The sequence below is a fragment of the Emticicia fontis genome (assembly GCF_054779675.1).
The window spans coordinates 1-57,671 of sequence record NZ_BAAGXU010000037.1 but is presented as its reverse complement, the minus strand read 5'-3'; the positions used below and the strand labels follow the sequence as shown (position 1 = coordinate 57,671).

Below are 57,671 nucleotides of genomic sequence, written 5' to 3'. Positions count from 1 at the left end.
AGGCATACCAGATATAAACCGAGCAATGCAGGATGGGTTTAGTACAGGTAGAAGTCTGGGATTAGGATTGCCGGGAACCCGAAGACTGGTAAGTGAGTTCGATATTAAATCGGTTGTAAATGAGGGGACGACCATCAGCATAATCAAGTGGAAGAATGGATAATAATTTCTTCTTCAATCAAAAGATTGAAGACCGTAGCTACCTCTCTTTTATTAAAAGGGAAATACATAGCCTGATTACTAAAACAGAATTTTCGTCGATGCGGGCGGGAGAACTGGATATAGTGGTATCAGAGCTATTGTCGAACCTTATTAAACATGCCGGAGGTGGCGAAATATTTTATAAATTGAGCGCCAACGAAAACAATTCTAAGGTTTTTGAGATTTATTGTATAGATAGTGGCCCGGGCAATAATAATATTGGAAAAATGATGAAAGACGGCATGTCTTCATCAAATACGCTTGGACATGGCTTGGGGGCTATTGAACGTTTGAGTAATTTTTTTCAGATTTATTCAATGGCTGGCTGGGGTACAGTTGCCTATGCAAAAATATTGATGGACGAAGCACAGAAAAAGATAGTTCAGCCTAAAAATGAGATTAATATTGACGCCTTGCAGGTCTGTATGCCTGGTGAAGAAGTATGTGGTGATGGCTATGAAATGAAAAAAATCGGCAATGAAACCCAAATTTTTTTAGGTGATGGCCTAGGACATGGCCCCAACGCCCACGAGGCTGTGCAAACTGCGATTAACGCATTTAAAATGTGTGAAGAAACAGAACCAACAGATATTCTGCGCTATATGCACCAGAAAGTAAAAAAAACCAGAGGCCTGGTAGGTAGTATTGCCAGCTATCATCATACCCGGAAAGAGTGGAAAATATGTGGCATAGGTAATATTACAACAAGACTCTACGAGGGATTAATGAGTAAAAGAGTGATGTCTCATAATGGCATTATTGGCCTGAATATCCCGTCTTTTATGAATACACATGTGCTCACCAATGCAGAATACCAGCATATAGTTATGTTTTCTGACGGAATAAAAAATCACTGGGACTTACCCCAATATCCGGCGATACTTAAATATGCCCCACCGATTATGGCTGCGGCAATTTTTAAGGATAGTGCCCGACGAAACGACGATATGACGCTACTGATAGGAAAAGTAAATTAGGCAACGAATGGAAGAAATCATACGAATAAATCTGGACAACGAAATGGATTTAATCATTGTTCATAAACGAACAATGAGGCTCGTAGAATTATGTGGACTTTCGGTTGCGGCCCAGACTACTTTCGCTACAGCAGTATCTGAAATAGCCAGAATTGCCATCAGTTACGGTGATAAATCTTATATTGCCTTAAGCATCAATACGCTCCGTTTGAATCAGAAAGAAATTGTTGCTATTATTTATGATAAAGTAGACCTGAAAACTATCAATGCCGAAGCGTATTCTTATGCCCGCCGTCTGTTAGGAGATATCCAGACTGAATATAAAGATTATTTTCATGCAACTACGCTTAAATATCGTGTGCAGTATGGTGGAATAATCTCGAAGGCGAAAATTGAGTCGTTTAAAGAATACTTTAAAAATGAGCCTTCTATTTCGGCCTATGACGAGATTCGGAAAAAGAATATTCAGTTGCTTGAAATGATTGATAAAGTAGCCGAGAGCGAGAATCGTTACCGGATGCTGAGCGATAATCTGCCATTGATGATGTTTGTTATCAATAATGAGGGGAAAATAACTTATACTAACCGATGGCTGAGAGAATTTATAGAATCGCAGGGATTGAGTTCAACTCATATCCTGTGGTTTTCATTACTGCATCAGCCTGATTACAGATTATTTTACCCTGACTGGGAAAGAGCCATACTAACCAAATCAATATTTAAAGCACAGGGAAGATTAAAGCAAAAAGATAACCTGATTTGGCATCTGATTTCGATGATGCCTGTGAAAAATGATAATGACCTGGTTACTAACTGGATTGGTTTTTTTGTGGACATTCATGCGCAGAAAGTAGTTGAAGAAACGCTTCGGGATAATAAGGCTTTAAAAATGATTCAGCAGGAGTTGCTGGCTCACCAGAAAGAACTGGAAGTAAAAAATACCACACTTTCGCGGCAAAATGTCTTTATAGAAACAGTATTTGACTCTTCTGTTGACTATATTATGGCAATTGATTCAGATTTAAGAATCATTACTTTTAATCATTCTTACGAAATACTAAGTGGCAAAAAAAGAAGTGAGGTATTAGGCGAGAAACTTATAGATATTTTTCCTGCCGTAAAAGAGAATGGCACCTATGAATTAATTAAGGAAGCGCTAAGAGGTATATCGAGTCATAAACCTGTACATCAATCTCCTATTACCAATCGCTTTTATGAAGTATTTTTTATTCCGCTTTCAGACGATTCAGAAGAAACCTATGGAGCCGTAATATTAGGAAGAGATATTACCGACCATATACAACATGAGCAGAAACTGAAATTGATGAACGAAGAATTGTCGCTTCGTAATAATGAACTGGAACAGTTTGCCTACATAGCCAGCCATGATTTACAGGAACCTTTGCGTAAGATAAAGACTTTCTCCAAGCTACTGAATGAGTCTTTAGTGATGAACGATAAGCAAAGAGACTACTTCAACAGAATTATCAATTCATCAAACCGGATGTCGAACCTGATTCGCGATGTACTGGATTATTCTCGTCTATCGACCACCGAGGAACAATTTGTAAAGGTGGATTTAAACGAAATACTGAATACTGTAAAAGTAGATTTTGAGTTATTGATTGAAGAGAAAGGAGCAATTATCAATAGTGAAAATCTACCCGTAATACTCGGTATTCAATTACAGTTGACACAACTATTCTTTAATTTGTTGAGTAATGCACTAAAATTCTCTACACACCACCCCGTGATTACTATCACCTGCCGGAAACTTACCTTCGATGAAGTAAATAGTGTAATAGATCTTGATGCTAACAAACTGTATTATCTGATAGAATTTAAGGATAATGGCATTGGATTTGAACAACAATTTGCCCGTCAGATATTTACTATCTTCCAAAGGCTTAATGATAAGCATTCGTACGCAGGGACGGGCATTGGCCTGGCTCTTTGTAAAAAGATTGTCGAGAATCATTACGGCTACATAACTGCTACCAGCGAATTAGGAGAAGGTGCAATATTTCATGTATATTTACCTGCTATTTAATTCTATTGATTGGATTAAAGAAATAAACTGTTCAGCGTCTGCTCGCCCGGTCAATTTACTACAAAAATTGTTTTCCGGAATGGAGGCGACCTTTGAGATATATCGCAATATTTCGCTACGACTAGAATGGATTTTTCATGAAACCTGGTTAATAGAGAATAGAAACTAAACGATAAAGGTTAACTATTCACTATGAAAAGAATTCTATTTTTATCTCTGCTGCTGACTTATCACATAAGCTTCTCTCAGTCAGACTTTCCATGCCAAAAAGATTACAACGTTGTTAGAGATGTTTTCTCGGGTATAGAGAATTATCCCGCTGCCGAAACAATTGTAGCTTCTAACAAAGTTTACGACAACAGTAAAGTTTCTTTCAAGACGAAAAATGCGATTACACTAAATCCAGGGTTTTCTGTTGCAAACGGAAGTACTTTTACTACTTCTATGATGGATAAGGGTTGTGTTCCGGAATACAACCAATCGGTTTATATAAGCACTTTAAGTTATTATCTACATCATATCAATGCTGAAACAGGCGTTATCAAATGGAGTTTTAAGGCAAATGGGCAGATTGTTTCGAGCCCGACAGTAGCTTATGGGTTAGTGTATGTAGGGAGCTGGGATAAAAAATTATATGCTATTGATACGACAAATGGGCAAGTGAAGTGGAGTTATACGACTGAGAATGTTATTAGTACTACACCTGCGGTAAAAGACTCGGTAGTTTATATCACAGGGAGCGATGGTAACCTCAATGCGCTCAATGCCATTACGGGGCAAAAAATCTGGAGTCGTTATCTTGAAGAGGGGAATCAAGGTCTTTATATCGAGATAAGAAATGGCATAGTTTATCATAATATTTATAATTCTTATGATGGCAACAGGTTGTTTGCAGTTGACATAGCAACCAGACAGATTAAATGGGTTGCTTCATTGCCTCCTTATACTAATCCTGGTCAGATTCCACCTCAGAGTGTTGCTACACCATCGCAAACAATCTATGTAGGCGGCTCAAATAATGCTATCCATGCGGTTGATGCCATAACCGGCAACGTAAAATGGAATTTTATAGCAGATAATCCTATTGATGCGACACCACTTCTTGAAAATGGCATTGTATATTGCTCTACAAATCTGGGACATCTCTATGCGCTTAATGCTTCTACCGGACAATTAATATGGGATGTTAACACACATTCTACTTCTCATAATTCTGCCAGCATCATTATAGCTTATGGGATTTTATTCTGGGAAGTGTCATACGGTTTAATCTATTATTTAGACCCTAATACCGGGCAACAAAAAGACATAACATCGGGTAGTGGATTAGGTGTTACTCCAACTGTTGTTAATGGCACCGTTTACTCGGGCTGGTATGCCATTGATGCTGTCAGTAGAAGAATAAAATGGGCAGCTCAAATCAGTGGCCCTATGGCTTCGAGCCCATGTGTGGTAACGAGTACCGGGAAGATATATAGAGGATTTGGTAATATTCATCCTTAAATCAACGCCTTGAAAAACCGGATTATTTTCTATTTCTCAAACGATGTACATATCCTGGATTTAGCAGGGCCTTTGCAGGTCTTTTATGAGTCAGGTGAATATGGTATTCCGTATGAAATACTCTTTGTTTCAGATAAGGAGCAGAAACAATTTTCGGCCGGTTTGTTTTCTGATAAGCTCACCGATTTCCCAACGATTGAATTCGATAAGGATGATATTCTGATGATACCGGGTTTTAGTATTCTCTCTAATCTGGAACCAAACAAAGATTTTGATGAATGGGTGAGAAAAGCGTTTGAGAAAAAGGTGACTATCTGCTCAGTTTGTACAGGTGTTTTTGCGCTGGCAAGAGCAGGTATATTGGATGGGCTGGAATGCACCACACATTGGAAATATATCGAAGCCCTACAAAAGCATTTCCCGAAAGTAAAAGTAATGCAAAACCGCTTGTTTGTAAAAAACGAGAATGTATATACAAGCGCTGGAATCACAACCGGAATTGACTTAGCACTGTTTCTGGTAGAAGAACGTCATGGAGCCAGATTTGCCTATCAGCTTGCCAAAGAACTGGTGATGTATCTGCGCCGCGATAGTGCCGACGGGCAGGAGAGTATTTTTGTTCAATACCGCCAGCATATCAATTATCAGATTCATGAAATACAAGATTGGTTGATTCACCATCTCAATCAAAGAAATTCTATTGAAGATTTAGCCGAAAAAGTAAATATGAGTCCGCGCAACCTGACTCGTTTATTTAAGGCGAAAACAGGTATTACTATCGGCGACTATATTGAAAAGTTAAGGGTTGAAAGAGCATTGCAATTATTGAAGCGCAATGAGAAGATGACTACTATCTCGCAGGAATGTGGCATCAATAACCCTCATCAACTGGCTACTATTCTTAAAAAACATACGGGGTATATTCCTAAAGAACTCAAAAAATTGTCCTGATTCTGACTTTTATTGTCCTTTCATTAACTCTTGCAGCCCTATACATTTGCAAGAAAAAAACAAATTAATGAAAGCTATTCTCACCTACATTCTTCTTTTTGTATCGGTGCTGAGTTTTGCACAGACAGCAAGTACTGATCCGTTCGTTTGTCCACCGTGTGATAATGATTGTGATAAACTCACTTTTGCTAAAGCAGGTAAATGCCCACACTGTGGCATGGAATTGATTCAGAAAAGTAAACTACCCAAGAAAAAAATGACTATCTGTTTTTATCTGCAAGATGGTGTAGAGGTGCTCGATTTTGCCGGCCCTATGGAGGTATTCTCTTATGCAGGCGCTAAAATCTTTACGGTATCTAAAACCAAAAACCCTATTAAATCGCAGGGAATTCTGAAAGTAACGCCTGATTATGATATTACTGATGCGCCAGCTTTTGATATACTGGCGGTTTTTGGTGGCAATTCGGGAAATGCTTCGGAAGATCCGGCCGTAATCAGCTGGATAAAGGCAAGAAAGCCTACTACACAATATTATTTCTCGGTTTGTACAGGTGCTTTTATTTTAGGTAGAGCAGGTTTGTTAGATAATCTGACGGTAACGACTTTTCATGAAAGTATTGATAGATTACAAAAAGCCGTACCTAGTGCCAAAGTTCTACCTAATACGCGCTTTGTTGACAATGGCACAATCATTACCACAGCCGGAATATCGGCAGGTATTGATGGGGCTTTGCATCTGGTTGAAAAACTTGGGGGAAAGGAACAAGCCAAACGAGTAGCTACTTATATGGAATATGATAAATGGGTGCCTGAGCAGGGACTGATAGTAAACGGCCGCCCCTAACGCCCCCCGCCCCTAAAGGAGTGCTTTATTACGACGAAAAAGTTTTTAACTCCCCTTTAGGGGCTGGGGATGCTGGGGCAAAAAAAAAGGTGGTGAAACACGATTTTAGCTTTTGCTTGTGGAGCATTTTAACTCCCTCGTTGTGTGTTTCACTACCTTTTTTAATATAATTAAAGCCTGCTGGCGTTTAATTTAAATTTAACCCTGATTACATACGATTCGAGTCTCTGTCGCGGTCACGGTCTCTTGCTTCATCCTGATCAATTTCTTTGGTTTCTGAGAAATCGGCATCGGTATTTCTATTCATGCCTTCTCTTTCTTCACGGTCGTGATCACGGTCTCTACCTTGTTGGTCTGATTGACCTTGTTGACCTGTGTTTGTATTGCTTTGCTGGCCTTGATTTGGCATATCTCTGTTACCACCTTGCTGGCTGCCCGATTGTTGACCTTGCTGCCCTTGGTTCCAGTTCTGTTGCCCTTGCTGGCCTTTATTCATATTTGATTGCTGGCCTTGTTGGCTGGTATTTCTATCGCCTTGTTGCTGGCTACCAGATTGGTCTTGTTGACCTTGATTCCAGTTTTGTTGTTGTCCTTGCTGGCCTTTGTCCGAACCAGTTGATTGTTGACCTTGTTGTGTGGTGTTTCTATTTCCTGATTGTTGAGTTGACGTATTTTTTTCGTCTTCCCTTGGCTTATTTTCTTGCGTTGCCATAATTTTAAGTTTTTTGAGGTTAATAGATAATTTCGAGAAAGTGTTTCCAGTGGGAAATAAATTTTCTCATATTTAATCTTCAAAAAATTCTATGCCACCTCTCAGATTGCCTTCTGAAAGGGATAGCATTTAACCGCGTGGCACAGAATCCTCAATTTTTATTTAGACTGGGTAAAAATATAGTCAATAAACAGCACCTACCCTTATACGTAATTAATTAAGTGTCTGGCGTACATTTTTTATATGAGTAAGAGGTATTATACTGATTATTCTATAGGAGACACTTATATGAATTACTTTATTGGCTGTTCAGGTTTTTCGAACAAAGACTGGAAAGGTTTTTTTTACCCTGATAATCTAACGTCAAAAGATTATCTGACTTTTTACGCAGAGAATTTCAATTCGGTAGAAATTAACTCTACTTTTTACCGAAAACCCACCACTAAAACTTTGCTCAGCTGGTACGAACAAACACCAGCCAATTTCCTCTTTTTTATTAAAATTCCACAAACGATTACACACATTAATCAACTGAAAAATGTGCGGCAGGAGATTAATGAATTCTGTAAGCATATTAGCATGGGTTTAAAAGAGAAATTAGGAGGCTTTCTGTTTCAGTTTCCACCCTCTTTTATATGTGATAACTTAAATATTAATAATGTGCTGAATAGTCTTAATTCACGTTTTTTGAATGTGGTGGAATTCAGACATAAATCGTGGTGGAATGAAAGCGTGTATGAGTTGTTGAAAGAGCAAAGCATTATTTTTTGTGGCGTAAGTATTCCGAAAGAGATACCAGATGAGGTGATTATCAACCATCCCGATACGATGTACTATCGGTTGCATGGAAAGCCTATTCTGTTTAAATCTGAATATAGTGAGGCCGAACTAGAGGCTTTGGCAAATACAATAAAGGCGAGTGACAAAAACGCTTTTGTGTTCTTCAATAATACCTGGGGCATAGCAGCTATAAAAAATGCCCGCGCTATGCAAAAATTGTTGGCAGATATGCCCTGATTTTCTTAATTTGCGATGATGAGAATGACTATAATGCTCTAATATCTTCCCTGATGTCTTCCTGACATATCTCGCCTTTGCAGAAAGGCTGGTTTTCTATTGTCTTTAATCAATCTCAAATTTACTGAACAAATCATTGGGTGTGAACCGTTCAAAGGTCGCATCTGGTTTGTAGCAGCGGCGAGCGGGACGCGACCGTCGCCCGGCTCGCGCCACAATTTAAAACATCATGTTAGAAATATTAGATAAAAATCAGATTCAACAATTCATCTATCAGGGATTTGTTAAAATAGAAAATGCCTTTTCGTCTGAACTGGCAGCAGAAGCCCGTGACATTCTCTGGAAGGATATGGGCTGCGACCCGAATGATAGCAGCACCTGGACAAAACCAGTAATCAGGCTGGGTATGTATACACAAGCACCTTTTATTAAGGCTGCTAATACAGAGGTTCTTCATGCGGCATTTAACCAGCTGGTAGGAAAAGGGAACTGGATTCCTTGCCAAAGCATGGGCACTTTTCCCGTGCGTTTTCCATCGGCAGAAGAACCGGGGGACACAGGTTGGCATGTAGATGCCAGTTTCCCGGGTGATTATCCTTCTAATTATTTTGAATGGCGGGTAAATGCCAAATCAAAAGGCAGGGTCTTATTGATGTTGTTTCTCTTCTCTGATGTTGGAGAGAAAGATGCGCCTACCCGTATTCGTGTGGGTTCTCATCTGGATGTTGCCAAGGTATTGGAACCCTACGGAGAACAAGGGTTGTCATTTATGGAACTGGCTGCAAAGCTGGCAGAAATGCCTGAAAGGGAAGAAGTATTAGCCACCGGAAAGGCCGGAACAGTCTATTTATGCCATCCTTTTATAGCGCATGCAGCGCAGGCACATCGGGGTACCGAACCTCGTTTTCTGGCGCAGCCGCCGCTTTTAGCTCCTAGCCGCGCGGCGGACCGCCTCTAAAGGGGAACTAAGAAGTAAAGGGTAAGTAAATTTTACTTGCCCTTTACTTAAACCGATGTGTTTTGAATATTCTGATGATTTCCTGTTTGCATTACTTAATCAGGCTTAATTATACTTGGCTGATAGCTGTTTTACCTCTAACTGGTTTCTATTCAGTTGATTGATTTCAAACTCAAGCTTAAATTTACCGCCCCAATAAATTCCATCCAGCATAATTTTGTCACCTGTTTTGCTCCAGGCCCCTTGTGTTTCTACATAGCTGACAGGAGGAGTACCACACCAGCCTGCATTCTGACGAGAAACAAGCAAGCCATTTGCTTTAAAGGCATAACCCGACTTGTCTTTATCAAATTGAGAAGCCCGATGAAAGTTATAAATAACGTCGTCACCAACGGTTTCGCCCTTGTCTAGCACCCATGTGCCTTGAATTGGGTTCTCAGGGTCATATTTTTTACTACAACCGGAAAGGAAACCTACAAAAAGTAGTGAGAATACAAGTGTGATAAAGGTATTTTTAGTCATACGATAGTTTTTTATGATAAGATACTTTTTTAAATAAAATCGTTGGAACAAAAAAATGATTTATCTGTCTAATGAACTAATAGTTAAATTTTATCAATATAGGTAAAGGTCAGGTATTGTAAAACCAACTGGATAAGTCTAAAATCAGGTATCCGTTTATCCAAAGATTAAACCATTTAACATATTTGCAATACAAACTACCTGTTTTTACATAGTAGCTATTATCTTTGATTATTATTCAATTTAACAATTATGAATTATGAAAAATCTTCTTTTACTGGCACTGGTCTGTTTAAGTTTTTCAGGCTTTGCCCAATGTAACCTTGATGTAACGCTGACGGCCAATAAAACAGAATATCTGGATGGCTCAGGGGCTATACAACGCAAGGTTGATGAAAACAGCACTATTGAAATCATCAAAAAACAGGTCATGATTAACCCCGGTAATAATGGCAATATCATGACCGGAAATATTACTTCCGCCACCTGCGAATGGCCAACAGCTTATAAAGAAGGCAAAAGCGTGATTAAAGCAGATTTTGAAGACCCATCAGGCACAACTCGCCATGCGACTATGACCCTTGAGGGCAAAGATGGCAAGATCACTTTCACTATGGAAATAGCCGAAATGGCCGATCGGATAATCAGAGTTTCGATTGATAGTTTTAAAGAAAAGAAATAGGGTAGATTAATAATCCAAAGTTCTGAAACAGCAAGAGATATTGGGGATGCCAATATCTCTTTTTTATTAATTAATTATTGTTTTACAATAATTAATTAATACATTTGCATATAATAATTGTGTATTCGCCCAGGCAAGACGTTTTGTACTTTACAAAAGCCTGAAACTTAAGCAACCAGAAGGCATAAAAAAGCCCCTCAAAATGGGGCATGGAATTGTATTGTCTAAAATTTTTCAGATTATGAATCAGCTATCACTCAGAAACATCAACAAGACCTATGGCAATGGCGTGAAAGCCATTGAAGGGGTTAATCTCGAACTCAACAATGGGATGTTCGGCCTATTAGGCCCGAACGGTGCCGGAAAATCATCCCTGATGAAAACCATTGCTGGCTTGCAAAGCCCCGATAGTGGCTACATTAGCCTAAATGGTGTGGACATAGTAGCCGACACCGATTTCATTAAACAACAACTGGGCTTTCTGCCACAGGATTTTGGTGTATACCCTAAAATATCGGCTTATGACTTGCTCAATCATCTGGCTACTCTGAAAGGCCTTGTTAATAGAACTACCCGAAAGGAACAGGTATTAGCTTTGCTTGATAAGGTTAATCTATATCAACACCGCAATAAAGAGGTTTATACTTTTTCGGGAGGTATGCGTCAGCGGTTTGGCATTGCCCAGGCATTATTGGGGAATCCGCAGGTGATTATTGTGGATGAACCTACGGCAGGACTTGACCCGGAAGAAAGGAATCGCTTTAATAACCTGTTGAGCGAAATCGGGGAAGATATTATTATTATCCTTTCGACACATCTGGTTGAGGATGTAAAGAATCTATGCCCGAATATGGCAGTGATGCACCAGGGCAAAGTGATTGCGCAGGGAAAGCCGTCTCATTTTGTAGATTCATTGATGGGAATGGTCTGGAAAAAGACCATTGATAAAAGGGAAAAGCCTGAATACGAGCAAAACTTCAGCATCATTTCTACCCAACTGACAGAAGGAAAACTGAGTATTCATGTATATGCCGAAGAAAGGCCAGATAGCCATTTCGAGGTGCTCTCTCCTACTCTGGAAGATTATTATTTCTTTGTGATGAACCAACAAAAACAGACCGTATGAAAATCACCGCACAGTTTAGATACCTTCTGGCATTCGAGCTAAGTCTGTTCTTTAAAAAAGCCTGGATATATATTGCTTTACTAACTTTTTTAGGTGTGGGATTTGTGGGGGGCTCTTCGTTTTCAGCTTTTTCTACCGAAAATACTTACCGGAATTCGCCATTTGCCATTACCTATATTCTGGGGTACTTGTCGCTTATCTGCATCTTTTCCTCAAGTATTCTGGCCGCTCAGGTATTGTTCAGGGAGCAAGAGCATCATTTTTCGATGGTTCTTTATACTACTCCGCTAAAGAAAACCAACTTCTTTCTGAGCAGGTTTCTGATTGTCTTCGGCCTTAGTACTATTACTATGTTTCTATTGGTAGTGGGCTTTGCTGCGGGGCAACAAATGTCCCGTTTTGATGCCAGTGAAATGGGGCCATTCCATCTGTGGTATTATTTTCAGCCTTTCCTGCTGATAACTGTACCTAATGCGTTTCTTTGTTCGGCAGTAGTTTGCAGTATAGGTTTACTGACCAAAAACAAGCTTCTGGTCTATATTTCGGGCTTATTTATTTTCATTGCTTATCAGGTATCGCTTATTTTCTCAGGCTCGCCGCTGATAGCCGGAGCTATGCCTCCTACTGAAGAATCTATGCTGATGGCAGCCCGCTTTGACCCTTTCGGATTATCGGCGTTTTTGCATCAGACCTTGCAATGGTCGGCCATTCAGCGGAACACAACTTTAACAGCACTGGAAGGCACTATGCTTTTTAACAGAGCATTTTATCTGTTTCTTTCATTCTTAATGCTAGTAGCGGCTCATCGCCTGTTTAGTTTTTCGGCTGACGAAAAGAGTAAGAAAGTGAAAGAAAAGCCACAGGTAAAGGCTTCGCTTGCGCCTTACCGTATTGTATTACCCAAGGTTTTCAGCATCTGGCATCAATTCAGGTCGTTCATAAGCCTGATAAAAATTGATCTGAGTTTTGTACTGAAAAGCATTCCCTTTGTGTTGATTCTGATAGGTATTGTTTTCTTTGTTTCGATGGAAATGTATGGTGAAGTTGAGCAGGGAATCCGGATGCCTCAAAACTATGTAAGTACGGCATTAATGGTGAATACCATTCTGGATACTTTTCCTGCATTGTGTAGTCTGGTTATTCTGTTTTATAGCAACGAATTACTCTGGCGGAGTCGCACCTCAAACTTTTATCTGATAGAAAGCACTACCCCTGTTGGCCTGTCTGTTCAGTTTTTTGCCAAGTGGTTTTCAATGGCTTGCATCATTCTTTTATTGATTGCAGGCGTAGTACTGGCAGGCATTGTTTTTCAGTTGGTCTACCAATATCCGCACATTGAATGGCTAACGTATACAAGTATGGGTTATCTGGTTGGCTTGCCATTAATTTTGAGTTCGGGTATGATGATAGCCATTCAGCAAATGATTAAGAACAGGTATCTGGGCCTGGTGGCTGCTACTATTTTTGTCTTGCTCACTACTACCAGTATCGGGAAAGCGCTACATATTACACATCCACTATTGCGGATAGGAAATGCCTTTAGTGGAGAATATAGCGCTATGAATGGCTTCGGAGCTTACCTGACTCCATTCAGCTGGCGAATGTTGTATGGAATTTGTGCTACGATTATGATTATGATTCTTGCCGTACAAATTCAACAAGGGAGAAGGAAATCTTGGAAGCTTGGCACCATACTTAGTGTTTTGGTTTTATTGGCCATTTCCCTCAGCTCAGGTGTGTATATTCATAAGCAATTAGCGATAACAGATAGTGAAAGCACGCTTCAGTGGCAAACTGATTATGAGAAAAAGTACCGCCAGTTTCAGGATATGCCCGTGCCAACTATCAGGGCAGTGCAAACGACTATTGATTTGTTCCCTGAGAAAAATGCTTATGAGGTTTCGGCTACTTATATTTTACAAAATACTACCAGCAAACCTATTGATAAGATTTTGTTTTATCTCAATCCAGAGATTTCATTGAAAAGTCTGAAAGCAGGCGGACAAATTATTAGTGTTGCTGATTCGGTATACGGGCATTATTGGGTAAATCTGGCAAAACCTTTATTACCGCAGGATAGTATTAAAGCTGATTTTGCATTCAGTTATCGCTGGAATCCATTCAATCGGGTAAATGCGACCAATGCCATTGTAGAAAACGGGGCGTTTATGCGTATCAGCAATTATTTTCCACAATTGGGTTATCAAGCCGGCAATGAGATAGACAATGAAGTAGAACGCAAAGCACGGAAACTGGGTAAAGCCACACCAGCCAAAAGTCTGGAAGCGCCTCGCGAAGAAGAAGCTGAATGGTTGACTCTGGATATGCAACTCTCTACTTCTGCCAAGCAAACAGCCATTGGTATAGGAGAATTAGTTAAACAGTGGACAGCCAATAACAGAAACTATTACCACTATAAAACCGATGTGCCTGTCCGGTTCAGGTTCGGGGTTTCTTCTGCCCAGTATATGATTAAGAAAGATAGTCATCGGGGCATCGGTATTGAAGTCTATTATCATCCTGCACACCCTGAAAATGTGGAGGCATTAATAACTAATGCCAAAAATACACTTGATTATTGCGAAACCAATTTTGGCCAATACCCTTTCAAAACTATTCGCTTTGCCGAAATATCGGCCTTTACGAAAGGGTTTGCAGCTACGGCCTATCCGGCGACGGTTTTCATGACTGAAAACATTGTTTTTCATGCCAATACCAAAGGAGATAAGCAACAGGATGTGATTAATGAATTGGCAGGACATGAACTTTCACACGAATGGTGGGGCACCAATCAGTTTGTTCCGGCAGAAAGAGAAGGAAGTGGATTTATGAGTGAAACGCTGGCAATGTATACCGAGCTTATGCTCGTAAAAAAGATGTATGGTCAAAAGCGGGTACTGGAAAATGTACGTATGCACAAAAATATCTATCTGAGCGATAGAGGTTTTGGTGATGAGCAGGCATTATACAAAGCTAAACAAGGCAATGCGCACCTATACTATTCGAAGGGCATGGTTGCGATGTATCAACTGTCTGAGATGATTGGGGAAGAGAAAGTAAATATGGCCCTGCGAAGTCTGTATCAAAAATATGTTCATGGCAAAACATTACCTGTTACCACAGATTTTCTGGATGAAATCTATGCTCTCACTGATCTCTCTCTCCATCCGGCTATTGACGATTTATTTAAGAAAATAATCATTTATCAACCCTTAGCTCAATCTATCAGGACTCAACAGCTGGGCAATAAACATGAAACCAGTTTTGAACTACTCGTCAATAAATATCAGGAAGATGGGAAAGGAAAACAGACGCCAGTAGATTTTACGGGTATGATTGAGATAGGTTTTTCTTTTAAAGATGGAAAAGAAGAAATCAGGAGTTTTCCTGTTATTCATGGCAAAGCCACTATTAAAGTCAGCTATGCCGAAAAGCCAGTAAAAATGGTTCTAGACCCGCATGAGCAATTAATTAAAGGGGATGAGGGTAGGGTTTATCAGTTGAAATAAGAAGTAATGTTATACGTTTCAGTCTTTTTTAAAGCCATCATAAATATTGTGATGGCTTTTTTGTTAGGTGGCTTTACTTTGATTTGCTCTTATTATTTCAATAAAATCTGCAATATCTACACTTACATTAAAACGAAATTAAAACGAAATTAAAACCATCTGCGCAACTTTTCCGTAAGTACCAACAACATAGTCATTACAATAACACACATTTATGAAAAAAATCAGATTCTACGCAGCATTTCTTTTATCCGGGCTTATCCTTACTTCTTGTAAAGATGATAGCGAAACCATTGACATTGTTAAACCAGACGTAACATTCTTTACTTTAGTTGATGGCACAAAGCTACTTAAAATCAATGCCATGAGTTCAGAAACAGCCATTACCACCACAACTATTACAGGTCTGCAAACAAGCGATGTTTTAACAGCCATTGATTTTCGTCCGGCAACTGGTGAGTTATATGGTGTAAGTACACAAAACAGAATTTATGTAATTAATCAGGAAAGTGGTGCAGCCAGATTAGTTGGTACATCGGCACTTAATCCGGTAATAAACGGCACGGCGGTTGCACTTGATTTTAATCCGACTGTAGACAGAATCAGACTAGTAACCAGTAGTGGACAAAATCTCCGTTTACACCCTGAAACAGGTGCAGTAGCTGCTACCGATGGTGCCATTAATGGCGGTTCAAGCCCGGGTATTGAGGCCGTGGCTTATACCAATAATATGGCAGGAGTTACTTCTACTGTTCTTTATGACATCGATCCGAAATCGGATAAATTATATAAACAAGACCCGCCAAACAACGGTACTTTAGTAGAAGTAGGTGCTTTAGGTATTGATGTGACGATGGCAGCAGGTTTTGACATCAGTCCTGAAGGTGACATGGCGCTTACCGCCGTAATGGTAGGCGGAAAATGGGAATTACATCAGGTAAATTTAACAACGGGTAAACTTAGTAAATTGGGCAATTTACCATCAGGAAATATCACAGGTCTGGCTATTCCTACCGCCCCGGTTGGATACGGTATCGACGATGCTAATAACCTTTTGATTTTCAATTTTATGAAAGCAGGTACACCTGCCAGTAAAGCTATTACAGGCTTGCAGAATGGAGAAACCATCTTGGGTATAGATATGCGCCCTGCTACCGGGCAACTCTATGCATTAGGAAGCACAAGCCGTTTATATGTATTAAATATGTCGTCTGGTGCTGCTACTGTAGTAGGTACAGTTCCGTTCGCTACACTTTTGTCAGGAACCAGTTTTGGATTTGATTTCAACCCGACGGTTGATAGAATCCGTTGCATCAGTAATACAGGCCAGAACCTGCGTTTGCATCCTGAAACAGGAGGCATTGCAGCCGTTGATGGTGCCTTGAATCCTGCTACGCCTAGTGTAACGTCGTCGGCCTATACTAACAATTTTGCCGGAGCCACTACCACTGCCTTATATAATATTGACAGCATGACCGACAAACTTACCAAGCAGGATCCACCTAACAACGGAACACAGGTTGAGGTGGGTAATCTGGGAGTCAATGTTGAGGCAGCAGGAGGTTTTGATATAGGAAGCCGTAGCGGATTAGCTTATGGTGTGCTGAGAGTAGCAGATAAGTCTGCTATTTATACGATTAATCTTACGTCGGGTGCAAGTACAAAAACCATTGACTTGCCCGGCAATATACATGCCTTTACTATCGGTTTAGGGTTTTAATAAATTTGTAGGGATTGAGAAACGGCCTTAAAGCACTGCTTTAGGGTCGTTTTGGTATAAGTCCTTTGTGAGATAAATGTTTATCAGAAGACAGCTATTTTTACAAAATCCTGATTCCTATAAAAAACTCAAAACGAATAGCCAATACCGAATGAAATCAGATCGATTGAAGCAGTTGTGAAGATAAAATGATTTTTTTCGTACTGGTCAATTGGTTCTCTTGGCATAATTTCTAGTAAAAATGGCATTAATATACCTCGCAGAAATATGCCTTTAGGTCTGGCCTGATAACGATACCCTATTTTTGGAATAAAATCTAAGCCTAAAACTCTTGGGTTTTCTGGTGAACCCTCAAAGTTAACGGCACTATCAAACATCAAGCTCATTCCTAAGTCTAAATAATGTTTTCTTTTACCTCTCAGAAAATCTACCCCGATAAAAGCCGCTTTCAATTTTTTCGCACTGGCATCGAGTGGCAGATAATAAATACCGATATTGGCTATTGTCAGCCAATTCTTTTGCCTTAATACTCTTTCATAATTCAAGCTATAAATACGGGTAAAAGCTGGAGCATTGAGGCTGATAGCATTCTTTTTGAGCCTTAAGGATTCTTTCTGGGCAGAAACGTACAAAGTAGAGTACAAAACTACGGCAAGCAGAAGGTAGATTTTTTTCATATAGTCAGTAGCAAGATTGTTCGTATATTGATAAAGCGTTTCTAAGAGCTACTTATTATATTGTGGGTTATAATTTTCAGGATAAGGTTTTCTATCAACTATTTCAATTTTGTCATACCTAAATACCCTTGCCCATTCAGGTTTTTGGGGTGTTTTTAGTTCATAGGTTCTTGAAACTCCCTCTTTTTTATAAAATTGCCCAGTGAGGCGAAGGTTTCTTGTAAAGTGACCGCTGGCATAAAACTCTTCCGGCACAATCAAACTCGGATCTGCGGCTTCTATAAATATAAAATCATCACTTTTATGATTTTTGGTTTCAACGAAATCAGCGCAATCACAGCTCCACATAACATAGCCCACTTCTATCGTTTCTCTTTTATTACTCAGAAAATAAGGTCTGTCTAAAAATGTTATTTTAGAAAAGGAAAAATAGTAAATCAGTAAACACACAAGCAAAAGCGCGATAATAGCAGATATGCCTATCATAACTTTGTTTAGAAGAGGTTTCTTCGTAGATGTTGTCATAGGCCTGCTGACGAATATTTGATTAGAAAACAATTTACTAAAGCTACTGAGTCAGGGTACCGAAGAGGTTGCAAATAATTAAATTATAACCCTTGCGAAATTTATGTCATCCAAAATTATTGATTTTAATTATCCCATATTTGATGGCAAAAAAACATAGACCAACTTCATTATTTACGCCTATTTTCTTCATCAGATTTTGCTTATGCGTAGAAAGAGTTGAGGGGAGAATGTTCATTTTTTGCATAATGGCAAGATTTGTCTCGGCTTTAGCAATCAAAGACAGAACTTCTTTTTCCCTTAGCGTTAATTGATAATAAGCCGGAGGTAATACTTCATCTAATTCTTTTCGATTTTTATTAGGCATTTGTAATAGTATCCGGGTCACAGCAGGGCTGAAATACTCCCCTAGCTTCATCAACTCGTCAACGGCCAGGCGCAGTTTCTGCATATCATCACTTTTAAGAACATACCCATCTACACCTGCATTAATCGCTTCTCTGATGTAGTCAGGATGTTCTTCAAGCGTAAGCATCAATATTTTTTGAGACGGATACTTCTCTTTTATAGCAAGCGTCAATGCGATGCCAGTCTGATTTTTGAAATGCAAATCAGTAATTATTACATCAACTTTTTCATGCTTCAGGTAATCCAATACTTCTTCAGTTGATTTACAGCGTTTTACGATTTCATAGTTGTCTGAATCTTTAAAAACAGCTTCCATGCCCCAAAGCACCAGATCGTGGTCGTCGGCTGTCAAAATTCTGATGGGTGGTTTCATAAATAAATAGATTAACTGATTGCCATTAGTTGTTGCTTGATGCGTTTGGCGTGCCGTTTTGTAATAATTACTTTACATTGGTCTGCCATACAAATTTCATTCTTTTTTTTAGTGACTTCCACAAAATAAAACCGATTTACAATAGTAGATTTGTGAACCCTAATAAAATAAGGAGGTAATATATTAGAGAAAAATGATAAATGTCTTGAAGACATTAATTTTTTACCTTCAATTGTATAAATACGGGTATAATTACTGTCTGCTTCAAGTCTTGAAATCAGATGAAATGGTAGATATAGTCTTTGTCCGTTCGAAAAAACAGAAAGACAATCTGTTGAGATAGCGGAGGTTAACATTTGGGACTGCATAATAATTGTTGTTTTATAATAATGAATCGATGTGACAAAATTCCTCCTTAATGCACACATCTGCACTCATACGTTTTCTATTCGCAGGCCTTTTTTCTCGAATTTTTTCTATATAAATACCTTTATTTTTTTTAGAATTTTACGGCAGATAAATTCTCTTTGATAATCAAAATTATCATCAGTCTCAACCCAATAATACAATGATAAAGTATAGCGTATCAGACTACATCAAAACACAGATTCTGCCTACCATTCTTTTTTTATTGATGCCCCTGACTGTTTTGTCTACCCCCTATATTATTGATAAAGAAAAAGAAAATCATATACTACCTTATCTGAAAATTTTTGAAGACAAAAGCCAGTTTGTTTCTATCGATGATATTCTTAAGAATAAATCTCTTTTAAGGGCTGTAACTACTCCAGATGGTAATCTTGGTTATAAAAATACTGTACACTGGACTAGCTTTGAGCTTATTAATAAAGATACTACCAATACTCAATGGATAATAGAATTGGGTTATTCTGCTTATTCGGAGATAGATTTATATCTGGTAGATGGACAAACGGTAGTTTACCATGAGTCTGGAGGCGACTGGCGGGGACTGAAGAGCAGACCTATTTCATTTCATAATTTTGTGTGTTATCTGCCATTGGCATATGATAAAAAATATGAGGTTTATCTACGTGTCCGGCCTATTGCAGGGCAGGTAATGATACCTGTTAATATATGGAATGCTGAGAGTTTTATCAATTATGCCTCTCTTTATCATCTTTTCTGGGGACTGTACTTTGGTATGTTACTCATTGTGTTTTTGTATCATGGCATTGTGTATCTGATTAATTATCAACAGAAAGAATATGTCGGGTACCTGTATCTTACTATTTATCTGGCAACTTACATTTTATTCGAGCTCACCAGAGGAGGATGTCTAGGTGTACGATTCTTGTGGCCTGAAGCAACCTGGTGGATAAATCATGGTTTTATAACTTCATTTTTTATTATGATGCTGATGTTTATTAGTTTTTATAGCATCATGCTGAAGATTAATGTAAGAATGAAAGTCCTTTCGACGATACTTAAAGCGATAGGTGCCGGGGCTATTCTGATTTTATTACTTATAGACCTGGATTTATGGGATGTTTCCAAAAACTTAGCCTGCTTTATTTTTGGTGGTATTTCCGGATTTGTTTTGATATTAGCGGCCCTTAAAAGCTGGCGAATAGAAAAACAATTTCACTCAGCCGGTTTATATTATATAATTGCAGCAATTATGATTTATTCGGGCGGTATATTGATGGTCTTGCACCGGACAGGGATCTGGAGAGGTGGGCACTTTATTTCAATGAATGCGCTCAATTTAGGTTCAATTATTGAATTCGTTATGCTATCAGTGGGCTTAGCCCTGAGAATCAGATATGAAAGAAAAGAGAATACCAGGTTGGTAATGGAACGTGAAAGCATCATTCTGGAAACCAAACAAGTGGCCGTAAAACGCATGACCAGTACTATTCATGATTACTTTGGAAGCCAGGCGCTTTATTTACAAGAAAAGGTATTTTCTCTTTCCCGCGATTACATGAATAGTGTGGATAAAAAGCACCTGGAAGAAGTATATACCATTATTGGCGAAATCTTAGATGGCATAAGGCTTCTGGCGCATTATTATATGCCACGTAAACTCAGCGAAAAGGGTCTCAGGCTTGTTCTAGAAGATTTGATCTGGAGATATAATGACTTACACAAGCTTAAATTTGATGCTGTTTTTAGGGGAACAGAAGAAGAACTGCCTGCGGTTGTTCAGGAAGAATTGTATTATGTGGTAATAGAGATCTTTACCAATATTCTCAGACATGCCCAGGCTACCCAAGTGGGGATATTCAGCTACGATGAAGGCCATGACTATTGCCTTCAAATCAAAGATGATGGTATCGGAATGCAACCCGGAGCCAAGCAAGGCAGTGGCTTGATAAATATACAAGACCGCATTGATAGCATCAATGGTAAATTGCAGATAGTTTCAGAGCCTGCCTCAGGGACTACCTTTCTGATTAAGGTACCATTGTCATAGATTACTCCAACAATACAAAAGCTGCCCAATCATAAGGATTGGGATGATCCTGACGGAATTGTTTGAGTGTATGCTGATAAGCCGACCGAACACTCATCTTTTTCGTCAGCCAGTTTTCGTAGAACTTTTGCATAAACCGACTTGTGATTTCATCGTTCACTTTCCAGAGCGACATTAACAGGTATTTTACCCCTGCCATTTTGAAGGCTCTTTGTAAACCAAAGACACCCTCAGCTCCTTTTACATCGCCTAAGCCTGTTTCGCAGGCACTTAAAACGGCCAGTTCCGTATTGTTTAGCACCATTGCTCCTATTTCGGAGGCTGTCAGTAAACCATCTGCCTGATTGGCTATGGGTATTTTACCCTGCCAGGCATGATTCCCCCCTGCTAATACCAACCCTGAGCGTTGCATGGGGTCACCGCTGGTGAGCAAAGTCGGTTCTTTATCAAATCGTAGCTCCTTATCACGTTTGCGACGGGTTAGGGTGTCTTCCAGGAAAAACCCATGTGTAGCCAGATGTATCACCCGAGGTTTTTGAGCAGCATAATACTGAAATGCTTCTTCTGATGCCCGCAAACCTTTCAAAGTATCTGCTTTCCATTTTTGGTTACGCATGATGATTTGGGTGTTGCTTATTTCTTCGTCGGTGGCGTATAAGGGATTATAACTTTCGCCTCGACTAAAGTTATTGACTAAAGTTAAGGTATTGGCTACTCGGGTTTGTTTATAACTTACATTGGCACGCTTATAGGCAAGCGAGTCTAGATTATATTCAATGCCACCCATCAGTAAGGCTCGCTGAGTATAAATGACAGGTTTCCGGGGCATTACCATCTCTCGAGTGCTACGCAGTTGTATAAGTTGTGTGTACTTATCTAAAAGCCGTTGGCGCGGGATAGGGGTGGCAATAGCAGCCATATTAAGTCGATGCAACAGTCCAGAAGGCGAATAATAAATAGTACTCACACCAGACAGTAAACTATCTAATGGTTGCCAGAGTAAGGTATAAAGGCTACGCAAGGGCCTCTCTTTCTCAAGATTTATACCACGATTACTATATCCATAGATACGCTCTACATATTGACTATTACGTTTTTCCTGGCTTTTTAAACTTATAAGGCTATCTAAGGCTTTTTGTTCACATAGATAAACTAAGCGAGGAGCAGTCCAACCTTTGCGAAGCACAAGTGCGGCATAGGAAATGCTATCTGTCCAGCGCTTGCCGTTGTAATATCGAAAATGTACAAATTCAATGGCAGCCTCTTGCGTTTTAAGTTGTTGCTGGACGGCCTGTGGTGTGATTTGAAAGGCGGCTTTAAAATTACGGAAAGCCACCGACCGCCGGGCCATGATTTTATACAAACTATCTGCTTTTTCTTGCATTATCCCAACCCCAGTCCGTTTGGTAATAGGTAGGTTATTCTGGATATTGATACTACGTTTAAGTGCCAGCCATCGTTCATGTTGCGCCAAAAGCACAGTATCTTTACTTTGGCGAACGTAGTTGAGCAATTGGGTAGTATTTTGGAGCTGAATACCTTTCAACAATAAAGTACTTTGATATAAATTATTAAATAATTCTCTATTTTTAGATAATAAACCGACACTAATTGACTGCTCAAAATCAAGATTAAATAATTTCAGTAATCTAAAATTATCAATCTGTTCTTGATCTGCTATACTTATAAAATCAATTAAAGTATTTGCTTGAGAAGCATTTATTTGCAGGTAGCTTTTAATATAACTATTATAATCTCCAATAGATAGATAAAAATGCAATAAATTACTCATCGATGTATAGTAATAAGAACTATTTTTTCCACTTAGTATTTCTGAAATCTTAACACATTTTAAGTAGAGGTCTTTTGCATCTTTTAATCTATTCTGCTTTACATATAATCTTGCAAGCGATATCTGATTCAGAATCATTGGGTACGAAATACTTCCATGGCGTTTTTCTATCAAATTTTGTTTTTCGATAATTTTTGCATAGGCACAATCATACAACTTTAATAGCGTACAATTAAAGGCAAACATATCCAGGTACTGCTCATATTGGCTACCTTTGCCATCCAATTTATCAGTTATTTCTAATAACTTGTCGTAAAGAACATTACTCTTTTCATATAAAGATTGACCTTCATATAACAAGATTAAATGAAATAATGCTTTAATATACATATTGCTTTCAACTCCAAAATTAGCTTCAATCACAGAAAACGCATCTTTGAATGTTTCTTCAGATTGCTTGAATAGTTTTAATCGCCCTAGTCGACTACCTATATTAATAAGAATTTCGGAATACTCCTTACTATTTTTACCGTGTAATACTTCTTGTATTGTTAGTGCTTTTTTATAAAGTTCTAAAGATTTTTCGAATTGACTGACATCAGAATAACTTAAAAAATCTGCATATTTTAGAAGAATGGCAAGATACTCCTGATGATTTTCTCCACTTAAATTTACTTGCTCATTTAGTAATTTATTGTATGAAATATCAGCCTTATGATATTTATTAGCAGATTCTAGTTTTGAAATAAATCGTAGGTATTCTTTTATAAATTTTTTTCTGTCATATCTGAATGAGTTCAGGTTTTCTTCCGTTAATCGAAGCAGCTCTTGGTCATAAGTATCAGCATCATTATAGGCGCCTATTTGGTTATAAGCAATGCTTAAATATGATATCATAATTAAGTATTTTCCACTATTTCTATTTATTTTTTGAGAAAAAATGGACTTCACTTTCAATAATAGGTTGATTGATTTTTGTGGATTCTTGAAAAGATGTATATCAGCTAAATCAATTAAATATTCTGCATAAGTAGTATCTTCCTTACCCGATATTTTTTCTTGAATACATAAAAGCTCTTCAATTAATAAAATAGATTCCTGATAAAAGGTTGAACGATAATTCACTCCATCAAATTTGAGAAAAGATTTATATAATCCAGATTGCTCTCCATGCAACTCCTTACATATTAAACGGGCTTTTGTTGACATTTTAAATGCTTCTTCATCCTTATTTTTTGCTCTAAGGTTACCTGCTTCTTTCCTCAATTGTAATATATTTATAATTGTGTCATTCTCAAAATACTCTTTACGTTGAGTCCCTCTACTATTCCACTTTATCTCTATGCCGTTTTTCTTTGAAGAAAAGAAAGTATTTTCCTGTTTTTTTTTACCGTCTTCATAGTACCACGCGCAAAATCCATCATAAACTATTTCCGGTTCTATTTGCAATATCATGCCCTCAAATTGCAAAGCACCACTCAGATAGTAGTCACGGGCCTTCCCTTGGGGCTTACCCACATTATCAAAAACAATCTTCCTATAAAATGCTATGCTATCAGCAATACTTGTCTCTTTCCAGTTTTTGGTATAGGTGATTATCCATTCACCTATGCGTTTGCCGTCGGTGTTTCGCTGGTTGGGAGCAGTAGGTATGGTTTGGGCATAAAGGCTTGGAGTAGCCCATAGTAATATAGCACAAATGATAAGTGCATGCGCCTTAATGAAGTAGTTTGAGTTTCTCACAGGCATAGTTACAATTTTGGGTTTGCTAGTCGGTAGTAAAGATACTATTCCCGGTAGATTTGCTGGTATGCTAAAGCATAAATTTATCCTGCAGCAATTTTTTTTGAGTGAGGCTGTAATTTTTTTCTGGATTGGGTATTTACCTACGAAATCAAATTAATTCAATCACAAAAACAGAAAACAATGAGAAAATTACTAGCATCCATTCTGGTTGGCTCAGTTCTTTTGAGCTTCACCCAAAACGCTCAGGCACAAGTTGAAGGTATCACCCGACAAAACTCAATAGGAGTCCATCTTCAGCCGTCAAATACTTCGCTGGTTTATACTGGGGGGTACGGTATCAAGGGAATACCTATCACAGTTGGTCCACGTATCCAGACCAATTATCAGTTCGATTATAAATTTCTGTCTTCATTTGTCGGAGCAACTGCCAACTACCACTATGGGCAGCACCTCAAAGTTAATCATGAGAAAATAGACCTCTATGCCGGAGCTACCCTAGGCATGGGCTTGTATGCGAGTTTCTATGACGAAGTTGATTTTGCCACCAATACGCAGATGTACCTGCAAACGGGCGGGCGGTATTTTATCACTCCCGGAATAGGTCTCTATGGGCAAGTCAACCTTGGGGTTAATCGTATTGCGAGTTTGGTCAATGGGACGTCCTTTGAGTTTGGTATTACTTTCAGGCGGAAGTAAAAATAAGTTTAATCTGTACGAAACAGAGCAAGAGATACCTGGCGGTTGGGTAGTGGTGTGGTAGCACTAGAGATAAATACCGTCAGGTTGAGTGAGGGAGACAAAACAAGGTGAGAATGAAATCGTGTGCTGGAATTGGTTTGTCATTTTGGTTTCGCCCGGCAATTTCAGGATTGCTGGGAATTTAACTCAATTAACTAACGATACGCGTGTTGTGGCTGGGGTTTCAGAGAATTGAAAAATATTTTCAGAATCCTTGTAATTATTTGCAAAAACTGTTCTCTACCATCGAAATCAGAAAAATCAATCACGAAAAACAAAAAAAACATGAAAAAACTCATTTTTAGTTTAATGGCCCTTGTGGCTGTAATGGTCAGCTCTTGCAAGAGCAATGAAGACCCTACTCCGGATTTTACCGAAGAAATCCAGAAGATTGTTCCTAAAGCCATCCTGAAAGATGTAAAAGCCAAAGGGATGAATATCAACGAAGGCAAGGTTCCTCCAAGTCTTAAGGGTACGTTTGTGATAGACCCAATGGAATTGCTGAGCCCTTATAACGAAGATGACCCTTGGGAAAAAGGTAAGATAATTGAGCCGTATTATGTTAGGTTCAGAGATTATGATGCCGACAATAATACTGTTTTGCTTGATTATAATAATCAGGGTAGTGACGAGGGAAAAGGCCTGGGGGCTTATGTAGCAGGTAGCGGACGTAAATTTACGATTTTTGCCGAAGCTAAGGGAGTTGCTTCCGGAGTAAGCTATACGACACTCCTGGTAATATCGGGCGAACTGACAGAAGACGGTGAAATCAAAAATTATCAGATGGCAACCTACCTGAAAGAAAAATCTGAAACCGAAGACATCCTGCTAATTCCTGTGAATCAAGGTCGTATCTGGTTTGATAATGACAGACTGAGCAAAAAGACCAGCACCTATAATGGAAGAGTGGCTGCTACAACCCAGCCTGCCAGCATAAAAACATTGCTGAGTACTAAAAAGTAAGAGACAAAACTGCTGTACGTATAATGATGATTGTTATCTTCTGCTGGGTAAATTAGGCCCTTACCTTGAAATTGTCAGCGCTGACATAAATTGTGGATTTGCTGCCTCGAGACAGTGAATCAAATGAGTGAAAAATAACATCTTCTACTCAAACATAACAATTTATGTTACTTTCCAGAATTATCGCTTCCGCAAGCGAGCGGGAGCGATTTGCCCTAATCTATCAATTAGCTTCCAGAGGGCATAAAGAAGTATCTGCCGAATACTTAGAAAAGTCTAAGATAAGAGTGTTTTACTTCTCAGAAAATCCGAAGGTATGGAAGGCAGGTTACGTAATTAATACGGAGCCGGATTTCAGATATTTTGAGGTTTTCGACAATGACACAAAAAATGCATTGTTGGCTCAGAATAAAATGAGTGAAAATGATATTGCCGAGGTTACGTGTATATGGATTGAAAGCAAGGGAATCAGTACTTTTGAGCGACTACAGGTGTATTTCCAGTCAATGATAGATGGTATCCGGGTCGGTAAATCATATATTTTTGGTGGCTCTACAGAACGCAAAGTAATGAAGCTGCAAAAAGAAATCATGCCTCATGATTTTGCGAGTGGAGAAGCCCGGATAGGCGATGAGCTTACTGAGTTTTCAGTCTATTTTGTTGGCCGCTGGGAGAGCCTTTACACAATGACACGGTTTCTCCTGAAACAGTGGTTTAGAAAAAGACCATCAAAACCAAAGGATGAAAAGCCATCTGATAATTTACCCAAAGAGTTAATAGTGCATTTATGATTGCCAGAACGGTGACAAAGCCTTTAGTGCTTTTCACCGTTTTTAAGCTTATTGTCAAAATAAGATGCCTTATAATAAATTTTTTAGATACTTTAAACTTAAGACAGTATACTTCGGAAATTTTTAGTGCGCGCGGTAGTGGTGTAAGGATAAGTTTTTAATAACAGCTTAAAGTTAATACTATGAAAGCGATATTCACAATTCTGTTTCTTATAGTTTTCAACCTCGTCAGTTTTGCCCAGCAGAATGGCGTTACGATTACTCCTGACGATGGTAAATTTATCATTTGTGTACCTGCCGATGGCAAGGTTAAGTTGAAAGCTAAACTTATTGTGCCGGCCAATCACCCCGGTGTAAAGAAGTTTACCGTAAAGTGGGGATCTATGGAATTAAAAGAATTTACAGATATTAATGCTAAACTGGAACAAGACATTGATTTAAGCGAATTTGTAAAGAACTGTAAAAGCGACGAAGCATTTGATGTCAAACTAAAGACTGAGAACGTAGATGGTACTGCCGATAATAATGCATACGAGATAACCTTTAAGAATATTCCTCGCCCGGATTTCAAACTAATAACTGTCTGTAGCGGAAAAGAGGTGACGTTTGTAAACCTTTCTTGTCCACGAACCAACGATATTAAATACTTATGGAATTATGATAAAATCACCAATACAGATGGCAAGTTCACTTTTACCCAAACAGGTACTTTTCCCGTAACCTTAACGGCGACTAATTCTTGTGCACCTAACGGTGTAGCAATTACCAAAAATATTAAGGTAATAAGCCCGGCAAAGGCCATGATTGTAGATTCTGGCCATGTTGCTGTCAGACCGAATCCAGTTACCATGATTGATACACTATTTTACTGTTTTGATAATGGTGGGGGTATTTTCAGAATTGACGGAGTGACAAAATCGGAGGGAGAGCCCGACTATTTTGAATGGCGTATATCCGGAGGGCAATATCAATATCTTGAAAAAACTCATGATAACTCTCCGCGTCCTAAAGTCCAGCTATTAGAAAAGGATAAAATTTATACTATTGAATTACGGGTAAACAATGCCTGCGGTCAATTAAGTCCGTGGGTAAAATGCTTTCATATTCTTAAAGATGTACCGGCGCTTACACTAAATCATCAGGAAGATAGATGTGCAAAATTCACCTATAAGCCCAGTCCATTTCTAAAAGATGCTGTTTATAAAGTAAATGGGCAGTTATTGCTCCCATCAGGCGAATTGCCTGTGGATATTGCCCCTAAACGCTATATTGTAGAAGCAACGCTGAATAATTTATGTGGGAATCAAATACTGAAAGATTCGTTTTTTGTTGCGCCCGCACAAGAGGTGAGTATTATTTCACCCTCACAGAATATCTCTGTATGTTCGGGGGCAGACTCAATCTCTTTAGAAACCAATTTTACTGATGGAACCTGGGATAAAAGCGATTATATCAAATCGATAAATGGTAAAAATTTCTTCTTCCCTTCTGATACTGGTACATTCGTTATCACCTATAGGCACGGAAAAGATATTTGCGAAAAAACCGCCAGCAAAACCATACAGGTAAAAGGTGTAAGTGTAAAGGCCGATGATAAATCTATTTGCAGTGGCGATAGCTTTATCAGACTCACCGCTAATCTGAAAGGTGGTGTATGGACAACCAACGATTGTGCGAATTGCATAAAAGGTGATACGCTGATTCTGACAAATGTTTCGAAGACCAGCCTGACGGTAGAGTATACCATCACCGGCGCGAATGGATGCTCTTCAAAAACATCTGCCCGGATTAATATCGGAAAACCCAAGGCTAGATTTGATCTGAAAGGGGGCTGCCCTGAAAAGATAGCGCCTTTAAAAAACTTATCCAGTGGAGCAACAACTTTTATCTGGACTGTAAACAACAATAAAGTTGATGAAGCCAATGTGATCAGCAGCTTAAAAACAGGCACAAATATTGTTAAATTACAAGCAATAGCTGGAACTTGCTCGAGTGATACTACTGCTACTATTATTATTACAGCGCCTCCCCATTCTATTTCCTTTTCGATTAATACATTAGTGGAGTGTTCTCCTTTTACACCTACTATCTCTGTTACAGACACACCAGAAGCTAATGTTACTTATACATGGGATATAGGAGATGGAAAGCCTGTTAATCAGTTCAATCCGCCAGTTCATACATTCCAGAATTCCGGATATGTGGCTAAAACCTTTACGATAAAATTCAAAGCCGAAAATAGTTGTGGAACAGTAGAAGCCCTACCTCAAACAATTACAGTTAAACCTTTGGCTAAGGCTGAGATTGGAATAGACTCTACGGTCTTTCGGTGTTCTCCGGCTGTAGTAACGCTTACTGATCGTTCGCAGGGAGCCGACTTGGGTAATTGGTACTTTGGTAATAATATACCTGTTCCACTGAAAGAAAAGGTGATAACCCGTGAGTTTTTAGCTGATAGAGATCAGCTCATTAATATGATCATCAGATTGGAAGTAGAAAATACCTGTGGAAAAAGTGCCGATTCCGTTAAAATCCAGATTTATCCAATAACAATAAAGCCCTATTTTGAGATTAGCAAATCGACAGGAATATGTCCGGGCGAAAAAATACAGTTTAAAGATGCCACTACACCTATACCAACGCATTGGATATGGAAAGTAAATGGAGTGGTGTTTGCGAATGACTCCATACCAAAATTTGCTTTTGACCAGGAGAACACCACTTATACAATCATGATGATTGCCCAGAATGGATGTATAAAAGATTCTGTTGAGCGCAAAGTAATAACCAGGAATAAACCTAAAAGTACTCTCAACGTAAAAGGTAGTATTGCTTGTGAGAATACACCATTTACGTTTGAAAACACTTCTGACCCTCAATATCTTTTCAAATGGAATTTTGGTGATAATGAACAGGACTCTTCTCTGTTTCTGGTGAAACACACTTATACAAAAGCAGGAACTTATGTTGTTAAGCTCGATATTTTTGACGCAGGCAAGAGCTGCAAAGACAGTAGCTTTGCCAGGGTTACGGTTTTGGCAAAACCGAAGCCTGACTTTGAAATAGCCAATGGCACTTCATTCTTGTGTTCGCCAGCTACTGTCAGGTTTAATGATAAAAGTACAGACGCAACAGAATGGCTTTGGAAGATAGGAAAAGACAAGGAGTCGACGGCCCGAAATCCTGAATTTGTAATGGATAAAGGGCAATATCAGGTACAATTGACAGTAGGAAATGGTTTCTGTAAAGATTCGGTTATGAGCCAGGCTTTGCTGACCATTGATAGCTGTGTAGTATATCTGCCTCAGGTATTCACGCCAAATAATGATGGCGTTAGTGACAGGTTTAACATTTTTGGAAACGACCCTATGGTAAAGCTGGTCGTTTCCTTACGGGTTTTTGACCGGTGGGGAGAAGTTGTCTATGATGGGGTTGACCTCAAACCCAATACGCATAATGAAGGTTGGGATGGGACTTTTAAAGAAAAAGAAATGCCAGTAGGTACTTATCCCTATCAAACGAAAGTCAGGTTTGCAGATGATTCTACCAGAACATTTACTGGAGTGATAAAACTCATAAGATAAGAGAATAATGAAAATAAGAATCTCAATAAAACTGTTGTTTCTGCTGATAGGTCCATATTTTTTGTCGACAAATATCTATGCACAAGAGCCGCAGTTTTCTCAATTATATGCTAATCCCCTATTTCTTAACCCCGCAAGAGCGGGTTATGAACAATCAGTGAACTCGAATAATGCAGGTGTAAATCTACGATTTGCTTTCCGTAAACAGTGGCCTCAGCTCTCTAGCTCTTTCTCTACGGCAACTACTTCTATAGATGGCTATGACGAAAGTACCAATCTGGGTTTTGGGGCAGCGTTTATCCACGACCAACAAGGCGATTTTATGAAGCAGGAAGGCGTCAGGCTATTTCTTTCATCTCATTTACCTTTAGGCAAAAAAGGAGACTTTCTTCATCTTGGGTCAGATGTGTCGTTTCATCATCTCAATTATTCAACTAATGGACTGATATTTATGGATCAACTTACTGGTGGAGGGATCAGCCCAACTAGCATAGATCCTTTAGCTCAATTACTCTATCAAAAAAACTACCTGAATGCAGGTGTGGGTGGAATTCTGGAGTTACGGTCAGACGACAACAAATTATTTTTTATAGGCGCTTCTGCGCATAATTTAACAAAACCTGATCTGGCTTTCAGGAGTGTATTATCAGCGCCTAGTCAGGAGAAAACTACTATTCCGACACTCTGGGGGCTCGAGCTTGGTTTTCAAAAAGCCTTTCATCTGGCAAATAAGACGGGTCTGGGAAACGGGAATAACCGATGGTCGTCTTTTAGTGCCAATGCCTATTTTAAAAAGCAAAGACAAAGTATGCAATTAGACTTAGGCATAGTCTACAACTTTGATATGCCTTTTATGCTAGGATTTTATTATAGAGGAATACCCATCAGGAGATATAATGATATTATTCAGCAAGATGCTGTGGTAGGCATGGTAGGGATTGTTTCTCAATACTTTTCCCTCAGATACAGTTGTGATTTTGTTATTTCAACACTGAGGCATTCGGGTGGGAGCCATGAAGTTGTGCTTAGCTTTAATTTTGGATCGAATCTCGACCTGTTAGCAAGGCGAAATCAAAGGAGGCAATTAGATTGTGTAAAATTTCAGCATTAAGAATTACTGCACTCAAACGGGGTCACATACAAGAATAACCAAAAAGGTGTCGTAAAATAAATTTATGGCAAACTTTGAGGGGCAACTCATTGCGTATGACGAATTCTTTATAATTTGGTACAGGCAATAACTCAACGATATAAAACTAACTCTGTATGAAAAAAATTTTACTTACGTGTTTTTCATTACTGATAGTGGTGTCAACCATGGCACAGAACCCGAGAGGAGTTCCTGGTCCTGATCCGACTACAGAGCGGTCTTTTAATAATTTATATGCTTTGATTATCGGCATCTCGGATTATAAAAATAAAGATATCGTAGATCTGAAATATGCTCATGAGGATGCAAAACTTTTTTTCACATACCTTCAGACATTTTATTCCGATTTTCTCAAAAAAGGAGATGAAAGAAACTACAAAGTTTTGTTAGATTCTATGGCTACTCAAACTAATGTGAATGAAGGTTTAGAATGGCTATTAGGTAAAGCTACTAACGAAAATGACTTAGTAATTATATACTTTGCTGGACATGGAAATATAGAAAGAGGTGATCCATATTTTTATTGTCATGATGCTTCAAAAATAAATATGAATGCGACAGCAATACCATTTAGCCGAATAAATAAAGATTTATTAGAGTATTCAAAAAGGAAAGTACAATCTATTTTTATAGCAGATGCCTGTCATTCAGGATTAGTAAATGCAGATTATTTTGCAATTAATAAAGCAATGACCGAGGAAATCAGGGAATTAGAGGCCCATCGACTTTTGTCATCTAAAGACAAGCAAGTCTCAATAGAAAGCGATATTCTATGCAATGGACACGGCTTTTTTACTTATTATCTTATTAAAGGATTACTAGGAGAAGCAGACGGACGTGATTCAGATACTAACGAGAAAGATGGAATGATTACAATACATGAATTAGATACGTACTTACAAAAAGACTTATATAGTGCAACCAAACAACAACAAACCCCTAAGATTATAACAAACAATGATAGGTTTATTGTAGGAAGAAAATTAAGTGAAATTCCAGAAGCATTCAATTGTCTTTTAGAGTTGGGCAAATCTTCAGGATTTCAATATGCAAAGCCAGAAGATGATGATACATATATTAAAAAGACACTCTCCAATGATAAAAAAAAGATTTACGATTTATTCCTCTTAGCACTTAAAGACAAAAGGTTTTTATCACCTACACAAAATAATGCCATATACTATTTTGAAAAATTACAAAATGCCCAAGTATCGAAATTATTAATTACAGAAATAACTTCACAATGGAAAGTGGTGTTTGGTAACTATGCTCAAAACTTACTTAATAAATATTTGGCAAGTGGAAAAATTCCGGTTTATCAGGAATATGAATTAGGGGCAGCATTACTAAAAAAGTCCATAGAGTATAGTGATAAAAACGATGAAAATTTATTAGACCTAGAAGCAAAATACACTTTTCTGGAAAATTACGCTCTCCATCGTAAATATTCACAATATGAGATTATTATGCCTAAAAATGAATTAAATCAAATATACTACACCGGAATAGCAAAAATAAAAACACAAATCTCAAAAAAAACAGATATAGCGTATCTACACTATTTACTCGGGAGATTTTACGAAGTAGTGGGTGAAAAGCAAAAATCTTTATTATCTTACACTGTTGCATCAAATCTTGCTCCTAACTGGGACCTCCCCAAATACAGACTATTAGTTTTAAATAAAAGTATTGGTACTTCTTATCGTCTCAAAGAATTCGAAAATCTCACTAAAAGTTCTCCGGAATTTACTGATTTTTATTTAGAAACGGCCAGATTATATAGAGCTTATCCGATAAAGAATTTTGATAAAAGTTTAGAATTTATTCAAAAGGCTGAGAAAAAAGCAATAGAAATAGAAGAAGATAATGCTCATATGGCAGTTATTTACGCCGCATTTGGTAACCACTACTGGGCAATTAAGGACTATAAAAAAGCTGAGGAGTTTTTTCTAAAAGCCCTTTCAAAGAATAACAAATATTCTTATGGCTATGATTTATTGTCTAGTATGTTTAGGGATCTTGGTAAATATTCAATGGCAATTGAGTATGCACAAAAAGGCCTTAGTGTAAATCCCTATGATAATGATTTATTGGATGATATGGCTTGGGCAAATATGAATTTGAAAAAATATGAAGAATCAGAAGTTTGGTTCAAAAAAAAGATGCTCTATGATTCCCTCAACTCATATTCATATTTCACTTTAGCAAGAGTAAATAAGATTTTAAAAAGATGGAGTTTAGCAGAATCTTTTGGTTTGAAAGGGTTCAAAATTGCAGAAGCGAAAAGAGATTCTACTGAAATGTCACGTTGTCTCACAGAATTAGGAAGTATAAAATCCGAGCAAGAAGAATATGCTGGTGCAATACCATACTTTGAACAAGCTATTAAGATTGACCCGACTTACGAATACGCTTATTATTACATGGCTTTCAATTATCAATATTGGAAGAAATATGATGAAGCCATACTGTATTTTAAAAAATATGGCAATTTCGGATATAGCGCAGAGGGAGATATTGCTTATCTAAAATCATTACAAGGTAAACCAAAAGAGGCCATTACCTATTATAAGGCTGCATCAAAGAAAGCTCCCAAAAATAGCGACATTTTGAATAACATAGCTATAAAATATAATGAAATTGGGAAAAAAGATAGTGCTGTTTATTTTACCGAAAAAGCAGTTTTTAATATCGATTATTTTGAATCAAAAGATTATCAAGGCTTATATTCATACTATATGGATAAAGTTAAAACAGACGATTCAAAAATGGCATATTATGCTTTGGGGTTAATTTGGGAAAGAGGTCTAGGCCGTGAAAAGAATCTAAAAGAAGCTGTAAAATGGTACAGATATGCTGCGCAAATGATTTATTGGCCTGCAACTGATCGGCTTTTAGATTTATATGAAAGGGGAAAATTAGTAGAGAATAAAGAACGAATGTTAGAGTTTTTAAAGAATTCAACAACCGGAAAAAAATTTACTATCCCGAGTAAGACACCGGAAGGGGAAAAAATATCAGTAGATATATTCATTACAGATGCCCCAATCAATGAAGCTAACCCGATTGAGGGAGAAGTTAATAGAGTAAAAGAGATTTTTAATGCTCAGATTCCCGAAGAAGTTATCTCATCTTTTGCTAAGCTGTATGACTTAGCTAAAAAAAATAATGTCAGCTTTGGAGCATTGTGTGTCTATGCTTTAGAGGCAGCTAATAAAGAAAAGAAAAATCAAGATGTAGGAAATCATATTGATTACGAAAAAGAAGCGCAAAAGTTTAACCCAGTTTCTCAAGGAGATAGCATTTTAGTAAATACTGAAAGAGCAATCATTGAAAAATATAGTGGTTTGTTAAAAATGGATTTCTCAGAGGCCTATGATTTGGCAATTAAAGGAATTGTATCTAATAATGAAAAAGACGATTTCCTTTTATATTATGTCCTAGGTTATCTTTACGAAACTAGTTCAACAAATAAAAACATTAACAAGGCAATTCGATGGTATATGTACGCATTTCAGATGGGTTATAAGCCTGCATATGTGAAACTTAGAAAACTATTTAGGTTTATTTCAGAATCAAAAGTTGAATGGTTGGATAAAAACTTTAAAAAAGGATTTACTCCACATACTGTTACTGCTTCAAATAATGCTTCAGTTCAAAAATCCTATAAAATCTATTTATTAGATTTCCCATCAGACTTTTCAAATCCCTTAAAACAAGAAGAGGAAAGGCTTAAAGAAGTTTATGAATTTACAATTTCTACAAAAATAGTAGCTGCTTTTAAAACAGTATATGATGCCGCTACGAAAGAAAAAGTGTCGTTTCAGGATTTATACAAAAAGGTAATTGAAGATGAGGAGAGGAAAAAAATCACCTCTAATGATCAGCAACATATAGATTCTGGTATTGATTTGTTGAAGAATAATAAATTGACGGAAGCAAAGGCACAATTTGATGCTGCCATTCAATTGAATGCAAATAATAGTAGAGCCTATTTTTGTAGGGGTGTGACTTATTATTATTTAAAAGAATTCGAAAACAGTAAAACAGATTTAGAAAGGGCTATAAAACTGGTGGACGATAATGCTTCTTATTATGAATATCTGGGAGATGTATACATTCAATTAGTAGATTATACCAAAGCAAAAGACGTATATACAAAAGCGTACGAATTAGGTAATAATAAAAGTAATGGACTCTGTTATAACCTGGCCTGTATTTACTCATTGGAGAAGCGCAGTGTAAAAGCTCTTCGTTTTTTCGAAGAAGCTTTAGAAAATGGGTATAAAGATTTTGACCACATTAAAAAAGATACCGACCTGGATTATATCAGAGATATAAGTCGCTTCAAAGAGCTTGTAGAAAAGTATTCAAAAAAATAATTTCATATTCTTTAAAATTTAATATCATGAGAAGGAAACTATGTTTGCTGTTAGTGTTCGTTTTTGCTATATTCCAAGGTATAGCACAAGACCTAAACCTGGCCCAACGGTTTATAAAGGTGGGTAATACACTTCGAGAAGCGAAGCAGTTTACAGAAGCAGAACGCTACCTGACCCGAGGTAGAGAAACTGTTGAGAAACTGAATAACCGCTACTGGATGGCTGTAGCCTATGAGAATCTGGGGCTATTAAGTAGGGATAAAAAAGACATCAATAATGCGCTTATTTATTTAAGAAGATCGAGTGACATTTATCAATCAATTGGTTCTCAGACGAGCTATACTGTGATTAAACAAATATTATCTGGTCTTAAAAATGAAACGAGCGATCTTTACGGCGGTATTGAAATAGGCTCTAAAGGAGTAAAACTATCGATTATTGCTGTGAAATACGGCGCGGATGGGAAATTGCAATTTGTAATAGAAAAAGCCGATGATACGATTACCGATGCGGTGAAAGGTACAGACGAAGGTTTTAGCGCTACTGCGAAGGCAGTTAAGACCTATCTTGATACTTTAATGACCAGACGGAAATTATCGAAAGATCATATTTTTATTGTAGCAAGTAGTGGAGTTAGCAATGGATTAAGAAAAATGCAGGAGGATGCAAAATCGAACGATTTGAATTTAAAAATAAATGCACTTAAAGCAAAAGTTGAGAATGAAATTCGTCCACAGTGGAGCCAGCCTGTAGAATTTCTGAATGCCAAGGCGGAATCTGAATTAACTGTGCGAGGTACACTTCCAAGCACTGAATGGAGTACCACCGCAACGCTGGATATTGGTAGTGGCAATACGAAAGGCGGCTTTTATGTACTGGATGATTTTAAATATGTCGATTTCTTAGGAACAGTAACTTTTTCAAAAATGGTAGAAAAAAATCAGAATGGGAAAAGTTATGGAGAGGCCTGTAAAACAATAATGGATGAAGGAGTAAAAGAACAGTATATTACGAGTCAATTAGGACAATATCCTGAATTTTATAATAGAGAAAAAATATATGTGCTTGGCGGTATTGTCTTTGCGGTGACTACTTATCTGCATCCTGAACAAATTCTGAATAAGGAAGTTTCTCTTACATATAATGAAGTGAAACAATTCAGAGAACGACTTATCAACGACTATGTAAAAGCAACAACCCCAAGTCTTACTCATATTGATGACACTAAAGTAATTGAAAAAGCAAACAAAGAAATTACTAAGCTAAGAGAAAAGACCTTCAAGCAGAATGAACTTATAGCAGGTACTACATTACTTTTAGGCATTATGGAAGACCTTCGCAAAGAAGATGAAGCAAAAAAATTCGTCTTTAATCGTGAAGGATACGTTGGCTGGATTTCGGGCTATATTGTAAAAGCCATAGAAAAAGATCTCAAGCAAAAGAAAGAAAGTTGAAATCAAAAGAAAATGTTTTGAGCAAATAGGGTAAAGAACAAGTATTACATTTGGTATACGATGAAGGTAAAGAAATAGAGCTATATAGGCGAAATATTCGGAGCCTTCATTGTATATCAAAGTTATCTCGATATTCATATTAAAGAAAGATGTTGGCCAAGCAAGGCACAGGCTGTTCAGAACTGGATTCTACTATCCATAACAAAACTGTAATTCGTATACTTAAATGATTTTATTCAGTATCATTTTTCAATCAAATCTCCCACACTAAAAAACAGGAATTGAAAGAGATATGTCTCTTGTCATACAATTAGTGATAGTATTACTTATATCATCGACAGAAAAAATGTCATAGGATAAATTTATTTAGTTTTCTGAGTCTGAGGTATAGATAAGGTGTAAATTTATGTAAGTATAACAGAGCACAAAACCTGCCATTACGCCTGAAATCAATCTACAAAAATCTAAATTTATGAAATACTTATCCATATTATTATTGGTTTTATCCTGCCACATAAGTATGGCACAAATTAAAATTTTTGATAAAGCAATTAACGCCGTTAAAAAAGGACAGGAAGTTATCAATATATTAAAGAATAAACCAGCAGACAAACCAACGAATAAGCCAGTAGATAAACCTGCAGAAAAAACAAATCCTACTTATAAGAAATCAATTCCTGCAGATAATAATCCCAAAGAATTTGGTCTAAAAGACATACATGAATATGCAAAGACCGGGAATAATCAATTACTATTAAGTGAGTGTATTGAGAAAGGTATTTATGTTGATATACCTACCCAGCGAAGGACTGGGGAGTATTTTCAATCAAAAAGCCATCTGACTCCTTTAATGATAGCTGTTCAAAACGGCAAAATAGAAACCTGTAGGCTCTTATTATTATATGGTGCGGATCCAACAATCAAAAACGCAGATAATAAATCTGCTTTTGACATAGCAGCAGATATGCACTCACAGGATATACTAAATGTTTTAAAGAAGAAAGAAATCCCGTTGCCCGTTCAAAATGGGCAAGAGTTCTTAATCAAAGCCCAGAAAGCATTTAAAAGTGGTGAATATGTCATTGCAAATGCTTTCGGGTGTGCTGCATTTAATATTTTTAACAAAGACGGTGCAAAGAAAAATACCCCCGAAATGATGAGCACCATTAATATTTTAGCAGAGAGTTATGAGAAAATGTTTATTTTATCAAAGGCAGAGTTTTATTATAATCAACTCATCAATATTAATGAAGAACTCTCCGGTAATCAAAGTCCTGAATATGTTTATTCACTCCTTAAACTGACTGATTACTATACTAGAGTAGCACAATTTGACAGGGCTTTTCTACTACTTGCAATACTAAATGATTGGACTATAAAAAATCCGGATAGGGATAAAATGGCTAGTGCAAAAATTGCAGATAGCATGTCACTATTTTTAATTGCCAAACGGAACTATGACGTAACATGGCTTTTAAAGGCACTAAAGGCCAAGAAAGAACTAGTGGGCGAAGAGCATTACGAGTATGCCATATCGTTACTAAATATTTTTAAAGGTAAACCGAACAATCTTAATGAAAAATCCACGAGCGAGAATGTAAAAGGAGCACTAGGAGGACTTATGGCTAATGCCCTAAAAATGCAATATGATAATGTAATAAACTATACTTACAGTGAAGAAGGGAAAAAAGAATTGGCTAAAAATGGGGTTGACACTGCTGCTATATCAAAATCGAAAGACATTGTACAAAAACAACTGGAGCTTAGTAAAAAAGAAAGAGATAAAGAATTCGATGCTGCGGGCAACGCTATGACCGGGTTAATGTATAAACCATTATTTATGATGGGAAGAGAGGAAATAACCTATACCGTTGGTATGGTAGAAAATGTAGTTGTGCAAATAAAAAAAGTAGAAGGAGAATTTAGTGATAATTATTTGGAAGCCCTCAGATTCTTGAGTTTTGCCTATAGTCAGGATAAAAAAATAGCATTGGAGGCAGCTACAAATGATTCAATAACAAAAATAAAAGAAAAAATAATAAATATCAATTACCAACGAGGGCTAGCTTATTTCCCGGATTTTAATTTGTTAAAACACCAGTATCTGTTAGGAGTAGAGACAGAAGAGCCTAAGCCAATAGACTATTGGTTCAAACAAAAAAACATCATTGAAAAAACATATGGAAAGGTACATCCGGCTTATATAAATGTTTTATCAGGTATTAGTAACCATTATACAAGCATAAGTAGCCAGATAAGTGAATATTATATGGCACAAATTGCTATGCTGGCAAGCTATTTAGGAACACATTATACAACACCAGTCACTAGCCAGACCATTTATAATTTATTAATGCCCGACCTTGAAGCACATCGGAATCAATTGAAAAATTTTATGATTATCTGGTCAAAGAAAAATGAAATTGGTACTTCGCATCTATTTAATCTGGTTCTCAACGATAAACAAAAACTGCTCTCAAAGTACCAGAAATTCAAACAAAATGAATTTGTAAATAACAATGCTACAACATCTGAAATAGATAACAGTATAAGGGCATTGTCTGAAATAGCAGGAATTAATATTAACTATGAGGCTATCTATTGTTTTAGAAAAGAAGAGCATACTGAGATGCTTTCAAGAATGTCAACTTTTGCAGAAAACATTGTAGTTTTAGGGAATGACCTTTATAAGCTTGATGCCCCTACTTATTTTGAAAATGGTGAAGAAGTAAATGTGGAGGGCAAAAAATTTGAATGGAAAGCAGTACAAAATAAATTGACCAAAGGTCAGGTCGTTATTGAATATTTTTATCTGGATAAGTCAAAAATCTATCCCGATAGTTCTGCAATTGAATATTATGCGCTTATTTTAAAGCCTGACTCTCCTAAGGTCATTCTGAAATATTTATTCAAACAACACGAGTTAGTTCCTCAGTTAAATCACCAAAACAGGAGAGATTTAATCAGTCTGGCTTATAGGAGTGCGCCAATGAAAGATGCGTCAAATAAAGGTATACCAAATAAAAATGTGCCAAAAAAAGATGCATCAAACAGAGGAATTGGGCTAGATTTGGAAACAAACAATAAGACAGCAATTCTGCCCGGTAAATTATACGAATTATGCTGGAAACCGATTGCTTCTATGCTCGGACCCACCGATACGAGTATTTATTACTCACCTTCAGGCCTATTACACAATGTGTCTTTTGTAGCAATTAACACACCTCAAAGTAAACTTTTGGGAGAACAATACAAACTTACTTACGTATCATCTTCTGAAAAGATATTGAAGGCAGGCGGAAATTTAAAAATTAATCAAAACACATCGGTAGTTTTATTCGGGAACCCACTAACAAAGGCCAGTAATTTACCAGACGCATTAGAAGAGGTAAAAATGATTAATAGCATTTTGGGTTCTAAAACCCAAAAGATTGATTTCTTTGAAGGACAGCAGGCTACTGAAACAAACTTTAAAAAGATTGGATCAAATAGTACTCCACCAACTATTGTTCACATTGCTACGCATGGAAAATACAACGTTGATTCAGTAAAAACCCAAAATATAAACGCTCTCACCCGCTCTTATTTGTTGATGGCTAATGGAGATATTGGTCAGCCATTAAATTTTGAAATAAATGACGATGGAGTGCTAACAGCCCTGGAAGTATCGAATCTGAATTTTTCAGAAACGAAACTTGTAGTATTGAGTGCCTGTGAGTCTGGTTTGGGAACGAATGGTGGTGACGAAGGAGTAATTGGGCTTCAGAGGGCTTTCCGAATGGCGGGAGCAGAGTATATTATCGCCTCATTATGGCCTGTACCGGATAAACAAACCTCAGAATTGATGGAATATTTCTATACTAATCTCAATAGTGGAAAAACAATCACAAAGGCATTTGAACTGGCTCAGACAAAAATGAGAGAAAAAAAGTATGACACCGCTGATTGGGCAGCATTTGTACTGATGAGATAAAATTTTGTAATGGCTTTACTAGCTAACTGGATAACGTCTAATGAATCTGATCTAAGGCAAACGCATATCTTCGAAATGAGATCATTCAATTTTTTTTCAGCTGACCTGTAATTATTTCACTGTCGTGGTATAAACAAGTGTAAATCATTTTTCACTCAAAACTTGTTACTACCATGACAGTTCACAGAAAAACCCAAATCTGGGCTATCACAGCCCTTTTATCGCTCTCATTTTTTGCCTCAAAGGCACAATGGACTCCCGGCCGCTATATGCGCCAGGCTATGACTAATACCTTAGTGAAAAGCCAGATAATGACTTCAAGTAGCAGTACGCTGGGTTATAAAGAGGGCCTTTGCTTTTTAGGGGGCTATCTGACGCAAAGCAGCGAATTAGGATGGACACTTACCCTGAATGCCGGCACTAAATACACTTTTGTAGGGGGCGGCGATAGTGACGCAATTGATGTAGACCTGCGTATTACCAATAGCTATGGCACTACTGTAGTGCAAGATAACCAGACAGATATTACACCAATTGTGAGTATTACACCCACTTATACAGCACAATATACCATTTATATGAAACTCTATAGCTGTACAACCAGAGGTAGTTTTTGTGCCCTGTCAATACTACAGAATGGTGGATATAATATCTCGACAAGTCGTTTGGATGAGTCAATAGATAATATCATGGAGATGGGGAGTAATATCAACAACCGCCAGAATACTTATTTTATCAGTAATCAATGGAGTCTTTTTGGAGGATTATTCAGCTCTGGAGAAACCCAAAGCATTTCTAATTTAACTTTGGGCAATAATGATTGTGTAATTGTTGGTTCAGGTGATAGCAATGTGTCTGATGCCGATTTGCACCTGACAGCAAGCGGAGTGTCTGTAACAGACAATAAAACTGATGCCCGACCTGTGCTAATACATACTTCAAGTAGTTATAAAAAATATGCTCTGGAGATAAAGAATTATAAGTCTTACGGCAAATCGGTTCTTATTTCAGCAATACTAAGTATTTAGGATTAAAGCCTTAGTTTTAGATAACTGAAAGGGTTGTAAAGCACCGAATGGCTTACAACCCTTTTTTATATTAAACCGATAGTAAGTATACGTTATAAGGTAAAGATGCTATTGCTACCCTTTCAGATGAAATTATCCAGTGTTTTTAGCACATTAATTTTTCCCGATTAATACAAATTCAGCGCCCACCGCGTGTTTACCAAAGGTTGAATATACTGGTATAGGGCTTAAATTTTCCTGAATCAAACCAAAAATCTGTTGTGCTGTTAATAGCTGTTTTTTTAGCCTGAGTGCGTTTAAAAACTTAATAGCAAAAGGAGAGTGTTGAAAGTTTACGAGGTCGGCATCCGGAACGGGTTTAAGCATAGCCGATGATATAAACTGACGGGCCTTGTTATGATAGTTTTCAGCCAGAAATTGTTGATTTGCCTCTGTCAACTGGTTTTCTTCCCGCTTCTTATTCTGAGCAATCAGGTGTTTATCAAAAGCCCCTCCGTAACAAACATCTGACATAAATAACACATGCCTGGAGGGTAAATTATTGATGATTCCTGAAAGCTGGGCGTAGTTAAGGTAAGTGTGGCGGGCCGGGTCTTTCTGCTTGGGCAATGTATTGCTACCCACCAGAAAACCATCATCATAAAAAGTAGTATCAAGATCACCGTGAGTAGCTACATAAATCAGGAGCTGGTCGTTAGGTCGTAGTTTTTTGCTATATGATTGTAAGGTAGTCACAATAGAATCAGTGGAGATATTCTCTAATGATTGTGTTTCTATTTTATAGCTATTATTGAGTTCGTTTGCAATAGCCCGAATATCGTTTAAAGGGTTTTGCAGTTTTGTCCAGGCTGGCCAGCCTTTTGGAAAATCATTGATTCCAATTAATAATCCATAAGTTTTGGCATCATTCTTCAAAAAAGCACTATCAGGTTTCGGAGTATCAGATGGAAGCCCTCTGTTTTGTGATTGACCTAATTCATTGAGTTGCTTGAAAAACTGGCTTTCAAAAAATATGGTTGCATAATTATCAGGGTCTTTATCGTAAAAATATTTAAGTACATCAACCCATTTTTTTTCAGAGAAAAGGTTAAAAATACTTATTTCAGAGGAAGACATTTCCTTTATCCATCTTGCAATTGGCCCAGGGTCTAATCCATAATTAGCCGGTACAATAATCACCCTGTTCCGGGCAGAAAGTTGATAAATATCTGATTTACTAGCTCTTAAAATAGAAACCATCTCACGGGCGAAATTAGAGCTTGCTCCTGCTTCAGAGATTATCAATTGATTTTTGGCGGGAATTAACTCTAACCTTTCTGCCAGTTGTTTTAAAGAAAATCCTTGTTGCCTAATAAAATTAAGTGCTGAATCTCCGGTAGCCTTACTATTATTTATTAGAATATTCGATTTATGAGAAATATAAGGCATAAAATAAGTGCCTTCAACAGTCTGAAGAGTTAGTCCTGCAAACATAAAGAAAAAATAATCCTCTGCTTTGGCGTTTATACTTATTGAATCTATAGCGGCTTTTATATTTTTCCATGTTACTTCGCGTCCGTAAATATTATACTTGAAAATCTTGTTAATTTGTTTTGATGAAGTACGCCCAATTCCATTATATCTAGCCCGTTTCTCAGCATAACTACCGATAGAATCACTAAAAGAACGCGCATCGGCCTCGGCATTCAGGAACTGAGGATTATATAGTAATCTTAGCGCACTATAATCATTCAAGCCGATAGAAATGATGTGAACATTAGGTAGCATGATACCCCCCGAATTTGTTTTATCCTTACCAAATATCGTTGAGCTAATCAAAAAAATAAGGCCGAACAAAATTTCAGAACTTCTTCTTTTCAGTAACATACTCTAAAATTTCAGTTTCTTTTCCAATCAATAATTTACGTTCCTGTGTTTCAATATTATATTGATAACGTATTATTTTAGGGTCAAATTTACCATAAAGCACCAATGTATCATTTCTGAAGGCATAGCCTTGTTCTTTATCATCAGGATACATAAGTATGGTCTTAGTAAGATTAGTTGTATCACTTTCTCCGGCTAGTCCCAGGTTTTTTCTGGTGATTTCCTGCGCTTGAATTTCTACTTGCTGCGCTATTGCTGATGTCGGAGAAGGGGAATCAATAAGTAAGTATCCAATAGTCAGTAATATACAAACAGAGGCAGCAATGGCTATAGGATAGTTTCTCAGTATACCGACCAAAAAAGGACGCTCTTCAAAACTCACCCCCTTTTCTATTAATTGTTCTTTCAGCTGTTGCTTTGCTACTTTATTTGATGCCTGTACGACCAGCTTATGAAACTGATATTCTTTGAGCAATTCCGGATTTTTATCAAACTGTTCTTTTATAAGCCTCATTTCTTCGAGCGTATATATACGGTTGATAAGGCCATCAAAAACTTGTTCTTTATTTGAATCATTAATAATCATTGTCTTTTTGTTTTTTTGTTAATACTACCACACATACCCAGCTCCAAGAATACATCTTCTTAAATCTTCTTTGCACCTTCTTCTGGTTACCCGCACAAGATTTTCATTATAAATTTGAGGAGGAATTTCGTTTTTGTCTGACCAACGGGTCATTTCTAAAGCAATGGTTTCGTCTTTTATTCGTTCTTCATGCTCAAGATAATTGGAGGCGAGATCAGCGATTGTCTGATTAAAGTCGTCTAGTCCTAACTTTTTATAATCTAACGAATAAAGTTTTAAGCATCGGTCACTAAAGCACTGGATATTAAACATATACTCCATGACTACTTCCAGCGTAATTTTTTTGTTAAATGCTTTAAAAGCTTTTTTGTCAAGTTCATCGTAAAAATCACTTAATCCTTCTGGATCGTTTAGTTCCCCTTCTTCAATATCATCAAAATCAAACTTATTTCCTCTTCTATCATTTAAAAACTTATGTTTGGCAACCTGGCAAAGATAAGAAAAGACGGTACCTCTCGAATGGTCAAATATTTTTCCGTTTCTCCCATAGGTTTCATAAAGAATTAAAAAAGCATCATTTGTATATGTTTTATTATTTTCATCGTCTTCTGAGCCCTGATTGCGTAGAAATCCTCTGATTCTGCCAGAATATTTTTCGATTAGCCTGTTTAAAGCCAATTCATTTCCATTTCTCATCGATTGTAAAAGTTGCTCATCATCTTGCTTTGAAGTTTTAAAAAATCTCATTTTCTGTTGATTTAACGTTTTGATGTTTGTGCTAATTTGAGAAAAGAGTTTTGAATAGCCTATTCATTGTTTCAAAATCAAAGCCCATTGTATGATTTTTTTATCCTGCAGCACAAAAATCAATTTTTGGTCATTTTTCAGTGTATAAATGTACTCTTCAATACCCATAAATAGCGGATAAGTTTTGTATTGGTTACCATATTTTTTAATCATTGTTTTTTCAGTATCGCCCACACCAACACCTCTTTTTGACTTGCCGTTGAACGTTGAGTCCATAAACCAGAAGATAGATTTGTCGTATAAAATTTTATAGAGCCCCAGCTCATTTGTTTTGATTTTAACAGTAGCCATCAATGGAACTGCTACGGCGAACGACTCTGATGTAGAGATAAATTGATTGAAACCAGATTCTGGTATATTCATGACTACAGGCCTATTGCTGCTATAATAATTGCTTAAAATATCATCAACCCATGAACTTACGGTTTCATAAGAATTTTTTAACCACGATAATGAATACTGAGAAAATTGATTGAATAGCTCAAGATTTTTTTGATATTTTTCGCCATTGGTTCTACTGGCCGATTCAAAGTCAGCCAGTGCTCTGTCTTTTTGGCCATCTTCAAAGTATGCAATGGCTCTTGCGGTTAAGGCATCGGCTGAAGGTTTTTCTATTTTATTTATTTCGCCAATAGCAGCAGCGTAGTTTTTAGTAAGAATATAAGAGCAAGCCAGATTAATCCTTGCCAATTCATAATCAGGATTTATTCCTAAAGCTTTTTCCAGAAGCCTTTGCGCTTCTATTACTTCTTCAAGCCCCCTTGATTTTGGTTTCTCTCTTAGCCGGGTAACGACATCAAATTCAATCGGCAGAATAAATCTTGTGTAGGGTTGACGTTGAAGATAGTCCTGAATCAGGCAAGCGGCCTTATTATTCAGCACTTCGGGGCTTGGCAGATGATTACTGATGTATTCAAAACAAGCGGCTGCTTTTTCGAATGATTTGGAAGAATAAAGTATCTGCCCCATACGATACATAGAAACCAGACGCTGTAATTCTTTACTTTTTTCAATATAGGTTTCTTTCCTGAATCTTTTAATAGGATACTGTTCGTTTATATTTTCAGGGAGTTTAAACTTAGTATATATGGCGTCTATTATGTTAGGAAATGCCGTTTGAGTATAATATCCTGCCAGTTGTGCTGCATAACAACCATTGAAATCGGCTTCACTTTCCAGTTTTTGTTTATCTTTATTCGTTACACCAGGCGTTGGTTTACTAAAACCATAGGTCTCATGCCAGGTATGTTTCAGATAATGGTGGCTCAACTCATGCCCCAGAATAACCGCAAGGGCATTGAGCGAGTCTGCCTTGAGTGTTCGACACAAATCATATAATTCTTCCGAAATCAGTATTTTGTTATCCTGCGGTCTATATAAGGCTATTAAGGGTTCTTTCGGATTCCGGTCTTTAACCAGTTCTACTTTTAATTTTCCACGGTATTCTCCGAATGTATTATTGAGGTCATTAAAAACCTTGTCCACTATTCCGGCTTTGTAGTTCGGTTGGGCTTTTAGAGTCGATATTGTCAGAACAACCAATAAAAACAGCCAAAGCATATTAACCGGTTTCTGTTGTTTTTTCATATGGTAATATTTTTCTTGTTTGATTTCGATAGCTAAATAACTGTTGATTTATAAAATTACATAATAGGTTTAGATTTTAAAAAAGCAGGGCAATCAGAAGAGAGATAAACGGACTTTAAGCTCTACTTTTTGGGTAATTCATCCCCATAATCGTCCGGAATTAATAGGCCAAAGCCCTTGAAATGCTCAAAAATCAGAGAAATATGTCGTAGGATAAATAAACCAGAAAAATAAAATTCAGCTGATATAGTTGTAATAGGCATTTTCTACATTTGGTAAAATTTCACAATCTAACAATTTCACAACAATGAAAAAGTGTCTTTTTTTCTGTATGTTTCTCCTATTGACAGGAGCCTTGTCTTTCTCGACTTCAGCCCAAACAAAGCCATCGAAATCTGTAGAAGTTACAGGTAAAGCGGTAGCCAAAGCACGCGGAGCAAACCCGAATATCAAAGTAGATCTTCCTACGGTTGATAACCCTGTTCCGAAGCCACCCAAATCAAGAGGTGACCTTTGTATTGTAAAGTTTGACAATTGGACAGGGCTTTACATCAAAGTGTATGTAGATGGGTATTATAAGGGAATCCTTGATCCGTGGGATAAAGGAACAGTTACTGTTGAGTCAGGCTATACAAAGATTTATTGTATTTCGACCGGAGGTACCCGGGAATGGAAAGCTGATGGCAATTGCGAAGGGGTTTATACCTATACACTCAAATAAACCTGCTATCAACGATTTTAATCTCAACCCTCTTAGCATTGTTTTGAGGGTTGTTTTGATTAATTTTTAAATCATCCGCTCTCATGAAGAAAATAATTCTTTTTACCATCTTGTTCTTTTGTATTCTCCAACAGACATTCGCCCAAAACAATACTGACCCTGTTATCAGCCTTGAAGAAGCACTGGCTGGTGTTGTTACGGTTGGTATTTATAAACTACAGGGGGCAAACAAAGTGTTAGGTATGAGGGGGGGTGCTCAGGATAAAATAAGTGATATTGCCTACCAGAAAGCACTTGATCTGAGTGGCTCGTCGAGTAGCGGATCAGGCTTTATTATTGAAAAAAACAAGCGTCTCTATATCATTACCAATGCCCATGTGATTGAGTCGGCTTCTGATGAAGCCGGAAGTATTTTTGTGTATACGATAGACAGGCAAAAGTATGAGGTTAAAATAGTAGGTGGCGATAATTTTTATGATATTGCTGTGCTGGAATTTGTACAGACACCCCCAAGAGATAAGATTACGGTGTTGCGTTTTCGTCAGTCTGAAGCAAAAATCGGAGAAACCGTTTATGCTATCGGCAATCCTCTGGGCGAATATCCCTATACAGTAACTAATGGTATCGTAAGTGCCAAAAACCGGGTACGCGGCGGTAATACCGGCAAATTCGGGTTTATTCAGACCACCGCTACCATTATCTGGGGTAATAGTGGCGGCCCATTAGTGGATACCCGTGGCGAAGTTTTAGGTATTAACTCACAAATAGCCTTTACTACTTCTCCGACTGGTGAACAAATCTGGCAGTCTCAGATCAATTTTGTGCTTGAAAATCAGCTTTCTGAGCGATTGATTAATGATATTATTACCAACAATGGCAGAGTAAAAAGAGCTTACCTTGGTATTGAGCTATCGCGTAGAGTACATATCATTCAGACCCGAGAGGGCATGGGTATAGAACCGATAGATAGTTTGCCCGTATTATCGGGTGTAGTGCCTAATTCTGCCTGTAGCAGGTTTTTAAGAGATAAACTCGGCGCTATTCTCTTAAAAGTAAATGATGTACCCGTAAAATCACTGGAAGAATCACTGGGTGAATTTGAAAAGGTAAAACCCAATACCGATATTAAACTGACTTTTAAATTTAAAGATAGAACAGAAGACGTGATATTCAGAGCAAGTACGCTCGAAAAACAAACCCTTGAAGACCTTGCCAGGTATGTATTGAGTAAAGCACTTGCTGACCGGATTGATTGGGATTTCAGCCAGCCAACGCTTACCTTTACTACCAAAGGAAGGGAGACGTATGGCTATAAAAATTCGGGGTTTTCGAAAGAGGGTGCTCCGGCTACCGGAAGTTATTATCGGGTGGTTGCTGCAGGAATTGTGCAAAACCAGAAAAGTAAAAACCTATGGCGAATGGCTGAGGTAAGAGATATGGGTGCTACGCTTAAAATCTGTGGCACAAATGGCTATCTGGATATGGTGGTGGTGGGTAAAGATGCTGAAACACCTCAGCTTCTTAGAATAAACTTCTCTGACTACGATGATATACTGAGAGGCGTATTATGGTATTAAATATAATTGAATATGGGTTTGCAAACAAATTGTTTCTTTTGGGTATTGTTCTGGCTATTGGTTGGAAGCTCTGCCTTATTGGCTCAGATTAAGCCCCGGAATACTACATAATGAATCATTTATAGAGACTTTAGTTGCTTATGATGGTCTGGCTTTCTCATTGATAAGACAAAGGAAATATTCAGAGGCTGAAAAAGTTCTGATGTCCGCATTAAATTTAGATCCAACCCGGAGAGAAACACTTTATTATTTTGCTTGCCTTTTTGCTTTGCAAAACCAATCCGAAAAATCGCTACTTTACTTAGAGTCAGCCATTAATAAAAGTTTCAGAGATTTCAAATATATCGAGACCGATACCGATTTAAACAACATCCGTCACTTACCACAATTCAGTGCATTGATAGAAAAGTATAAAAAATAGCTGTCATTTAAAATAATCACTCATGAAAAATGTCCTAATTATTATCGTTCTATGGGGTCAGATTGCTTTTGCTCAAACAAAACCAACTACTACCGACCCGTCTAAGAAAGCGTTTATCATTGCTATAGCCAACTACCCGGCTGGTGGTGGCTGGGAGGGTTCAAATCCGCTTAGTAGCCAGAACGATCTTGAGTTACTCAGAGCGGTACTGCTGAAACAAGGGTTTAGCTCCAACAATATTCTGGTGATACCTGAAGAAAAAGCTACCAAAAACGGGGTAAGAGATGCCTTTAATGCTTTTAAAAGAACGATAAAAAAAGGCGATAAAATCATCTTTCATTTTTCGGGACATGGGCAGCAGGTCTTTGATGTGAGTGGCGACGAGCCTGACCAACTGGATGAAGCGCTTGTATTGTATGACTCACCGGCAACCCTGAAAGGAGACTCGACTTATGCAGGAGAAAAACATCTACTTGACGATGAGCTAAGTGTTATGCTCGAAGATTTGCGTAAAGCTGTTGGGACTGACGGCCACGTGGTTGCTTTTATTGACGCCTGTCATTCGGGTACTGCAGCACGTGGGATAGGGAAAATGCGCGGTGGTAGAGCAGCTATAGTGCCCAAGGGAAAACAGCTGAGAGGTGTTAAAGAAAAAAACAATGAATCGGGTATGATTGAATCGGCAAGTGTTGGAATTGGCGGATTAGGGAAAATGGTCACATTTGGCGGCACGGCTTCGAGCCAACCTAATTACGAAATTGATGATGATAAATCGAAAAAGAGTTATGGGTCTCTTACTTTTGCCATGAGTAAGGCTTTTGCCCAACTTCGTTCAAATACAAGTTATCGACAGTTTTTTGCGAATATAGTCAATACCGTTACAAGTAAATTGCCCGGCCAGACACCGATGATTGAAGGTGACATTGATCAGGTATTTTTTGGTGGAGACGTGGTAGAACAAGTCCCTTATTTTACTATATCAGAGATAGATTCTGATATGGTGACACTCAATGCCGGACAAATTCATAATCTTCAACCCGACACAAAAATAGCGCTTTATCCATCCGGAACAGCAGACCCGAACAAAGCAAAGGCGCTATTTAAGGGAGTGGTTCAGTCGGCCACTTCATTATCTGCCAAAGCAAAACTAGACGCGCCTCTTCCGGAAGGTACTGAAAAAAATAGCTTCTGGGCGTTTATAACCGAATATTCTTATCGGGATCTGGTAGTGAAAATTACGACACAAGGCATAGATGCTACCGCTGGAACTCGCATTAAAAAGAATTTAGAGACATTGCCTAATTTGCTTTGGGTGAAAACACCTGAAGAGGCAGATCTGATTCTGAAACAAGACTCTGCTCAGCGATTGTATCTTATGGATCCTAAAACAACGCTCTCTTTCGGAGGCTCTGTTGCTGCTGATAAGCTTAAAGCACGTATTGAAACTTTTACAAAAGTGAAGGCGCTTAAAGGATTTACAGGTGCCGACGAAGACCTGAAAGTAGGTATACAGATTAATAAAAATGATGGTTCAGACAAATGCGAATACCTGAAGGGGAAAAACGAGCAAAATGCAGTGCAACAGATACGTGTAGGGGATAGGGTATGTGTGTGTACGAAAAATTTATCTGACAAAGACCTGTATATTACGATTCTGGAATTCTGGCCTGATGGTACATTTACGCAAATTTATCCTGCCAATAACAGGCTGGAAGAACCGCTGAAATCTGGACTGGAAAGGAATTATGGTGGAACGGTAAGCATTGGGCCTGATGAACCCTACGGACAACATATTGTAAAGGTATTTGCCGCCGTAGGTAAGCAATTAGACTTTAAGGCTTTAGAAATGGCTCAATTCAGGGGTGGAGATAAAAATAGTTTGCACCCACTTGAAGGTTTTATCTATACAAGACGTGGAATTGGGGGGCTGCAAAATGAGGATGACAATAAAGTATTTACCCAAACAATTGTTTATCAGCTAGAACCTCGTTGAATTTGGCTGACATTCTTATGGCATAATAGAGATTCTGAAAACTTTATTTAACGAATCAGAAGCAATACAGAATAATTGACCAGAGTTGAAACTGGTTACAGGCAAACTTTTTAAAGACCAGTTTTACATTGAAAATAGAAGTGTTTTCAATGTAACTGTATATTAGGTTTTTTACTTTTTGAAATTGATACGAGTACATTATGAGGCAAGATTATAACCTATTGATACCTAAAAGGATTGAGTAGAAAGAAGTTTGGCCAATTGCTTGGGGTTGGGGAATCCACTCTTAAGACTTGTGAGGATAATAAATATATTCCTGTGGTATATATTATTCAGGTTCTACAAACTTTATTTAACGAAAATGATATAATAAACTAATTCTGAATTAAAGAAAATAAGTTGAATTAGTATATATACTTTCCTGGCCAACGTAGTGAGGGACTATGCATCTTAAAAGATAGAAGAAAGTCCTGTTAAATCTGATAAATAAAAAACCACCCTTATTCAAAATTCTGAAAAGGTATTGAAGAAAATGTTAAAAGGGTTTGGCGAAATGGTGATAAATATCAGTAGAAAGAAATTAGCTATTGAGGTTGATTTTCTTGAATAAATAATTTCTGAATTGTAAAAAGATATTTATCTGGTTGTAAACAGAATTACTAAAATCAGGTATTACAAAATCTGCTTTCTCAAAAGAGTAATCTCATCTTGTTGAGTTTTTAAAAGGACTTCTTTTTCGTGCAATTTAGATTGTAATTCATTGGCACGGTCTTTCAAATACAGAATCTGTTCTTCTAAATTCTGAGTAAATTTCTGATACAGTTTAAGGGCATTTACCTGAATACTATCGTCAGGCAAACTGGCAGTTTGAGTAGAAATAAAAGTTGGGCCGGAAGCATACACTGAAACATCAATACCACAGACTTTGGCAATAACCGAATAGTACTTAGGAGCGATTGCAGACTTCTTATTAATCCAATTGTTGTAGGTGGCTTGTGAAACATTCAGCAGATCAGCCATTTCGTGTTGAGTAATTTTTCTTTCCAATTGATATCGGAAAAGGGTTTCTTCTATGGTTTTCATCGCAGCATAAAGTTTAGATTAGTAGTTAACTAAAAAATCAACGTAAGGTAAAAATTAATATTTTATTAATCAAGTAATAATAAAGCATTTTAAAACTTAAAGTACTTAAAGGAAGCAACTTATAAACTTCTAACATATTATTAAAATTATTTTACGGCACTTTTATCAAAAAAAATTATCATTTAATTATTAATATTCTGATTGGTATTAATTAGAAAGACTTCCACTTTTGTAGAGTTACTGGACTAAAAAATTCTATTATCCGATGTTTAGAATTAACTCACCTCAAGATAACGCTATTTCAGCTACTTATTTATTTCTCAAATCTATTGGTGCAAAAGTTACTGAAGAAACGGTAGAAGAAACTTTAAGAAATCATCCTCACTATCCAAGTCTATTAGCAACTAGTGATGCTTTAAATGAGTGGCATATAGAGAATGCTTCATTAAGAATAAAACCTGAACAATTAACTGAAATTCCGACACCGTTTTTAACGTATTTAGCTTTGAATGGAGGCTCTTTTGTTGTTGTAAAATCTATAAAAGAAAATACAATTGAGTGGTTATCTTCTGATAAAAAAGCCATAAAGGAGAATCTGGTGGATTTCATAAAAAAATGGAGTGGTGTAATTCTGGTAGCTGAGATTAATGAAAACTCAGGTGAAGAAGATTATCAGAAAAACCGGAGAAAAGAGTTTTTGTCGGGGTTTCGTTTTCCTTTGTTCTTATTGGCTCTATTAGCAACTTTTATTAATGTTTTTTATCATACTTTTTCAAATGATTGGCATTATAATACTTTATTAGTCACCAAGCTGCTTGGAACGTTTATTTCTTTGATATTACTCTGGCAAAGTATAGATAAGAATAATCCATTTATTCAAACGCTTTGTCAATTTAATACTAAGATCAATTGCAATTCAATTCTTAATTCAAACGCTGCCCAGATTACTCCGTGGTTAAGTTGGTCGGAAGTTGGATTCTTTTATTTTGCCGGTGGTTTTGTTAGTCTTTTAATCGTTCCTGCTTCTTTTCCACTTTTTCAGATTTTGGCAAGTCTGGCTATAATATATACTTGCTGGTCTATTTATTATCAGGGTTTTATAGCTAAACAGTGGTGTATTCTATGTTTATTAGTTCAGGGAGTTATTTGTATAGAATTTTTCATATCGCTGCCCGTTTCATTCCCTTCTCTTTTAAAGGAGCTTAATACCTTTTCTTTTAATAACTCTTTGACTGTATTACAGGGATTTTTAGCACCTGCATTAGTATGGATTTTCTTAAAACCTATTTTGCAAAAAAGTCAGCAAACCAATAAGCTTAAGAATGATGTAAGAAAATTTAAAAATAATCCCGATTTCTTTTTAAATCAACTTCATACACAACCCGAAATGCCATTTATATCTAAAGTACTAGACCCGGTTGTAATTGGTCATTCGAAAGCACTTTATACTATTACTATAGTAACTAATCCTTTCTGCCAACCGTGTGCAAAAGTTCACAAGGCCATTAAAGAATTAATTGAAGCAAATGAAGAAGTGAGTTGTCAGGTAATTTTTTTAGCTAGTAACCAAGATAAAGACTCCCGAGGAATAATAGCAAGGACTATTCTTTCAATGCCTGCGAATCAACGAGCAGAACTGCTTGATGACTGGTATGGAAATGAAGAGAAAGATGTAGATAAATGGTTAAGAAAAAATAATATTATCGAAAACCCAATAGCAAGTAATACTTTAGGACAACATCAGATTTGGGTAGAACTAGCAGGAATTACTGCAACACCCACTATTTATTTTAATGGTTTTAAAATGCCCGAATTATATGAGATTAATGATTTGAAAGGGCTATTAAAATCAATCTCGATTACGGATTTTGCAAGATCATAAATAAATTATTTAACTTTAAATCATCTAAAAATGAAAAAATTATTAGCAAACTTAGGAGATTTGTCTCTTTCAAAAGAACAAATGAAACAAGTTAAAGGTGGAGTTTGGTGCTACTCAGCTACATGCGAATGTGGAGGGGGGTCATTTGGAGTGCCGCCAGGGGACTTGAATAATTATAGAGAAACAGTAAGTTATTATTGTTCTTCTGGAAACCCAGTAAATTGTAGTTTCCAGTCTTGCTAAAAATTATGAGCAAATGAATTGATCATTTGCTCATTTCATTTAATTTAATTCGTAAATAACTCAAATTTTAGATTTAATAAAAAAATATCAGATGAAATATCTTTTTACTTTGATTTGTTTCCTTCTTCTTTCTCTAAAAGTAGTTGGTGAAGATAGACTCGTTTTATCAGCAAATGAAATTAAATCTGGAGAATCAATTAATTTGAAGTTTTACACAAAAAAACAATTTGATAGCCTTGAAGTCTACATTTACGAATCTAAATTAAATCAGGAGACCATAGTTAGAGCTGAAAATCTTTACAAACAAAAAGATTATTGGGAAATTAAAGTTAATTCAACACCTGATACCCAATTTTTGTTTTTCAATATACGTAACCAAGGAGAACTAATTTACGCCAATAAAGATGATTTTGTATTATTCAATAATAGTAATGAGGTTGAAAGTGAATCGTTAGCTTTACTAGCCAAATTCAATTCCAAAAATTATGCTTATTACTTAAAAATTGAAGGTGATAACAAGGTATCATTAGAAATTTTCAAAAATTCATTCAAGAAAAAGCCAGAATTAAAAAGGAAGTATTTCGTGAATTATTTATATTGTTTTGAGCTGGATAGTGAAATAAATAAAATGATTTTTAAAGACGAATTAGATGAATTGGCAAATTCTGAAAATTTAAGTGCTACAGAATTAGGTGCACTGGTTAGCTTTTACAGTAAATTAGGCATGCAGACCGAAAGAGACAATATCTATGAAAAATGGATTAAAGCATTTCCAGAAGATTTATTCGTATTGAATATGGAATTCAGAAGTACAATAAATGATTTTAATCAATCTAAAGGATTCAATCAAAAAAAAGCTGTTTATCTCAAATATCTTAGTGCGCATGAAAATTATTTACCAAACAACAAGAAAGGAGTTGATGTAAATCTAATGTATTTATTAGGAAATTCAATTGAGGAGTACATTTCAGAAGATAAATTTAATGAATGGGAAAAGGAAGTTGAAAATTTAGACTCTGAGGTTATGCTTAGTACTTATTTTATGGCGTCAAGAATTCTGTATAATAAAAATAATCATCTAGAAATTGCTAAAAATCTTGCAAATAAGTACTATTTAAAAAAAGATATTATTCTAAAAAAACCAAGAGACTGGCGAGAACCATTGGTGCTTTCAGATTATGACATGATGGTGTATAGAAAGAAGAGATTAGCACCTTATTTTAACACTTATGGAAGTATTCTTTCAAAGTTAAATTTAATTGATTCGGCAAAAATTGTTTTAAGGCAGGCTGTTTTTGAACTCTCGAACCTAGAGGATGAAACAATTACCACAAATTACTTAAGTTTTATAGAAAAACACTTTGATGATTCATTTTTGCAGAGTGAAAAGTTACGAATAAAGTCAAAAAACGATGAAACATTTGATATCTCTGAAAAGAGGAATGTTAATTTTCAATTAAATCGAATAAATTTAGTTGAGGATAGTTTTCCGAAAATAGAATTTAACAATCGGAATGGTGAAAAAATAAATAACGAGGATTTTGAAAGGAAAATAATTATTTTGGACTTTTGGGCCACTTGGTGTGGAGCTTGCTGGATGGAATTTATTGACTTGAAAAAGTTAGAAGGTATTTATAGTGACAATCCGCAGATTAGTTTTTATTACATTAACACGAAAGAGTCAGAAAATATTTCTCAACAAGATGTTCTTAATACTTTGAATAAAAAGGGGGTTGATATAAATGTATTATTTGATACTAAAAATTTATCTGAAAAATCATTGAAAATTGGTTCTCTACCAACAATCTTGATTTTAGATGGAAAAGGTAAAATAAGATATAAGCAAACTGGCTACAGTTCAACAGTAGGAATTAATAATATTTATTCGGCAATCGAACAATTGTTAAATCAAAACAAAAATCGGTAAATATGGTCCCGCTTTATTAGCAAGTTTATCATTTCCCCATTTCTAAATTATAATAAACTATTTCAATATTGAATAAAAAGTCATTTTGTACTTAATAATCTAGCGTATTTTCCAGCCTAATAATGGGGTTGTAGATTCAAATGTATGATGAGTTGAATAAATAAAACAAGGGAGCGAACTTTGCA

Annotated in this window: 41 protein-coding genes (1 of these 41 running past the window's edge); 29 read left to right on the top strand and 12 right to left on the bottom strand. The window is 37.1% G+C overall.

What is annotated here, in order from left to right; all coding sequences use genetic code 11:
* The 6 genes from ACYVFA_RS16045 to ACYVFA_RS16020 all read left to right on the top strand — a co-directional run.
* Positions 1 to 163, top strand: the 3' portion of a protein-coding gene (locus ACYVFA_RS16045) for an anti-sigma regulatory factor (RefSeq protein ID WP_460472858.1). It extends 251 nt beyond the left edge of the window; the window shows 163 of its 414 coding nt (coding positions 252-414); the start codon falls outside the window, past its left edge; the stop codon is at positions 161 to 163.
* On the top strand, positions 156 to 1,178 hold the full coding sequence (locus ACYVFA_RS16040) for an ATP-binding protein (RefSeq protein ID WP_460472857.1): 1,023 nt from the start codon (positions 156 to 158) through the stop codon (positions 1,176 to 1,178). Before ACYVFA_RS16045 ends, ACYVFA_RS16040 begins: the two co-directional genes overlap by 8 nt.
* A 7-nt stretch (positions 1,179 to 1,185) precedes the next feature.
* The gene (locus tag ACYVFA_RS16035) at positions 1,186 to 3,228 is read left to right on the top strand and encodes a sensor histidine kinase (RefSeq protein ID WP_460472856.1); all 2,043 of its coding nucleotides are present in this window, start codon (positions 1,186 to 1,188) and stop codon (positions 3,226 to 3,228) included.
* Positions 3,229 to 3,420: 192 nt separating this feature from the next.
* Positions 3,421 to 4,731: a PQQ-binding-like beta-propeller repeat protein gene (locus ACYVFA_RS16030; RefSeq protein WP_460472855.1), complete on the top strand. Its 1,311-nt coding sequence runs from the start codon at positions 3,421 to 3,423 to the stop codon at positions 4,729 to 4,731.
* A 9-nt stretch (positions 4,732 to 4,740) separates the two neighbouring features.
* Positions 4,741 to 5,682, top strand: coding sequence for a GlxA family transcriptional regulator (locus tag ACYVFA_RS16025; RefSeq protein ID WP_460472854.1), 942 nt, complete (start codon positions 4,741 to 4,743; stop codon positions 5,680 to 5,682).
* Positions 5,683 to 5,749: 67 nt separating this feature from the next.
* The gene (locus tag ACYVFA_RS16020; protein WP_460472853.1) at positions 5,750 to 6,526 is read left to right on the top strand and encodes a DJ-1/PfpI family protein; all 777 of its coding nucleotides are present in this window, start codon (positions 5,750 to 5,752) and stop codon (positions 6,524 to 6,526) included.
* A gap of 208 nt (positions 6,527 to 6,734) precedes the next feature.
* On the opposite strand, the gene ACYVFA_RS16015 is transcribed toward ACYVFA_RS16020, so the two are convergent.
* Positions 6,735 to 7,238: a hypothetical protein gene (locus ACYVFA_RS16015; protein ID WP_460472852.1), complete on the bottom strand. Its 504-nt coding sequence runs from the start codon at positions 7,236 to 7,238 to the stop codon at positions 6,735 to 6,737.
* A 288-nt stretch (positions 7,239 to 7,526) separates the two neighbouring features.
* Here ACYVFA_RS16015 and ACYVFA_RS16010 point away from each other — a divergent pair, with 288 nt between their 5' ends.
* Positions 7,527 to 8,255: a DUF72 domain-containing protein gene (locus ACYVFA_RS16010; RefSeq protein ID WP_460472851.1), complete on the top strand. Its 729-nt coding sequence runs from the start codon at positions 7,527 to 7,529 to the stop codon at positions 8,253 to 8,255.
* Between the two features lie 229 nt (positions 8,256 to 8,484).
* The gene (locus tag ACYVFA_RS16005) at positions 8,485 to 9,213 is read left to right on the top strand and encodes a phytanoyl-CoA dioxygenase family protein (protein ID WP_460472850.1); all 729 of its coding nucleotides are present in this window, start codon (positions 8,485 to 8,487) and stop codon (positions 9,211 to 9,213) included.
* Positions 9,214 to 9,318: 105 nt separating this feature from the next.
* Here ACYVFA_RS16005 and ACYVFA_RS16000 read toward each other — a convergent pair whose 3' ends face one another.
* A complete protein-coding gene (locus tag ACYVFA_RS16000) occupies positions 9,319 to 9,735 on the bottom strand; it encodes a hypothetical protein (protein WP_460472849.1) in 417 nt (138 codons plus the stop codon).
* 259 nt (positions 9,736 to 9,994) lie between these two features.
* On the opposite strand from ACYVFA_RS16000, the gene ACYVFA_RS15995 reads away from it, so the two are divergent.
* From ACYVFA_RS15995 to ACYVFA_RS15980, 4 genes are all read left to right on the top strand, one after another.
* Positions 9,995 to 10,417, top strand: coding sequence for a hypothetical protein (locus ACYVFA_RS15995; protein WP_460472848.1), 423 nt, complete (start codon positions 9,995 to 9,997; stop codon positions 10,415 to 10,417).
* A gap of 241 nt (positions 10,418 to 10,658) precedes the next feature.
* Positions 10,659 to 11,543: an ABC transporter ATP-binding protein gene (locus ACYVFA_RS15990; RefSeq protein ID WP_460472847.1), complete on the top strand. Its 885-nt coding sequence runs from the start codon at positions 10,659 to 10,661 to the stop codon at positions 11,541 to 11,543.
* The gene (locus ACYVFA_RS15985; RefSeq protein WP_460472846.1) at positions 11,540 to 15,052 is read left to right on the top strand and encodes a M1 family aminopeptidase; all 3,513 of its coding nucleotides are present in this window, start codon (positions 11,540 to 11,542) and stop codon (positions 15,050 to 15,052) included. The genes ACYVFA_RS15990 and ACYVFA_RS15985 overlap by 4 nt, the downstream gene beginning before the upstream one ends.
* A gap of 214 nt (positions 15,053 to 15,266) precedes the next feature.
* Positions 15,267 to 16,772, top strand: coding sequence for a DUF4394 domain-containing protein (locus tag ACYVFA_RS15980; RefSeq protein ID WP_460472845.1), 1,506 nt, complete (start codon positions 15,267 to 15,269; stop codon positions 16,770 to 16,772).
* A 128-nt stretch (positions 16,773 to 16,900) separates the two neighbouring features.
* On the opposite strand, the gene ACYVFA_RS15975 is transcribed toward ACYVFA_RS15980, so the two are convergent.
* From ACYVFA_RS15975 to ACYVFA_RS15960, 4 genes are all read right to left on the bottom strand, one after another.
* The gene (locus tag ACYVFA_RS15975; protein WP_460472844.1) at positions 16,901 to 17,449 is read right to left on the bottom strand and encodes a hypothetical protein; all 549 of its coding nucleotides are present in this window, start codon (positions 17,447 to 17,449) and stop codon (positions 16,901 to 16,903) included.
* A 48-nt stretch (positions 17,450 to 17,497) separates the two neighbouring features.
* A complete protein-coding gene (locus tag ACYVFA_RS15970) occupies positions 17,498 to 18,007 on the bottom strand; it encodes a hypothetical protein (protein WP_460472843.1) in 510 nt (169 codons plus the stop codon).
* A 73-nt stretch (positions 18,008 to 18,080) separates the two neighbouring features.
* The gene (locus tag ACYVFA_RS15965; RefSeq protein ID WP_460472842.1) at positions 18,081 to 18,755 is read right to left on the bottom strand and encodes a response regulator; all 675 of its coding nucleotides are present in this window, start codon (positions 18,753 to 18,755) and stop codon (positions 18,081 to 18,083) included.
* A gap of 11 nt (positions 18,756 to 18,766) precedes the next feature.
* Positions 18,767 to 19,111, bottom strand: coding sequence for a LytTR family DNA-binding domain-containing protein (locus ACYVFA_RS15960; RefSeq protein WP_460473544.1), 345 nt, complete (start codon positions 19,109 to 19,111; stop codon positions 18,767 to 18,769).
* A gap of 212 nt (positions 19,112 to 19,323) precedes the next feature.
* Here ACYVFA_RS15960 and ACYVFA_RS15955 point away from each other — a divergent pair, with 212 nt between their 5' ends.
* Positions 19,324 to 21,192 (top strand): sensor histidine kinase, encoded by a 1,869-nt coding sequence (locus ACYVFA_RS15955; RefSeq protein ID WP_460472841.1) that lies wholly within the window; start codon positions 19,324 to 19,326, stop codon positions 21,190 to 21,192.
* 1 nt (position 21,193) lies between these two features.
* On the opposite strand, the gene ACYVFA_RS15950 is transcribed toward ACYVFA_RS15955, so the two are convergent.
* Positions 21,194 to 24,733 (bottom strand): CHAT domain-containing protein, encoded by a 3,540-nt coding sequence (locus ACYVFA_RS15950; RefSeq protein ID WP_460472840.1) that lies wholly within the window; start codon positions 24,731 to 24,733, stop codon positions 21,194 to 21,196.
* 177 nt (positions 24,734 to 24,910) lie between these two features.
* Between ACYVFA_RS15950 and ACYVFA_RS15945 the strand changes: the two genes are divergently transcribed.
* From ACYVFA_RS15945 to ACYVFA_RS15905, 9 genes are all read left to right on the top strand, one after another.
* Positions 24,911 to 25,426 carry a hypothetical protein gene (locus ACYVFA_RS15945; RefSeq protein WP_460472839.1) on the top strand — a complete coding sequence of 172 codons (516 nt, stop codon included), beginning with the start codon at positions 24,911 to 24,913 and terminating at the stop codon, positions 25,424 to 25,426.
* A gap of 327 nt (positions 25,427 to 25,753) precedes the next feature.
* Positions 25,754 to 26,431 (top strand): hypothetical protein, encoded by a 678-nt coding sequence (locus ACYVFA_RS15940; RefSeq protein WP_460472838.1) that lies wholly within the window; start codon positions 25,754 to 25,756, stop codon positions 26,429 to 26,431.
* Between the two features lie 164 nt (positions 26,432 to 26,595).
* Positions 26,596 to 27,222: a hypothetical protein gene (locus tag ACYVFA_RS15935; protein WP_460472837.1), complete on the top strand. Its 627-nt coding sequence runs from the start codon at positions 26,596 to 26,598 to the stop codon at positions 27,220 to 27,222.
* A 182-nt stretch (positions 27,223 to 27,404) separates the two neighbouring features.
* Positions 27,405 to 30,806: a PKD domain-containing protein gene (locus ACYVFA_RS15930; protein WP_460472836.1), complete on the top strand. Its 3,402-nt coding sequence runs from the start codon at positions 27,405 to 27,407 to the stop codon at positions 30,804 to 30,806.
* Between the two features lie 7 nt (positions 30,807 to 30,813).
* Entirely contained in the window at positions 30,814 to 31,917 is a 1,104-nt protein-coding gene (locus ACYVFA_RS15925; protein ID WP_460472835.1) for a PorP/SprF family type IX secretion system membrane protein, read from the top strand.
* Between the two features lie 155 nt (positions 31,918 to 32,072).
* Positions 32,073 to 36,338 carry a DUF2610 domain-containing protein gene (locus tag ACYVFA_RS15920; protein WP_460472834.1) on the top strand — a complete coding sequence of 1,422 codons (4,266 nt, stop codon included), beginning with the start codon at positions 32,073 to 32,075 and terminating at the stop codon, positions 36,336 to 36,338.
* Positions 36,339 to 36,364: 26 nt separating this feature from the next.
* A complete protein-coding gene (locus ACYVFA_RS15915) occupies positions 36,365 to 37,792 on the top strand; it encodes a tetratricopeptide repeat protein (RefSeq protein WP_460472833.1) in 1,428 nt (475 codons plus the stop codon).
* Between the two features lie 520 nt (positions 37,793 to 38,312).
* On the top strand, positions 38,313 to 41,765 hold the full coding sequence (locus ACYVFA_RS15910) for a CHAT domain-containing protein (protein ID WP_460472832.1): 3,453 nt from the start codon (positions 38,313 to 38,315) through the stop codon (positions 41,763 to 41,765).
* Between the two features lie 173 nt (positions 41,766 to 41,938).
* On the top strand, positions 41,939 to 42,793 hold the full coding sequence (locus tag ACYVFA_RS15905) for a hypothetical protein (protein WP_460472831.1): 855 nt from the start codon (positions 41,939 to 41,941) through the stop codon (positions 42,791 to 42,793).
* A gap of 153 nt (positions 42,794 to 42,946) precedes the next feature.
* On the opposite strand, the gene ACYVFA_RS15900 is transcribed toward ACYVFA_RS15905, so the two are convergent.
* From ACYVFA_RS15900 to ACYVFA_RS15885, 4 genes are all read right to left on the bottom strand, one after another.
* Positions 42,947 to 44,560, bottom strand: a complete 1,614-nt coding sequence (locus ACYVFA_RS15900) for a caspase family protein (RefSeq protein ID WP_460472830.1) — start codon at positions 44,558 to 44,560, stop codon at positions 42,947 to 42,949.
* Between the two features lie 73 nt (positions 44,561 to 44,633).
* Positions 44,634 to 45,245: a hypothetical protein gene (locus ACYVFA_RS15895; protein ID WP_460472829.1), complete on the bottom strand. Its 612-nt coding sequence runs from the start codon at positions 45,243 to 45,245 to the stop codon at positions 44,634 to 44,636.
* A 24-nt stretch (positions 45,246 to 45,269) separates the two neighbouring features.
* Positions 45,270 to 45,992, bottom strand: a complete 723-nt coding sequence (locus ACYVFA_RS15890) for a hypothetical protein (RefSeq protein ID WP_460472828.1) — start codon at positions 45,990 to 45,992, stop codon at positions 45,270 to 45,272.
* Between the two features lie 63 nt (positions 45,993 to 46,055).
* Positions 46,056 to 47,639, bottom strand: a complete 1,584-nt coding sequence (locus ACYVFA_RS15885; RefSeq protein WP_460472827.1) for a hypothetical protein — start codon at positions 47,637 to 47,639, stop codon at positions 46,056 to 46,058.
* 307 nt (positions 47,640 to 47,946) lie between these two features.
* On the opposite strand from ACYVFA_RS15885, the gene ACYVFA_RS15880 reads away from it, so the two are divergent.
* From ACYVFA_RS15880 to ACYVFA_RS15865, 4 genes are all read left to right on the top strand, one after another.
* Complete coding sequence (locus ACYVFA_RS15880) at positions 47,947 to 48,360, top strand: hypothetical protein (RefSeq protein WP_460472826.1); 414 nt, start codon at positions 47,947 to 47,949, stop codon at positions 48,358 to 48,360.
* Between the two features lie 83 nt (positions 48,361 to 48,443).
* On the top strand, positions 48,444 to 49,937 hold the full coding sequence (locus tag ACYVFA_RS15875; protein WP_460472825.1) for a S1C family serine protease: 1,494 nt from the start codon (positions 48,444 to 48,446) through the stop codon (positions 49,935 to 49,937).
* A 202-nt stretch (positions 49,938 to 50,139) separates the two neighbouring features.
* Positions 50,140 to 50,358 (top strand): TPR end-of-group domain-containing protein, encoded by a 219-nt coding sequence (locus ACYVFA_RS15870; RefSeq protein WP_460472824.1) that lies wholly within the window; start codon positions 50,140 to 50,142, stop codon positions 50,356 to 50,358.
* Between the two features lie 22 nt (positions 50,359 to 50,380).
* On the top strand, positions 50,381 to 52,351 hold the full coding sequence (locus ACYVFA_RS15865; RefSeq protein WP_460472823.1) for a caspase family protein: 1,971 nt from the start codon (positions 50,381 to 50,383) through the stop codon (positions 52,349 to 52,351).
* Between the two features lie 672 nt (positions 52,352 to 53,023).
* Here ACYVFA_RS15865 and ACYVFA_RS15860 read toward each other — a convergent pair.
* Positions 53,024 to 53,434, bottom strand: a complete 411-nt coding sequence (locus tag ACYVFA_RS15860; RefSeq protein ID WP_460472822.1) for a helix-turn-helix domain-containing protein — start codon at positions 53,432 to 53,434, stop codon at positions 53,024 to 53,026.
* Positions 53,435 to 53,699: 265 nt separating this feature from the next.
* Between ACYVFA_RS15860 and ACYVFA_RS15855 the strand changes: the two genes are divergently transcribed.
* The 3 genes from ACYVFA_RS15855 (at position 53,700) to ACYVFA_RS15845 (ending at position 57,486) form a co-directional block, all read left to right on the top strand.
* Positions 53,700 to 55,316: a vitamin K epoxide reductase family protein gene (locus tag ACYVFA_RS15855; RefSeq protein WP_460472821.1), complete on the top strand. Its 1,617-nt coding sequence runs from the start codon at positions 53,700 to 53,702 to the stop codon at positions 55,314 to 55,316.
* Between the two features lie 30 nt (positions 55,317 to 55,346).
* Positions 55,347 to 55,559, top strand: a complete 213-nt coding sequence (locus tag ACYVFA_RS15850) for a hypothetical protein (RefSeq protein ID WP_460472820.1) — start codon at positions 55,347 to 55,349, stop codon at positions 55,557 to 55,559.
* A 91-nt stretch (positions 55,560 to 55,650) separates the two neighbouring features.
* Positions 55,651 to 57,486 (top strand): TlpA family protein disulfide reductase, encoded by a 1,836-nt coding sequence (locus ACYVFA_RS15845; RefSeq protein ID WP_460472819.1) that lies wholly within the window; start codon positions 55,651 to 55,653, stop codon positions 57,484 to 57,486.
* Positions 57,487 to 57,671: the final 185 nt, after the last annotated feature.

What these genes read in the sequence shown, in the direction of transcription:
- ACYVFA_RS15950 (WP_460472840.1), bottom strand. Translation starts at nt 24,733, where the DNA reads ATGCCTGTGAGAAACTCAAACTACTTCATTAAGGCGCATGCACTTATC.
- ACYVFA_RS15850 (WP_460472820.1), top strand. Translation starts at nt 55,347, where the DNA reads ATGAAAAAATTATTAGCAAACTTAGGAGATTTGTCTCTTTCAAAAGAA.
- ACYVFA_RS15935 (WP_460472837.1), top strand. Translation starts at nt 26,596, where the DNA reads ATGTTACTTTCCAGAATTATCGCTTCCGCAAGCGAGCGGGAGCGATTT.
- ACYVFA_RS16005 (WP_460472850.1), top strand. Translation starts at nt 8,485, where the DNA reads ATGTTAGAAATATTAGATAAAAATCAGATTCAACAATTCATCTATCAG.
- ACYVFA_RS15925 (WP_460472835.1), top strand. Translation starts at nt 30,814, where the DNA reads ATGAAAATAAGAATCTCAATAAAACTGTTGTTTCTGCTGATAGGTCCA.
- ACYVFA_RS15920 (WP_460472834.1), top strand. Translation starts at nt 32,073, where the DNA reads ATGAAAAAAATTTTACTTACGTGTTTTTCATTACTGATAGTGGTGTCA.
- ACYVFA_RS15865 (WP_460472823.1), top strand. Translation starts at nt 50,381, where the DNA reads ATGAAAAATGTCCTAATTATTATCGTTCTATGGGGTCAGATTGCTTTT.
- ACYVFA_RS16015 (WP_460472852.1), bottom strand. Translation starts at nt 7,238, where the DNA reads ATGGCAACGCAAGAAAATAAGCCAAGGGAAGACGAAAAAAATACGTCA.
- ACYVFA_RS15845 (WP_460472819.1), top strand. Translation starts at nt 55,651, where the DNA reads ATGAAATATCTTTTTACTTTGATTTGTTTCCTTCTTCTTTCTCTAAAA.
- ACYVFA_RS15980 (WP_460472845.1), top strand. Translation starts at nt 15,267, where the DNA reads ATGAAAAAAATCAGATTCTACGCAGCATTTCTTTTATCCGGGCTTATC.
- ACYVFA_RS15985 (WP_460472846.1), top strand. Translation starts at nt 11,540, where the DNA reads ATGAAAATCACCGCACAGTTTAGATACCTTCTGGCATTCGAGCTAAGT.
- ACYVFA_RS15860 (WP_460472822.1), bottom strand. Translation starts at nt 53,434, where the DNA reads ATGAAAACCATAGAAGAAACCCTTTTCCGATATCAATTGGAAAGAAAA.
- ACYVFA_RS15940 (WP_460472838.1), top strand. Translation starts at nt 25,754, where the DNA reads ATGAAAAAACTCATTTTTAGTTTAATGGCCCTTGTGGCTGTAATGGTC.
- ACYVFA_RS15855 (WP_460472821.1), top strand. Translation starts at nt 53,700, where the DNA reads ATGTTTAGAATTAACTCACCTCAAGATAACGCTATTTCAGCTACTTAT.
- ACYVFA_RS16035 (WP_460472856.1), top strand. Translation starts at nt 1,186, where the DNA reads ATGGAAGAAATCATACGAATAAATCTGGACAACGAAATGGATTTAATC.
- ACYVFA_RS15960 (WP_460473544.1), bottom strand. Translation starts at nt 19,111, where the DNA reads ATGTTAACCTCCGCTATCTCAACAGATTGTCTTTCTGTTTTTTCGAAC.
- ACYVFA_RS15955 (WP_460472841.1), top strand. Translation starts at nt 19,324, where the DNA reads ATGATAAAGTATAGCGTATCAGACTACATCAAAACACAGATTCTGCCT.
- ACYVFA_RS15880 (WP_460472826.1), top strand. Translation starts at nt 47,947, where the DNA reads ATGAAAAAGTGTCTTTTTTTCTGTATGTTTCTCCTATTGACAGGAGCC.
- ACYVFA_RS15885 (WP_460472827.1), bottom strand. Translation starts at nt 47,639, where the DNA reads ATGAAAAAACAACAGAAACCGGTTAATATGCTTTGGCTGTTTTTATTG.
- ACYVFA_RS16030 (WP_460472855.1), top strand. Translation starts at nt 3,421, where the DNA reads ATGAAAAGAATTCTATTTTTATCTCTGCTGCTGACTTATCACATAAGC.
- ACYVFA_RS15905 (WP_460472831.1), top strand. Translation starts at nt 41,939, where the DNA reads ATGACAGTTCACAGAAAAACCCAAATCTGGGCTATCACAGCCCTTTTA.
- ACYVFA_RS15900 (WP_460472830.1), bottom strand. Translation starts at nt 44,560, where the DNA reads ATGCTACCTAATGTTCACATCATTTCTATCGGCTTGAATGATTATAGT.
- ACYVFA_RS15870 (WP_460472824.1), top strand. Translation starts at nt 50,140, where the DNA reads ATGTCCGCATTAAATTTAGATCCAACCCGGAGAGAAACACTTTATTAT.
- ACYVFA_RS16020 (WP_460472853.1), top strand. Translation starts at nt 5,750, where the DNA reads ATGAAAGCTATTCTCACCTACATTCTTCTTTTTGTATCGGTGCTGAGT.
- ACYVFA_RS15890 (WP_460472828.1), bottom strand. Translation starts at nt 45,992, where the DNA reads ATGAGATTTTTTAAAACTTCAAAGCAAGATGATGAGCAACTTTTACAA.
- ACYVFA_RS15875 (WP_460472825.1), top strand. Translation starts at nt 48,444, where the DNA reads ATGAAGAAAATAATTCTTTTTACCATCTTGTTCTTTTGTATTCTCCAA.
- ACYVFA_RS15895 (WP_460472829.1), bottom strand. Translation starts at nt 45,245, where the DNA reads ATGATTATTAATGATTCAAATAAAGAACAAGTTTTTGATGGCCTTATC.
- ACYVFA_RS15965 (WP_460472842.1), bottom strand. Translation starts at nt 18,755, where the DNA reads ATGAAACCACCCATCAGAATTTTGACAGCCGACGACCACGATCTGGTG.
- ACYVFA_RS15995 (WP_460472848.1), top strand. Translation starts at nt 9,995, where the DNA reads ATGAAAAATCTTCTTTTACTGGCACTGGTCTGTTTAAGTTTTTCAGGC.
- ACYVFA_RS16010 (WP_460472851.1), top strand. Translation starts at nt 7,527, where the DNA reads ATGAATTACTTTATTGGCTGTTCAGGTTTTTCGAACAAAGACTGGAAA.
- ACYVFA_RS15930 (WP_460472836.1), top strand. Translation starts at nt 27,405, where the DNA reads ATGAAAGCGATATTCACAATTCTGTTTCTTATAGTTTTCAACCTCGTC.
- ACYVFA_RS15910 (WP_460472832.1), top strand. Translation starts at nt 38,313, where the DNA reads ATGGCACAAATTAAAATTTTTGATAAAGCAATTAACGCCGTTAAAAAA.
- ACYVFA_RS16000 (WP_460472849.1), bottom strand. Translation starts at nt 9,735, where the DNA reads ATGACTAAAAATACCTTTATCACACTTGTATTCTCACTACTTTTTGTA.
- ACYVFA_RS15915 (WP_460472833.1), top strand. Translation starts at nt 36,365, where the DNA reads ATGAGAAGGAAACTATGTTTGCTGTTAGTGTTCGTTTTTGCTATATTC.
- ACYVFA_RS15945 (WP_460472839.1), top strand. Translation starts at nt 24,911, where the DNA reads ATGAGAAAATTACTAGCATCCATTCTGGTTGGCTCAGTTCTTTTGAGC.
- ACYVFA_RS16040 (WP_460472857.1), top strand. Translation starts at nt 156, where the DNA reads ATGGATAATAATTTCTTCTTCAATCAAAAGATTGAAGACCGTAGCTAC.
- ACYVFA_RS15990 (WP_460472847.1), top strand. Translation starts at nt 10,659, where the DNA reads ATGAATCAGCTATCACTCAGAAACATCAACAAGACCTATGGCAATGGC.
- ACYVFA_RS15975 (WP_460472844.1), bottom strand. Translation starts at nt 17,449, where the DNA reads ATGAAAAAAATCTACCTTCTGCTTGCCGTAGTTTTGTACTCTACTTTG.